At 69.7% G+C, this 51,274-nt stretch carries 37 protein-coding genes (1 of these 37 only partly in view); 14 read left to right on the top strand and 23 right to left on the bottom strand.

Features of this window, described 5'->3' with window-relative positions; all coding sequences use genetic code 11:
* Positions 1-7,726 (bottom strand): non-ribosomal peptide synthetase (locus tag HUA75_RS21995; RefSeq protein ID WP_174487470.1); only part of this gene is annotated, 7,726 nt, incomplete at its 3' end.
* Positions 7,727-7,772: 46 nt separating this feature from the next.
* Complete coding sequence (locus HUA75_RS21990) at positions 7,773-9,200, bottom strand: MFS transporter (protein ID WP_174461730.1); 1,428 nt, start codon at positions 9,198-9,200, stop codon at positions 7,773-7,775.
* Positions 9,201-9,467: 267 nt separating this feature from the next.
* Between HUA75_RS21990 and HUA75_RS21985 the strand changes: the two genes are divergently transcribed.
* Both HUA75_RS21985 and HUA75_RS21980 read left to right on the top strand, forming a co-directional pair.
* Positions 9,468-9,905, top strand: a complete 438-nt coding sequence (locus HUA75_RS21985; protein ID WP_141646270.1) for a DUF2383 domain-containing protein — start codon at positions 9,468-9,470, stop codon at positions 9,903-9,905.
* A 274-nt stretch (positions 9,906-10,179) separates the two neighbouring features.
* Positions 10,180-10,980 (top strand): hypothetical protein, encoded by an 801-nt coding sequence (locus HUA75_RS21980; RefSeq protein WP_141646269.1) that lies wholly within the window; start codon positions 10,180-10,182, stop codon positions 10,978-10,980.
* A gap of 9 nt (positions 10,981-10,989) precedes the next feature.
* Here HUA75_RS21980 and HUA75_RS21975 read toward each other — a convergent pair whose 3' ends face one another.
* The 8 genes from HUA75_RS21975 to HUA75_RS21940 form a co-directional block, all read right to left on the bottom strand.
* The gene (locus HUA75_RS21975) at positions 10,990-12,084 is read right to left on the bottom strand and encodes a hypothetical protein (protein ID WP_174457287.1); all 1,095 of its coding nucleotides are present in this window, start codon (positions 12,082-12,084) and stop codon (positions 10,990-10,992) included.
* Between the two features lie 33 nt (positions 12,085-12,117).
* Positions 12,118-12,678: a DUF2378 family protein gene (locus HUA75_RS21970; protein ID WP_141648788.1), complete on the bottom strand. Its 561-nt coding sequence runs from the start codon at positions 12,676-12,678 to the stop codon at positions 12,118-12,120.
* 92 nt (positions 12,679-12,770) lie between these two features.
* Positions 12,771-13,718, bottom strand: coding sequence for a VWA domain-containing protein (locus HUA75_RS21965; RefSeq protein WP_174468259.1), 948 nt, complete (start codon positions 13,716-13,718; stop codon positions 12,771-12,773).
* 23 nt (positions 13,719-13,741) lie between these two features.
* Positions 13,742-15,979: an RCC1 repeat-containing protein gene (locus HUA75_RS21960; RefSeq protein ID WP_174487469.1), complete on the bottom strand. Its 2,238-nt coding sequence runs from the start codon at positions 15,977-15,979 to the stop codon at positions 13,742-13,744.
* A gap of 23 nt (positions 15,980-16,002) precedes the next feature.
* On the bottom strand, positions 16,003-17,151 hold the full coding sequence (locus HUA75_RS21955; RefSeq protein WP_174487468.1) for a hypothetical protein: 1,149 nt from the start codon (positions 17,149-17,151) through the stop codon (positions 16,003-16,005).
* The gene (locus HUA75_RS21950; RefSeq protein ID WP_174487467.1) at positions 17,148-17,480 is read right to left on the bottom strand and encodes a hypothetical protein; all 333 of its coding nucleotides are present in this window, start codon (positions 17,478-17,480) and stop codon (positions 17,148-17,150) included. The genes HUA75_RS21955 and HUA75_RS21950 overlap by 4 nt, the downstream gene beginning before the upstream one ends.
* A gap of 96 nt (positions 17,481-17,576) precedes the next feature.
* Positions 17,577-18,404, bottom strand: a complete 828-nt coding sequence (locus HUA75_RS21945; RefSeq protein WP_141648793.1) for a hypothetical protein — start codon at positions 18,402-18,404, stop codon at positions 17,577-17,579.
* 87 nt (positions 18,405-18,491) lie between these two features.
* A complete protein-coding gene (locus HUA75_RS21940; RefSeq protein WP_141648794.1) occupies positions 18,492-19,751 on the bottom strand; it encodes a hypothetical protein in 1,260 nt (419 codons plus the stop codon).
* 855 nt (positions 19,752-20,606) lie between these two features.
* Here HUA75_RS21940 and HUA75_RS21935 point away from each other — a divergent pair.
* The 5 genes from HUA75_RS21935 (at position 20,607) to purL (ending at position 29,832) form a co-directional block, all read left to right on the top strand.
* Positions 20,607-22,118, top strand: a complete 1,512-nt coding sequence (locus tag HUA75_RS21935) for a hypothetical protein (protein ID WP_254627657.1) — start codon at positions 20,607-20,609, stop codon at positions 22,116-22,118.
* Positions 22,119-22,155: 37 nt separating this feature from the next.
* On the top strand, positions 22,156-22,998 hold the full coding sequence (locus HUA75_RS21930; RefSeq protein ID WP_141648290.1) for a metal-dependent hydrolase: 843 nt from the start codon (positions 22,156-22,158) through the stop codon (positions 22,996-22,998).
* A gap of 71 nt (positions 22,999-23,069) precedes the next feature.
* Positions 23,070-24,371: a hypothetical protein gene (locus HUA75_RS21925; protein WP_174487465.1), complete on the top strand. Its 1,302-nt coding sequence runs from the start codon at positions 23,070-23,072 to the stop codon at positions 24,369-24,371.
* An 89-nt stretch (positions 24,372-24,460) separates the two neighbouring features.
* Positions 24,461-25,639: an NAD-dependent epimerase/dehydratase family protein gene (locus HUA75_RS21920; protein WP_174487464.1), complete on the top strand. Its 1,179-nt coding sequence runs from the start codon at positions 24,461-24,463 to the stop codon at positions 25,637-25,639.
* 281 nt (positions 25,640-25,920) lie between these two features.
* Positions 25,921-29,832 carry a phosphoribosylformylglycinamidine synthase gene (purL, locus tag HUA75_RS21915; RefSeq protein WP_174487463.1) on the top strand — a complete coding sequence of 1,304 codons (3,912 nt, stop codon included), beginning with the start codon at positions 25,921-25,923 and terminating at the stop codon, positions 29,830-29,832.
* Positions 29,833-29,892: 60 nt separating this feature from the next.
* On the opposite strand, the gene msrB is transcribed toward purL, so the two are convergent.
* Positions 29,893-30,318, bottom strand: coding sequence for a peptide-methionine (R)-S-oxide reductase MsrB (msrB, locus tag HUA75_RS21910; RefSeq protein ID WP_141648294.1), 426 nt, complete (start codon positions 30,316-30,318; stop codon positions 29,893-29,895).
* 212 nt (positions 30,319-30,530) lie between these two features.
* Between msrB and HUA75_RS21905 the strand changes: the two genes are divergently transcribed.
* Positions 30,531-30,947 carry a CBS domain-containing protein gene (locus HUA75_RS21905; protein WP_141648295.1) on the top strand — a complete coding sequence of 139 codons (417 nt, stop codon included), beginning with the start codon at positions 30,531-30,533 and terminating at the stop codon, positions 30,945-30,947.
* Between the two features lie 53 nt (positions 30,948-31,000).
* Here the strand turns inward: HUA75_RS21905 and thrS are convergent, their stop codons facing one another.
* The 5 genes from thrS to HUA75_RS21880 form a co-directional block, all read right to left on the bottom strand.
* Positions 31,001-32,203 (bottom strand): threonine--tRNA ligase, encoded by a 1,203-nt coding sequence (gene thrS / locus HUA75_RS21900; protein ID WP_174487462.1) that lies wholly within the window; start codon positions 32,201-32,203, stop codon positions 31,001-31,003.
* A 268-nt stretch (positions 32,204-32,471) separates the two neighbouring features.
* The gene (locus HUA75_RS21895) at positions 32,472-32,846 is read right to left on the bottom strand and encodes a hypothetical protein (protein ID WP_141648297.1); all 375 of its coding nucleotides are present in this window, start codon (positions 32,844-32,846) and stop codon (positions 32,472-32,474) included.
* A 124-nt stretch (positions 32,847-32,970) separates the two neighbouring features.
* Positions 32,971-33,237: a hypothetical protein gene (locus HUA75_RS21890; protein ID WP_141648298.1), complete on the bottom strand. Its 267-nt coding sequence runs from the start codon at positions 33,235-33,237 to the stop codon at positions 32,971-32,973.
* A gap of 116 nt (positions 33,238-33,353) precedes the next feature.
* Entirely contained in the window at positions 33,354-35,216 is a 1,863-nt protein-coding gene (locus tag HUA75_RS21885; protein ID WP_174487461.1) for an OPT/YSL family transporter, read from the bottom strand.
* A 54-nt stretch (positions 35,217-35,270) separates the two neighbouring features.
* A complete protein-coding gene (locus HUA75_RS21880) occupies positions 35,271-36,296 on the bottom strand; it encodes a hypothetical protein (protein WP_174487460.1) in 1,026 nt (341 codons plus the stop codon).
* 83 nt (positions 36,297-36,379) lie between these two features.
* On the opposite strand from HUA75_RS21880, the gene HUA75_RS21875 reads away from it, so the two are divergent.
* Complete coding sequence (locus tag HUA75_RS21875; RefSeq protein WP_141647880.1) at positions 36,380-37,198, top strand: methylase; 819 nt, start codon at positions 36,380-36,382, stop codon at positions 37,196-37,198.
* A 184-nt stretch (positions 37,199-37,382) separates the two neighbouring features.
* Positions 37,383-38,885: a carbamoyl-phosphate synthase gene (locus HUA75_RS21870; RefSeq protein WP_254625298.1), complete on the top strand. Its 1,503-nt coding sequence runs from the start codon at positions 37,383-37,385 to the stop codon at positions 38,883-38,885.
* A 406-nt stretch (positions 38,886-39,291) separates the two neighbouring features.
* On the opposite strand, the gene HUA75_RS21860 is transcribed toward HUA75_RS21870, so the two are convergent.
* The 3 genes from HUA75_RS21860 to HUA75_RS21850 form a co-directional block, all read right to left on the bottom strand.
* A complete protein-coding gene (locus HUA75_RS21860; RefSeq protein ID WP_174487458.1) occupies positions 39,292-40,749 on the bottom strand; it encodes an alanine racemase in 1,458 nt (485 codons plus the stop codon).
* A complete protein-coding gene (locus HUA75_RS21855; RefSeq protein WP_141647875.1) occupies positions 40,746-41,597 on the bottom strand; it encodes a glycosyltransferase family 2 protein in 852 nt (283 codons plus the stop codon). The genes HUA75_RS21860 and HUA75_RS21855 overlap by 4 nt, the downstream gene beginning before the upstream one ends.
* A gap of 184 nt (positions 41,598-41,781) precedes the next feature.
* Entirely contained in the window at positions 41,782-42,030 is a 249-nt protein-coding gene (locus HUA75_RS21850; RefSeq protein ID WP_141647874.1) for a hypothetical protein, read from the bottom strand.
* Between the two features lie 188 nt (positions 42,031-42,218).
* Between HUA75_RS21850 and HUA75_RS21845 the strand changes: the two genes are divergently transcribed.
* A complete protein-coding gene (locus HUA75_RS21845) occupies positions 42,219-42,998 on the top strand; it encodes an arginyltransferase (RefSeq protein WP_174487457.1) in 780 nt (259 codons plus the stop codon).
* An 8-nt stretch (positions 42,999-43,006) separates the two neighbouring features.
* Here the strand turns inward: HUA75_RS21845 and HUA75_RS21840 are convergent, their stop codons facing one another.
* Positions 43,007-43,906, bottom strand: a complete 900-nt coding sequence (locus HUA75_RS21840; RefSeq protein WP_141647872.1) for an alpha/beta hydrolase — start codon at positions 43,904-43,906, stop codon at positions 43,007-43,009.
* A gap of 165 nt (positions 43,907-44,071) precedes the next feature.
* On the opposite strand from HUA75_RS21840, the gene HUA75_RS21835 reads away from it, so the two are divergent.
* Together HUA75_RS21835 and HUA75_RS21830 are read left to right on the top strand one after the other, a co-directional pair.
* Positions 44,072-45,226 carry a glycosyltransferase gene (locus HUA75_RS21835; RefSeq protein WP_141647871.1) on the top strand — a complete coding sequence of 385 codons (1,155 nt, stop codon included), beginning with the start codon at positions 44,072-44,074 and terminating at the stop codon, positions 45,224-45,226.
* Between the two features lie 156 nt (positions 45,227-45,382).
* A complete protein-coding gene (locus HUA75_RS21830; protein ID WP_174487456.1) occupies positions 45,383-47,071 on the top strand; it encodes a glutamine--tRNA ligase/YqeY domain fusion protein in 1,689 nt (562 codons plus the stop codon).
* Positions 47,072-47,260: 189 nt separating this feature from the next.
* Here the strand turns inward: HUA75_RS21830 and HUA75_RS21820 are convergent, their stop codons facing one another.
* Positions 47,261-47,479, bottom strand: a complete 219-nt coding sequence (locus tag HUA75_RS21820) for a hypothetical protein (RefSeq protein WP_141647878.1) — start codon at positions 47,477-47,479, stop codon at positions 47,261-47,263.
* Positions 47,480-47,636: 157 nt separating this feature from the next.
* On the opposite strand from HUA75_RS21820, the gene HUA75_RS21815 reads away from it, so the two are divergent.
* The gene (locus HUA75_RS21815; protein ID WP_174461746.1) at positions 47,637-48,806 is read left to right on the top strand and encodes a hypothetical protein; all 1,170 of its coding nucleotides are present in this window, start codon (positions 47,637-47,639) and stop codon (positions 48,804-48,806) included.
* Positions 48,807-48,844: 38 nt separating this feature from the next.
* Here the strand turns inward: HUA75_RS21815 and HUA75_RS21810 are convergent, their stop codons facing one another.
* Both HUA75_RS21810 and HUA75_RS21805 read right to left on the bottom strand, forming a co-directional pair.
* On the bottom strand, positions 48,845-50,719 hold the full coding sequence (locus HUA75_RS21810; RefSeq protein WP_174487455.1) for a M4 family metallopeptidase: 1,875 nt from the start codon (positions 50,717-50,719) through the stop codon (positions 48,845-48,847).
* 139 nt (positions 50,720-50,858) lie between these two features.
* Positions 50,859-51,274: the end of a M4 family metallopeptidase gene (locus HUA75_RS21805; protein WP_174487454.1), read on the bottom strand. The gene runs 1,801 nt beyond the window's last position; only the last 416 of its 2,217 coding nucleotides appear in the window; the start codon falls outside the window, past its right edge; it ends in the stop codon at positions 50,859-50,861.

Raw genomic sequence — 51,274 nt, 5'->3', positions numbered from 1 at the left:
GGATTCCCGTGGACCAGCCGTCGGAGGCGATGTGATGGACCGTCCCGACGAGGACATGGCGCTGTGCGTCCAGTCGCAGCAGCAGCACGCGGAAGATGGGGCCGTGCTCCAGGTCGAAGGGCCGTGAAGCCTCCTCGCTCACCAGTCGCCGGGCCTCGACGAGCTTAGAATCCTCCGAGAGGGACTCCAGCTCCCTCACCGTGACAAGCATGGGCTTGGGGGCGTGGATGTGCTGACGCGGCTCTCCGTCGTGCGTCACGAACGTGGTGCGCAGGGATTCGTGGCGCTCGACGAGCGACGTGAAGGCGCCCTGGAGTGCGTCCACCTCGAGCGGCCCTTGCAGGAGCAGGGCGAGGGGAATGTTGTAGGTGGAGCTTCCGGGCTCGAGCTGGTCGATGAGCCACAAGCGCTGCTGCGCGAAGGACAACGGCAGCTCGCCCGTGCGCGGCACCAGGACGAGCGGAGGCCGCACCGTGCCCTTGCCCGCGAGGGTCGCCGCATCGAGCCGCCGGGCCAGCGCTTCGATGGTGGGGGCCTCGAACAGCTCCCGCAGCGCCAGCTCCACCTTGAAGGTGTTGCGGATGCGCGAGACGAGCTGCGTGGCGAGCAGCGAATGTCCGCCGAGCGCGAAGAAGTCGTCCTCGATGCCGACCTGGGGGACGCGAAGGACCTGCGCCCAGATGGAGGCGAGCAGCTCCTCGGTGGGCGTGCGCGGCGCGACGTAGGTGGAGGAGGGAGCCGAGAGGACGGCCTCGGGAGGAGGCAGTGCCTTGCGGTCAATCTTCGCGTTGGCGGTGAGAGGGAGCGCGTCCAGGCGGAGCAGGGACGACGGCACCATGTACTCAGGGAGCCGAGACTTGAGGAAGGCTCGGAGGGAGACGGCGTCCAGGTCGTCGCCGACAAAGTAGCCGACGAGGCGCTTGTCGCCGGGGACGTCCTCGCGAGCGATGGCGATGGCATCGCGGATGGAGGGATGCGCGAGCATCGCGGCTTCGACTTCGGGCAACTCGATGCGGAAGCCGCGCACCTTCACCTGCGCGTCGGCGCGACCGATGAAGGCGAGCGTCCCGTCGTGGCTCCAGCGGACCAAGTCGCCGGAGCGATAGAGGCGCGCCCCAGGGACGGAGGAGAACGGGTCCGGGATGAAGCGCTCCGCGGTGAGTGAAGGCTGGCCGACGTAGCCGCGAGCCAGGCCGTCACCACCGATGAAGAGCTCACCGGTGATGCCGATGGGGACGGGCTGAAGCGAGGAGTCGAGGACGAGAAGGCGGGTGCCGTTGGTGGGCTTGCCGATGGGCACCGTTGCGCCAACGTCCTCGAGCCGAGCGACCAGGAAGGTCGTGGCGAAGACGGTGGTTTCCGTCGGGCCGTAGCAGTTGGTGACGGAGACGCCCCAGTCCTGCAACGCGCGTCGGACATGAAGGGGCGAGACGATGTCGCCGCCCGTGAGGACGCGCTGGAGTGAAGGAGGCGCAGGGAGACGACTCTCGACGAGCTGGGAGAACAGACCGCTGGTGGCCCAGAGCGTGGTGACGCCGTGTCGAGCGACAGTCTGGAAGAGCTCCTCGAGCGAGGGCGCCTGAGGCGGGAGGACGACGAGGCGCGCGCCGTGGAGCAGGGCGCCCCAGATTTCGAAGGTGGTGGCGTCGAAGGAGATGGGAGCGAGGAGGAGGTGGGTCTGCTCGGGCCCGAAGCGGGTGTAGTCGACGCCGACGAGGATGTGGATGACGCCGCTGTGGGTGCAGCCAACGCCCTTGGGCTTGCCGGTGGAGCCGGAGGTGAAGTCGATATAGGCGAGCGACGCGGGGAGGGCGGAAGGAGGCAGGGCCCGGGTGGGGCTGTGGGCCAGCGACACTTCATCCAACAGGACACACGCCAGCCCATCGGTGGGAAGCTTGTCCAGGAATGCGCGGGTGGAGACGAGGACCTCGGGCCGCGCGTCCTCCATCATCGAAGCGAGACGCTCGCGCGGATACTTCGTGTCGAGGGGGACGTAGGCGGCGCCAGCCTTGAGGATGGCGACGAGGGCGATGATGAGTTCGGCGGAGCGGTCGACGGCGATGGCGACGCGGGAGTCGGTGCGGACGCCGAGCGAGCGCAGGTGCCAGGCGAGCTGGTTGGAGCGCTCGTCGAGCTGACGGTAGGTGAGGGAGGTGTCACCGACGAGGAGCGCGACGGAGTCGGGTGCGCGCGCGACGACATCGGCGAAGACGGCGGGCAGGGTGGAGTCCGGCGAGACGAGCGCGGGAGCCGAGGCCCAGTTGGTGAGGACGTCTCGCCGCTCCTCGACGGTCAGCATGGAGTGGGTAGCGAGCGGAGCGTCGGGCCGGGCGACGACCGCTTCGACGAGCAGCTCGAAGTGCCGCGTCATGCGCTCGATGGAGGCTCGCTCGAACAGGTCCGTGTTGTAGGTCAGCGCGCCGAAGAGGCCGTCCGGCCCGTCCACGAAGTGCAGCTCGAGTTCGAACTTGATGACGGTGGCTTCAACCTCCACCGGGCTGAGCGACAGCTCCTGCTTCTGGAGGGCCGACGCGGGCGTGTTCTGGAGCGCGAAGAGAACCTGGAACAGCGGGCTGCGGCTCAGGTCTCGACGAATCTGAAACTCCTCGACCAGGCGCTCGAAGGGGACGTCCTGGTGCGCGTAGGCCCCCAGGGCGGTCTCCTTCACCTGCCGCAAGAGCTGGAGGAACGTCGCGTTCGTGTCGATGCGCGCGCGGAAGACGAGCGTGTTGACGAAGAAGCCGATGAGCCCTTCGAGCTCCGCGCGCTGGCGACCCGCGATGGGTGAGCCGACGGCGATGTCGTCCTGCCCGGTGTGACGGGACAGGAGCAACTGCCATGCGGCGAGCAGCGCCATGAACGGCGTGATGCCTTCACGCTGGCACAGCGTCTTGAGCCGCTTGGAGACCTCTGGCCGCAAGGTGACGAGCACCTGGGCACCGGTGAAGGTCTGCACGGGAGGGCGCGGCTTGTCGAGCGGCAGGTCCAGCGTGGCCACACCCATCAGGCGTCCGCGCCACCATGCGAGCTGCTGCTCCAGCACTTCGCCCTGGAGCCAGTCGCGCTGCCAGACGGCGTAGTCGGCGTACTGGAGGGACAGGGGTGGAAGCGGCGACGGTGCCCCCATCGCGAAGGCCCCGTAGAGGGTGGCGACCTCCTGGGTGAGCACGCCCATGGACCAACCGTCGGAGACGATGTGGTGCATGTTGAGCGCGAGGAAGTGCTCGGTGGGGGACGTCTCCAGCAGCAGGGCGCGGACGAGCGGGCCGGTGGAGAGGTTGAACGGACGCAGGTACTCCTCGCGCAGCAGTCGCTCCACCTCCTGGCGGACGGCGTCCGGCGTCTGTCCCTGGACCTTCACCACGGTCACCGGCAGCTCCGCGTGCGGGGCGACGATCTGGAAGGGCTCGTCGTTCTGCTGGAGGAACGTGGTGCGCAGGGCCTCGTGGCGCCTCACCAACTCGGCGAAGGCCCGCTGGAGCGCGGCCAGATGAAGCGCTCCGTCCAGTCGGACGAAGGAGGGCATGTTGTACGTCGCGCCGCCGGGCTGGAGCTGGTCGAGGAACCAGAGGCGTTGCTGCGCGAAGGACAGCGGCAGCGGTCCTGTGCGGGCCACTGGAACCAACGCGGGCGGCTGCCGGTTCCGCGACGTCATCAACGTGGTGTCGATGCTCGCCGCGAGGGCGACCACCGTGGGTGCGCCGAAGACGGTGCGCAGCGGCAGCTCCACGCCGAACGCGGACCGCACACGCGACACGACCTGGGTGGCGAGCAGCGAGTGCCCGCCGAGCGCGAAGAAGTTGTCGGTGACGCTCACTCGCGGCACGTGCAGGACGTCGGCGAAGAGCGCGGCGAGCTTCTCCTCCAATGGAGTGCGGGGCGCGGCGAAGGCGGCACCTCCGCGCAGACTCTCCGCATCGGGCGCGGGCAGGCGCTTGCGCGCGAGCTTGCCGCTGGGCGTGAGGGGCAGCGCGGGCAGCGCCACGAACGCGGACGGCAACATGTACTCGGGCAGGCGCTGGAGTACGAACGCGCGCAGGGCCTCGGTGTCGAGCGTGGCGTCGGGCGAGACGACGACGTAGCCGACCAGTCGCCTGTCGCCCGGCACATCCTCGCGAACGATGACCGCGGCATCACTCAGCCCCGGCGCGGAGCGGAGCACGGACTCGACTTCACCCAGCTCGACGCGGAAGCCGCGCAGCTTGACCTGGGAGTCGAGCCGCCCCAGGAAGTCGAGCGTGCCGTCCGCGCGCCACCGCGCCGCGTCTCCGGTGCGATGGAGCCGCGCGCCCGGCTCCGTCGAGAAGGGGTCGGGGACGAACGCCTTCGCGGTGACTTCTGGCTGTGACAGGTAGCCGTGCGCCAGGTGGGTGCCACCGATGTACAGCTCTCCCGAGACGCCGATGGGCACCGGATGGCCGAGCGCATCCAGGACATACAGCCGCGTGTGGCCGACCGGACCGCCGATGGACGGAAGCCGGGGCCAGGACGTGGGAGTGCCCTGGAGTCGGAAGGCGGAGACGACGTGCGCCTCGGAAGGACCGTACTGGTTCTCCAGGACGCTGCCCGGCAGCTTCGCGAAGAACGCTGCGAAGGTGTCGCTCACCTGGAGTTGCTCACCCGCCGTCACCACTTCCCGCAGCGCGGAGGGCAGGGTGGCGCCATGCGAGACAGCGTCGGCGATGGCCTGAAGTGCGGCGAAGGGCAGGAAGAGCCGCTCGACGCGCTGCTGCTGCATGAAGTCGAGCAGCGCGGGGATGTCCTGGCGCAGTCCTCCGGTGGGAAGCACGAGGGTGCCGCCCGCCCACCAGGTGCAGAACATCTCCTGGACGGAGACGTCGAAGTTGAGCGACGCGAACTGCAACGTGGTGGCGCGCGGCTGGGGAGCGCGCTTCAGCTGCCACGTGAAGAGCGCGCTCAGCGCGCGGTGGGGCATGACGATGCCCTTGGGCACCCCCGTGCTCCCGGACGTGTAGATGATGTAGGCGGGGCTCTCCGCCGAGACGTCGAGACCTGGCGCGCGTCGGGACTGGCCGGCGACAATGGCCGCGTCGACATCCAACAGGAGGACGCGAGCGCCGCCATCGGCGGGCAGCGACGGCGTGAGCCGGGAGTGGGTGAGGACCACGGGCGCACGCGTGTCCGCGAGCATGAAGGCGAGGCGCTCGGCGGGATAGCTGGGGTCCAACGCGACATAGCTGGCCCCCACCTTGAGCGTGGCCAGGACGGCCACGGCCATGTCGAGCGACTTGTCCAGGCAGATGCCGACGATGTTCCCCGGCGTCACGCCTCGCGCGAGCAGGTGGTGCGCGAGCTGATTGGCCCGCGCGTCCAGCGCCGCGTAGGTGAGCGAGTCGGTGCCGTCGGTGACGGCGATGGCGTCGGGCGTGCGAAGCGCCTGGGCCTCCACGGGTGCGTGGAGCGTGGTGGGCGCGAAGGGCTCCCGCGACGTGTCGTTCCAGGAGACGAGGACCTGGCGACGCTCGGGCTCCTCCATCATCGGCAGGCGCCAGACGGGCTGGAGCGGGTCCTCGACGGCGGCTCGCAGCAGGCGCACGAACTGGTCCGCCATGCGCTGGACCGTCGCCGTGTCGAAGAGGTCGGTGTTGTATTCGAACACCGCGTTGAACACGTTGCCGTCGTCGGACGCCAGCAGCGAGAGGTCGAACTTGGCGGTGCCGCTGATGGCATCCAGCGGACGGACCTTGAGCGGCGCGTCGGGGTCTTCCTGTCCCTGCGTCTTCGGCGTGTTGTGCAGGGCGAGCATCACCTGGAACAGGGGCGTGCGGCTCTGGTCCCTCTCGGGACGCAGCTCGTCCACCAGCTTCTCGAACGGGACGTCCTGGTGCGCATAGGCACCGAGCGTCGTCTCGCGCACCTGGGCCAGCAGCTCGCGGAACGTCATGCCCGGGGTGAAGCGGGCGCGCAGCGCGAGCGTGTTGGCGAAGAAGCCGATGAGGCCTTCCAGGTCCGCCCGCATCCGGTTGGCGATGGGCGAGCCGACGATGATGTCGTCCTGCCCGGAGTAGCGCGCGAGCAGCGTCTGATAGGTGGCCAGCAGCACCATGAAGGGTGTGACACCCTCCTGGTGGCACAGCGCGTGGACGGCGGGCGCGAGCGCGGCGGGAAGGTCGACGCGCAGCATGTCCCCGCGCAGCGACTGGATGGGAGGCCGCGGCCTGTCGGTGGGCAGCTCCAGCGCGTGCGGCGCGTCGGCCAACTGGGTGCGCCAGTAGGCGAGCTGTGACTCGAGCACGTCGCCCGTCAGCCAGCCGCGCTGCCAGACGGCGAAGTCCGCGTACTGCACGGGCAGCTCCGGCAGCGGCGAGGGCCGGCCGAGCGCGAACGCCAGATAGAGGGCGGGGACCTCTTGCGAGAGGACGCCAATGGACCAGCCGTCGGAGATGACGTGGTGATTGACGATGAGCAACACGTGCTCGTGCTCATCGAGCGTCAAGAGCCGCGCGCGCAAGAGCGGGCCGGTGGCCAGGTCGAAGGGCGTGCGCGCTTCCGCGTCCGCCAGTCGCTGCGCCTCCGCGTCGCGCGCCTCCGGGGGAAGGGCGCGCAGGTCGTCGACGGAGATGGTGAACGGCGCGGGCGGTGAGACGGCCTGGACGGGGCCGTCCTGCAGCGAGCGGAAGCGGGTGCGCAGCGTCTGGTGACGCCGCGCCAGCTCCGTGAAGGCGCGCTCCAGCAGCGAGTGCTCCAGCGGGCCCGTGAAGCGCAGGCCGTAGAACATGTTGTAGGCGGGACTGCCGGGCTGGAGCTGATCCAGGAACCAGAGCCGCTGTTGCGCGTACGACAGCGGCGCGCCGTCGCCGTGACCCGTGGGGATGGGCCCGGTGAGGGACTGGCCGGACTCGAAGAGCCGCGCCGCCAGCGCCTTCACGTGGGGCTCGCGCAAGAGCGAGTGTCCGTCTCCAGGCGTGTCGTCGACCTGGGCGCCCTCCTCCGCGAGCACCGCCCAGCCCTTGTCCTTCTCCACGTCCGCGGCGTCCACGACTTCGGCGGCGCGAACGATGCGCGCGGAAGCGGCAAAGGCCTCGGGGACGTAGCGACGCGCGGCGCGCACGTGGGCGGAGAAGAGCTTGAAGCGCGCGCGCAGGAACTCGAGCGTCGTGGCCGCGGGCAGCAGCCCCTGGCGCGTGCCCTCCGCGTGCAGATGCACCAGCAGGGGCTCGGGGTCCTTGCCCGTGGTGAGCGCGGCGGGAAGCTCGAGCGGGGGCAGGCCCGCCTGGAGCGCCAGCTCTCGCGCGAAGAGGGCGGCGTGCGCGGCGAGCGCCTGGGCGGAGATGCTCCTGTCGGGTGACGCGGGCGGCGGCTCGATGAGCGTGAGCCGCGCGACGTGGCCGTCACGCTGGAGGAGGCGCGCCATCTCCCACGCGATGACCGCGCCGAGCGCCCAGCCCGCGAGGTGATACGGCCCTTCGGACCGCTCCGCGCGCAGGGCCTCCACGTAGAAGACGGCCATCGCCTCCAGCGACTCCAGCGGCGCGCGCCCGTCGTCCAGGCCTCGCGCCTGGATGCCGACCACGGGCTGGGACGCCGGAGCGTGGCGGACCAGCTCCGCGTAGCAGTCCAGGCGGCCGTCCATCGGATGCACGAGGAAGAGCGGGCTCGCCGCGTCGTTCCCCGCGCGCAGGGGCACCAGGGGAGAGGCGGAGGGGCTCGCTTCGGATGGGATGACGGGCCCGACGGACGTCGGGGAGTCGTTGCGCGTGCTCACGGAGTACTCCAGTCAATTCATTGCGCGGGGCCGGGACGCTGCGTGCTCAGGACGGGGTGTTTCCCGTCGCCGAGAGCGGACTCTCGGGCACGGCGCCAGCCGGGGGCTGCTCGGAAGGAAGAGAAGTGGCGAGCGGGTGGGAAGGAATCATGTCCGGAAGCTCTTCCTGGACGCGCCGCGCGCGAGGAGACAACAGGAGGAGTCCGACGGCGCCCAGCACCGCGAACCCCAGGACGACGAACAAGAACGCGATGCCACGCCCGGTGCCGGTGCCCAGCACGCGCCCCACGCTGCCGGCGAACGCTCCGCCCGGCGCCATCCACGGCTCGAAGACGCGGTCCGCCAGGGGACCTGCGATCAACGTGGTGAGCAGCACCCCGGACTGTCCCACCGTCTTGCGCAGCGCGGACACCCGGCCCTGGATTTCCAACGGCACCTTGAGCTGCCAGATGACATGGGAGTTGGTCGTGGTGAGCGGCATGGAGAACAGGAACAGCGCCGCCGCCGTGGCGAGCAGCGGCACGCTGGGCGGCAGCGCGGCCAGCAGCAGCATGACCGAGGCGATGATGGGGAAGCCCGCGATGCCGAGGATGCGGCGCCTGGGGCCGCCCCACACGCTGGTGAGGATGCCGCCCGCCAGCAGGCCCATGCCGGAGATGGAGCCGATCAGTCCCAGGTGCTTCAGGTCCGTGAAGGCCAGCACCAGCGGCGTGAAGAGCAGGAGCACCAGCGCGAGGCTCGAGTTGGTGAACGTGCTGAAGGCCAGGATGTACGACAGGCCCGGCCTGTCCCGGACGAAGCGCCACCCCTCCGCCAGCTCCGCGCGCATGGATCGAGGCCCCGCGCGCCGCACCGAGGCCCCGGGCGCCGACGGGAAGCGCACCACCACCAACACGCCCGCGGCGAACAGGAAGCTGACCACGTCCATGAAGAGCACGCCGTGCAGGCCGATGCTCCCCACCAGCAGGCCCGCGAACAGGGGCGACGCAATCTGGCTGATCGCCCCGCCCAGCTCCGCCATGCCGCTGGCCCGCCCCAGGTGCTGCTTGGGGATGAGCAGCGGCGTCGTGGCCGTCCACGCCGGCCAGCGAAACGCATTGCAACAGCCCCCCAGCAGGACGATGGGGTACAGGTACCAGGCCTTGAACGCGAGCTGGCCCAGGTCATCCGCCACCAGCAGCAGCCAGATGAGCGCGGTGGTGAGGCCGGAGCCCACGTCGCTCCAAAGCATCGCCTTCCTGCGGTCCCACCGGTCCACCAGCACTCCGGCGAACGGCGACAACACCGCCAGGGGCAGCGTGGCGAAGAAGGAGATGAGCACGAAGCGCGTCGTGGAGCCGGTGAGCTGGTAGACGTGCGCGCCAAGCGCGAACGACGTCAACCCCGAGCCGAAGAGGGAGACGAACTGCCCCAGCCACACGAGGCCGAAGGTGAGAAGCGGGCGCGACGGTGAAGCAGGCGACGGGGCAGTCATTTCGCGTGGCGATGCGAGCTGGGTTGGCTGGCGAGCTTCCCACTGGCCAGGGGCACGGCACAGGAACTGGGCACTCCCAGATCAGCTTCACAGCCCTGACGCATTCTTGCAAACAGACTACCCGGACAGTCGCGCTGATACCTGCTGAAACACGGACGGTGCGTGTGGCCGAAGGGAGGTGGCGGGGGAGGGGGCCCTTGTTGCGAGCGGGCGGGCACGTCGCACCTTCTTGCTCAGCAACCCGTTCACCACTTCCAGGAGGCCTTCATGGCGCACACCGACAAGGATGTCGACACGCTCAATTCCTTCCTCCGGGGCGAGATTTCAGCGGTGGAGACCTACCGGCAGGCGATGGGGCACATCGAGGATGACGTACGGCGTCGCACGCTGGAGGAGTGTCGACAGGACCACGAGCACCGCGTGGAGACGCTGCGCTCGCGCATCCTGCAACTCGACGGCAAGCCGGCGGAGGGCTCCGGCATCTGGGGCGCCTTCGCGAAGGTGGTCCAGGGCGGAGCGGACGTCCTGGGTGAGAACGCCGCCATCTCCGCGCTGGAGGAAGGCGAGGACCATGGCCTGCGCGACTACGAGCGCGACGCGGACAAGGTCCACGGCGACCTGCGGCGCTTCGTGCGCATGGAGCTGCTGCCCGCGCAGAAGAGTACGCACAAGAAACTCAGTCACCTGAAGCACACCCTCCACTGATGACGTGACGGGTGGGAAACCCCAGGCCCGGGCCCCGCGACTCGTTCGCGGACCCGGGCCGTTTCCGTTGGGACTCTCAACTTCCAGGAATGCGCGCGGTGCCTTGAATGGCCGGGCGTCGACCTCGTCACAACCGGCGCGGGTTTCATCTGAGGGAGTAGATCGCCGGGGTGGGGCTGGACGTCGAGGGTTTCACGCCGAGCGGATGGGGCCTGGAGGTTGGGGTTGTGGCGTGCGATAAACGGGGGTCCGCCGACGAGGCTGGAGGAGATGCATGTGGCTGGACGACAGCTCTTCGGAACGCGACGAGGTCTCCGGTGAAGCGCGGCGCGGAGACGAGCGGACCGTGGAGCCCGAGCCAAGGGAAGCGGAGCGCGAGAAGATGCCCCTGGCCCCCGTGGCGTTGAAGGAGAGCAGCCATGCGGGAGCGCTGAGCGCGACCTGTGAGGCGCTGTTCCGCTCCACCGAGGCGGCCCTGCCCTGGGCGTGGAAGCTGCTCCAACTGGCCAAGGGCCCTGGCGCCTTGTCGTCCGAGGCGCGCGGCGCGGCGCTGGAGTTCCTGGACCGCATTCCGCCGCACGTGCGCCGGGGCGTGAGCGAGCTGCTCGCCTTCAGCAACCTGTGGCAGGCGGTCTGCACCCGGCTGGGGCGCCCGGTGGCGCGCTCCACGGAGGAGCTGCTGCGAGAGCTGAACGAGGACCTGCAGCTGCTTCTGCGCGGCGCGCAGGCCCGGCTGGGGACGACGGCCGCGCTGGAGCAGGGCCTGCTGTTGCACCTGGGGCGCCTGCGCGAGTCGCGGGGCATGGAGCCTTCAGCCGCGCTGGAGCTGCGCGCCGCGCTGGACGCCTTCACCCACTCGGTGACGCAGGTGATGGCCGCGGCGAGCGCGTACCGCCGCGCGTGGGAGGCCGCGCAGGCGGAGCTGTCCGAGTCCGCGGAGTGGCTGGGCGCGGGAGACCCCGGCTTCTGCGCGTGGCTGGCCGAGCACCTCTCCGCGTCCGTGCCCGCCTGGCGCGAGGCGCATGCGTCCAGTCGACTCCTCCAGGAACTGGGCGCGCTGTCCGGTCCTCCGTAGGCGGGCTGCTCAGGCCTCCACGAGGATGCGGTGCCGGTACAGCTCCAGCAGGATGTCCTCGGACAGGTCCGCCTGCTTGTGCTCGCGCAGGTGGTGTCGCACGGCCTCCACCGGCTGCCGGCCGGTGAACTCCACGAGCAACCCGTAGGCTTCTCCAGGGAGGGCAATCGCGTCGAAGTCGCTGTATGCGCCCAGGGCCACGCTGCCGTCGGGCAGCCACTGCACGGTGGCGTCCGGGTTGAAGCGGAGGGTGCGCGGCAGCTGGGGTGAGACGGAGGTCGCGAACAGCTTCTCCACGGCCTTCAGCTCGATGACGCCGTCCAGGCCCAGCAGCTTGTCGAGTCCTTCCGCCGTCAGCCCACGCACCAGTTGGTAGCAGGCGCGGAAGTACTCCACCTCGCGGCCCGCGTGCTCCTTCCACAGCTCCGCGTAGACGCGCGTGGGGGGCGGCGCGTCGTCCAGGTCCTCCACGCCGAGCGGGACGCTGTTCAGCTCGGGGCGGTCCTTGCCGGAGAGGATGTAGTCCGGCAGCAGCTGGAGCGCCGTCCAGCGCGACAGTTGAATCTCCGTCAGCGTCAGGTACGTCTTGAGGGACATCCAGAACTTGCGGCCGTCGGCGCCCGAGACGTACTTGCAGAAGAAGGTGGAGCAGACGGCCTCGCGGTACGGCCAGATGGTGCAGCCGCCGCTCTCTTCGCCGTAGTAGGGGCAGCGAAGCGACGCGGCCCGGCCGAAGAACTGGTGCCCGTTCTTGTAGAGGAAGTTGAACTTCGCCGGGGGCTTCACCCACTGCGGCGTCACGCCGATGCGGCCCGCGATGCGCGCCTCCATGCGACCGCGTCCCTCGGCCAGCTCCGGGCGCTCATCCGACAGCAGGGCGCCGACGAGGTAGTTGGGCAGGCGGGGGAAGTAGGTGCAGCACTTGGTGTCGGGACGGAAGAAGCGGCTGACTCCGTCCACGGACTCCACGGCGCCCTCCGCGTTGTCCTTGCACATGGCGCACTTGGAGCACGTGGCCTTGGTCTCCTCGGGGACGTCCTGCCGGAAGAAGCCCGGGAGGAGGTCGCGGTAGAGCTCGGGGAGACTGTCGAGGAGGCGGGTCATGGGGCGGGGGGCTCGGGGGCTCTCGGAGGTGGGTCAGCGCGCGGAGGGGTCGTACCACTCGATGCGATAGGTACAGGACTCCGCGTCGTGACGGGTGCGGGAAATGGTGAGGCCCCGCACACCGATGCGATGCAGCCCTTCTTCCAGGACGCCCTCGACGAAGCCCTCGGTGACGTCCGGCTCGTTGAACCACAGCTCCGCGGTGGTGGGGTTCACCACGTTGACGCGCGTCTGCGTGAAGTTGTTGCCGCTGCGGAAGTTGTGCGTCATGCGGCCCAGCGAGCGCATGGGACCCAGCACGCGCGCCAGCGTGAGCACCGCCGAGCCCATGACCGTCTGCGCATAGCCTTCAATCATCCGCCGGGCGAGCCGCCGCCGGGCCTCTTCCAGGGGCTTCTCCGGATAGAGGGAGCGGCCGACCTCGTCCAGGCACCTCACCCACACGGAGTGGGGATAGGCGGCCTGGAGGGGGGCGTCCAGGTCCATGCCCAGCTCGCGCAGCTGGGTGCGCAGCTCGTAGGACAAATCCTTGTCGAGCGTCTTCAGGTAGAGGCTGTCCACCGTGTTGCCGAAGATGACGCGCTCCTGGCTCATGCGCTCGTGCCCCCGAGTGTCGCCGGCCTACCCGGGCCGGCGGACGCGCATTCTCCCCGGAGGTGACCTCCGGAGGCCAGTCCTGTCGACGACTACTCGCGGACCTCGTGCACGGGCAGCACGGGCGGTAGCACGCTGTTGCAGCCACGGCCCAGGTTGCCGAGGACGATGGAGTAGTCCGTGAAGTCGACGACGCGGTCCCCGTTGAAGTCCGCCGCCGGGCTGGCCGGGGGCACCCTCAGCCCGTAGTTGGCGAGCATGAAGCGGTAGTCCACGGAGTCGACGCAGCCGTTCCCATCCGTGTCGCCGGGGATGGGGAGCGGGCGCACGTCGTCGATAGGCGTGTAGCGGCCTCCGGACGCCTTGGCGACCTCCTGGACGAAAGTGAGGAAGAAGGGCTCGGGCGCCAGCGTGATGTGGTTGAAGAAGACATCCGCGTCGAAGACGAGCTGGAAGGGATTGGGGCTGTCGCGCAGCGGGTCGCCCGTCTTGAGCATGTTGCGGACCTTCCACTCCCACGAGCCTTCCTCCAGGTCGGGATAGCGCGTGGCGCTCGGAGGGCCGTAACAGAGCGTGGCCTCCGGCGTGCTGTTCTCCTCGCCGTCGGAGATGAGGCGGACGACCTTGCGGGCGTCGATGCCGGGGCCGAACTGGAGCAGCTCGTCGGCGGCGTCGCAGACAGCGAGCGCCAGGGGCGTCGCGCCCGCGCCCACGCTCAGCCGGCTCAGGCTCGCCACCGTCGTCGGGCCGTCCTCGAAGCCCTGCTCCCGGCGGTAGCCGCCGCCCTCGAACGTCCAGATGGCGAACAGGCGCGGCAGGGCGTTGGGCGTCTGGACGAAGTCGCGCCCGCGCACGAGCGCATCCGCGAAGCGCGTCTGTCCCGAGGCCCGCGTCGTCCTCATGGTGCCGCTGCGGTCAATCAAGATGATGACGTGCTCCTCGGTGAAGGCGTGCGCCGCGGTGCCGGACAGCAAGGCGAGTGAGAGTGCCGCGCCCGCGAGTGCACGCGGGGCCCACCGATTCAGGATACGGGCGAACATGGGTGTCTCCTTGTCGAGTTGCATCAGAACAGCTCCACCTTCACGGGGATGATGCTGTCGTTGCGCGTGCCATCACCGAGCTGGCCTTCCGCGTTGGCCCCCCAGGCCCACGTCGTGCCGTCCGAGCGCAAGGCCATGGAGTGGTGGTCTCCGGCGATGACGGCCACGACGCCCGTCATCCCCGCCACCATCACCGGGACATGGCGGTTCTCCAGGAAGCCGTCCCCAATCTGGCCGTCGAAGTTGAAGCCCCACGCGCGCACCGTGCCGTCCGAGCGCAGCGCCAGCGAGTGATAGTCCCCCGCGGTGATGGAGACGATGCCGCTCAGGTTCGCCACGGACACCGGCGCGTTCTGGCTCAGCGTGGAGTTGTTGCCCAGCTGTCCCGAGCCGTTGTAGCCCCAGGACCACACCGAGCCGTCCGAGCGCAGCGCCATGGAGTGGTAGCCCCCGGCGGTGATGGCCGTCATCGCCGACAGCCCCACCACCTGCACCGGCACGATGTGCCAGGCGTTGTTCCCGCTGCCAATCTGGCCATCGAAGTTGTAGCCCCACGCCCACACCGTGCCGTCGGAGCGCAGCGCCAGCGAGTGGCTGTGGCCGGCCGCGATGGCCGTCACGCCCGCCAGGCCCGTCACCTGCACGGGGTGGTTGCGGTCCACCGTCGTCCCGTCTCCCAACTGTCCGTAGCGGTTGAAGCCCCAGCCCCACACCGTGCCGTCGTTGTGAAGCGCGAGTGAGTGGTACGCCCCCGCGGAGATGGCGGAGATGCCAGACAGGCCCGACACCGGCACGGGCTGGGAGCGGTTGGTGTTGGAGCCATCGCCCACCTCGCCCCGCGTGTTGACGCCCCAGGACCACACGGTGGTGTCGCCCTTGAGGACCACGGTGTGGCGGTGTCCGGCGGCCACGGCCACGCTGGCCGTCAAGCCCATGCGCGCGGGCAACAGCCGGTCCGCGCCCAGGCCGTTGCCCAACTGGCCCTCCTCGTTGTCGCCCCAGCTCCAGAGGTTGCCCGCCGCGTCCAGGTAGACGGAGTGCAGCTGTCCCGACGTCACCCCGGGGTTGCCCAGCGTGGTGTTGCCCACGCGCACCGGAGACATGCGGGGCAGGAAGGTGCCGTCACCCAGCTGGCCGAAGGCGTTGTCACCCCAGGACCACACGGTGCCATCCGCGCGCAGCGTCAGCGAGTGCTTGAAGCCCGCCACCAGAGTGACGCCGCCACTGAGGCCCGCTTGAATCGGCAGCGTGCTGCTCGTCAGCGTGCCGTTGCCCAACTGGCGATAGCGGTTGTCACCCCAGGCCCACACCGCGCCGTCCACGCGGACCGCCAGCGAGTGGTAGTTGCCGGCGACCGCCGCCAGCACGTCCGTCAGCACCACCTGCACGGGGTAGGCGCGGTTGATTTTCGTCCCGTCGCCGAGCTGGCCCGTCGAGTTGAGTCCCCACGTCCACGCCGTGCCATTCGAACGCAGCGCCACGCAGTGGGACGCTCCCGCGGAGATGGTCACCACGCCGGCGAGCGACTGCACCTGCGCGGGCGTGCCCCGCGTCGTCACCGTGCCATCGCCCAACTGGCCACTGCGGTTGTCGCCCCAGGCCCACACGGTGCCGTCCGAGCGCAGCGCCAGCGACGTGTTGCCACCGGCCGCCACCGCGATGACGCCGCTCAGGCCCGCCACCTGCACGGGCAGCGTGCTGCTGGTCGCCGCGAGCGCGCCGAGCTGCTTGTAGCGGTTGTCGCCCCAGGCCCACACGGTGCCGTCCGAGCGCAGCGCCACCGAGTGCGAGAAGCCCGAGCCCACCGAGAGCACGCCGAACAGGCCCTGGGCGCGCACGGGCTCGTTGCTGGCGAGGACGGTGCCGTTGCCCAACTGCCCCGAATAGTTGTCACCCCAGGACCACACGGTGCCATCCGAGCGCAGCGCCGCCGAGTGGTAGTCCCCCGAGGCCACCGCCACCGCGTCCTCCAGGTTCTTCACCTTCACCGGCGTGGGGCTGTCGGTGAACAGGCCATTGCCCAACTGTCCCTGCCGGTTGTAGCCCCAGGCCCACACCGAGCCGTCCGAGTGGACGCCCACCGAGTGGTACTGACCCAGCGACAGCCGGGTGGCGGAGGCGCGGCCCGCGAGCGCCTGGCGCAGGGCCCGCTCGTGGGTGGAGGGGTCCTCGCCGCCGCAGCCCGTCCAAAGCCAGAGGCCGACGAAGAGCGCCCACGTCCAGCCAATCCTCGACGACAGGTGCGACTCGTTCAGGCTCATGGCCATCCCTTCGGTGTGCGCCGTCAGCGACGGCACCAGGTCTTGCCTTCGGTATCCTTGCAGCCGTCCACCACCCACCGGGCGATGAGCCGTCGCAGCTCCACGGGCAGCTCCATGCCGGCCATGGGCATGCCGGGCTTCGCGGCGACCAGGCCGTGCTCGGCCTCCAGCGCGCGCGTCTCCAGCCTGCGCCAGTACTCCTCGCCCGACTTCTTCTTGAGGTACGTCTTCAGGCCCTCCGCGTCCGCCGTGAAGGCGCTGGCCGCGCGAGGGCTCGTCGCGTGGCAGTGCACGCAGGTGGCGTCCCGGAAGAAGGGGCCCCAGAGATAGGTGAGCATCGTGGGAGGCACCGCCCCGGGCATGGCGGCGTCCTTCATCGCCAGCCGCGTCACGCGCGCGTCCAGCTCGCGCTCCTTCTCCACCCGCATCTCGTCGAACAGGCGGTGCAGGAGCCGGGCCTCGTCCAGCGAGAGCGGCACCTCCGGCATCTGTCGTTCCGCGCGCGCGTAGGGCGGCTGCTCGCGGCAGTACTCATACGTCCACTCGGGCGTGTAGAGCCCCAGCGACACCCCGTCCCGTCCGGAGAGGGGCTTGTCTCCGGCGTGACAGCTGGCGCAGCGCGCCTTCCAGAGGGTGTCCGCGTCCTTGCGCTCGGAGGCCGTCAGCTTCGCGGTGGGGGCCTCCCTCGCCGGCAGCCGCACCGACAGGAGCGCGGCGACGTCCTTCACGTCGCCCGACTGGAGGCTGGGGTAGGCCATCATCCGGGGCGCGCGGCTGCCCTCCTTCTGGGAGAGGGTGCTGGGGCGCTTGAGGAAGGCGGCGAGCCCCCGCGAGGAGATGCGGGGCACCTTCTGTCCCGGATGCTCGAGGAGCTCCGGGGCATTCATGTAGGCCAGTGGCGTCTTGGCCAGATGCGCCAGCTTGTCCTCGCGCACGGGGATGGCGAAGTAGCGCGGGTCCGGCTCGCGCTTCTGGCGCTTCACGGCGACGTCGTTGATTTCGGCGTGGCAGCCAAAGCACTGGCTGTCCGTCCACCGGCCCAGGCCGTTGGCGAAGCGCGTCTGGGGCTCGGTGCGCTTGGACGTGTGGCAGCCGGTGCACTCCTGGGCCACGACGCCCTTGGCGGAGGCCAGGCTTCCCAGCACGAGGACGAGGAGGGCGAGCCGTCTCACGGCGCGCTCCCGGTGGGCTGGGTGAGCTTCACGCGCGAGGGGTCCTCCTCTGGCTCGGCGAGGCCCCGAAGCACGTCGCGGAAGTCCTCGGACGTCGCGTCCTCCTGCTTCGCCTGACAGCTCCGGTAGGCGCTCACCAGGGCATACCCGGACACCGACCACCGCGCTTCGGTGGAGCCGGCGGGTGGGGGCACCCGGGTGACGATGCACTGCTGGACCTGCTGCCTGCGCTGCTCCGGCGTCTGGCCGGGCTCGTCGGGGTCATCTCCCGAGCACGCGCACGCCGTCCATCCCATGAGTCCCGCCAGGACCCAGACCCATCGTGTCATCTCGAAAGCTCCCGAGCCGGGAGCGTCATGGCCGTCGCCATGGCCGCCCCCGGCTGCTGATGTGAGGGTTTGTCTTCGCGCGGGGCGCCTCGCCGACTAGCCGAAGTTGATGACCAGCGGCGTGGGCGTGCAGATGGCGGCGGAGTTGCTCGCCGCGGCCGGGGACATCGTCGCGGTCTGCGCCGTCAGGTTGAGCGTGAAGGACTTGATGTACGTCTCCCAGCCGACCTGCGGGTCGGACGTGACGAACAGGGAGGGGCTGAGCTGGGCGAGCTTGGCGGACTCGAAGAGCACGTTCCAGCTGTTGCCGCCCACGCCCAGGTTGGGCGTCGTCTGGAGCACGCCGTCCGTCACCAGTCGCTGGTTGATGGCGGGGACGTTCAGCAGGGGGCTGTTCGTCGCGCACAGCGGCACCGAGGCGCGCAGGGTGATGACCGGGTTGGCGGCGATATGGGCGCGCACCATCGCCTCGTCGGCGGGGAAGAAGTGGACGCTGAGTCCGCAGACGAGCGGATAGTTGCCGCCGACCACCGCCGGCCGGTAGTTGGTCGGCATGCCCTTGAGCAGGTCCGCGATTCCCGCCGAGGGCTGGCACGAGCCGGCCGAGGGCAGCGGGAGCAGCCGCGCGTCGGTGATGCCATGGCGGGTGATGAAGCCGTTGTACAGGTCCTGCGTGTGGGCGGTGGGGTGGAGGTTGACGAAGAGCCGCCTCATGCCAGCCACGGTGGCGACGGAGTCGGTCGGAATCTGCACGTACTGTGTATAGAAGACGGGGCCGCGATCCATCCCCATGTAGGGAACGAATACCATCTCAGACTCGCGGATGGTGCGCGCATAGTCGAGTGGCGGCGTGTCTGTCTGGGCCTGGGCGGACGTGACGGAAAGACACAACACGGCTGCGAGAGAAAGCTGAAGCAAGCGCATGGAGAAAGGGCCTGGGTGAAGGAAGGAAAGGAGGGGCGGAAGCCACCCCGAAGATGGCCTCCGCCCCGAAGTCATGGCGGTGCGGAATTACTGACCGATCAGCGCCCTGCAGCCCGCGTCTTCCATGTTCCAGCGGACGCGGCCCAGCTCGAAGCCGTCCAGGAGGCAGGTGACGTTCATGTTGGTCTTGACGGTGAAGTCCGTGGGACCCGGGTTGTACTGGATGTAGGTGACCTCGTTGCGCTCCAGGATGAGCTTCTCGTAGTTGGCGCGCATGGTGAAGATGGAGTTGGTCTGGTTGGAGACCTGGCCGTTGACCGGCGTCGTGTAGCGGCGGACCTCGTTGAACAGCTCGTCCTGGAGGCGGGCCTGGACGGCGTTCACGACGTTGATGAAGTTGGAGTCATTGGGCGCGGTGGGGCCCCAGACGCCGTTGTTGAGGTACTCGATGCGGATGCCGCACGCGTTCTCGGACGAACACGTGACCAGGCGCTCGAAGAAGGCGCGAACTTCGATGTCCACGCAGGAGCTCAGGTGGAACGCCGCGAAGGCGCTGGCCTGCTCGAACAGCGAGCGCCAGTTCACCGTGAAGCGCGCCTGACGGGTCACGTTGTGGGTCTTGATGTCCCAGTCAATCTGGGCCGTCATGATGTTGTCCCACTGGGCGCCCGTGGCCATCAGGGCGCGCAGCTGGTTGGTCCAACCCGGCAGGGTGGTGGCCTGGAAGGAGATGTCCTGCGCGACGACGCTGCCGCCGAGCGCGGGCAGGGTGTTGAACTTGTACATCACGTTGGTGTTGATGTCGTACGGCTGGGTCGGGTCCAGGTGGGTGAAGCAGTTGGGCACCGGGACGTCGCGGCCGTTGACGACGATGATCTCCATCTCGCAGTCGATCTCCACGCGGCCGTTGACCGGCGCGTACCCGGAGAGGACGAACTGGGTGGTGGAGCGGTTGGCCGGAGCCGGGGCGATCTGGAAGCCCTTCGCCGCGGCCTCCGTCGACAGGCGGTTGAGTGCGCCCAGGTCGCTGGTGGTCGAGAACGAGCCGCCCAGGTTCGCCAGCTCCATGCCCGCGAAGAAGCCGAACACGGGGATGAAGGAGGTGATCTGGAAGCGGGGGACGGGGTTGGTCGTCGTGGGCGACTGGACGGCGATGCCGCCGCGGCGCGGGACGTAATAGACGAGGTTGAGGTTGTCCGTGTCGCCCAGGAGCGTGAACGCGTCCTGCACAATCGGAGAGAAGTGCTGCGACATGGGCCTGGCGGCGGGGGACATCGGCGCGGCGAGGGCTTGCGTCGCAGAAAGCGACAGCGCGGCTACGGCGGTAGCGGAGAGGAACTTCTTCATGAGAGACATTCCTTTGCGTGGCGTGAGGACTGGAGGGCGCACCCTTCCCGTGCCTGCGAGCCGAGGGCTCGCAAACCGCGTGTTGGCGTCTTCGGTTCCCCGCCATGCGAGCGTGGGTACCGAGGCCGTTCCGAGTGCTGTGTTTGGACTCCCCCCCATTTGTCCAAGGGCGATGATTGGACTTGGACGGTGGCATCCTACCGATTGCGGGCCAGACTGCCAGTGCGGGTTAGGCTAAATCGACTTTGTCTTGAAAGGTTATTTTGTCGGTGAAATCTGGTTTGCTTTTGTTTGTGGTTTCCCGAGGGGTCCGACGGATTCACCGCCCCTTCCATGGCGGATGCGTGTCAATGACGGGGCCTCACGGCAGGAGCACGAAAGGGTGTGTGGCTTCACTGGGAGGCGATCTGCGTGAAAACCGCACGTCCGCCCGCGTCGTGGCTTGAGCACGTGAGGCCAAGGCCGGTGGGGGCCGGGCGCGGAGATCGGAACCGTGAGGGCAGGGTGCCCGTGCGCCAACGGCGGCCGAGGTGTCCCGGTGGTGCACCGTGCCTTGTCGCCGGCCAGGCGAGCGCGTCGCACCGGGTAGGGCCGCTGGGAGCGGAAGTCTTCTGTCCCGCTGCTCGCGCCGAGCTGGAGTGCGCGGGTGACACTCGCTCCGCGTGCGTCATGCCGCGACTCGCGTGAGGAAGGTGGGTGTGAGTGAGCGCGTGAGTCGTTCACCACCCGTACGAGTGCGTGAGACATGGATGATGAAGGGGCACGACATCGTCACCGCGCGGAGGAAGTGTCCGCTACACTGCACGGCCAATGCTGTGGGTCACCTCACCGGTGGGCTTGCGCGGGACACGTGCCATGGACGGCTCTGGTTCCATCCCTTCCTTCGCCGTGCGCCGTGGCGAGGACGCGCTGTCTCGCGTGCGGGACTCGATGGCGCACAAGTTTCCCCACTTCCTTCCCGTGGCGCGTCGGTCGCTGTCCGCGCTGGTGGGCTTCTGTGATGGCTGGCAGCGGACGTTTCCGGCGCGCCAGGCCTCGGGCGTGGTGCCGGAGCTGACGACCTGGGAGCGCTTCCTCTCCACGGAGCCCCGCACGCGGCGCATCATGGTGACGGTGCAGCCCCTGGGGGTGGACACCTCGACGGGCACCTGGGCGCCGGTGCTGCTCGCCCAGGTGGCGCGCTGGCATCGGGACACGCGAGGGCGCCGCTACAACCAGCCCACGGATGTGTGGCTCGCGGGGCTGGGGCGTGAGGGGTTGGACGCCCGGCAACGTGTCTCCGACGACAGCGTGCTCACGGTGGCCGTCACCAGCGAGGGCGGAGGCTTTCGGATGGCCCGGCTGCCGTTGGATGACGCGCAGCTGACTCCGGAGGCGGTGGCCGGGTGGCTTGCGGCCTGCGCGCCGTGTACGCTCGCCGAGGCGCGCCGGGCCGGGTGGCATCCCCAGGTGGTGGTGGACGTCGCGGGCCGGGGGCGCAGCGCGTGGACCTCGCATCTGCTGACGACGAGCACCTGGCTGGGCGCCCGGGTGGAGCCTGGAACCGGCTCGCTGGAGCTGGCGTTCGACCATCTGGTGATGGATGGCAGCGCGATGATGGAGGTGTCGCGGGCCATCGCCTCGGCGCTGCCCCGGAAGGGACGCGCGGCCGCTGATGAATGGCTCACGGGGGCCGAGGACCCCTCGCCGCTCTTGCGCGTGGAGCTCCCGGAGCGGCTGGACTTCCGCAACCTCGCCTGTGCCTCGCTGGTGGCGCTGGGGCGCTCCAGCGGGGGCCTGCTGCGCTCCGACAACCCCACCATGCTTGTGCCGGTGTTGCCGGATGCGCCGTCGTCCGTGGCGCGGCCCTGGCGGCGCATCCGCATCGCGGTGATTCCCACCAGGACGAGCCAGGGGCCGGTGACGCCCGAGCAGGTGTCATTGCTGCTGGAGCGCACGCGAGGGGAGGGCGGGGTGTTGGAGGATATCTTCTCCACCTTGTATTCGCCGGCGCTGCCCTGGTGGATGCCGTCGCTGACCACGCATGGCTTCGCCTTCACGCCGGGACTGCGACAGGTGGCCACCGCGCTGTGTGGCAACGCCCTCTTGTCGAAAATCACCATCGAGGTGGAGGACGAGGCCGCCCTGGAGCGGCACCTCCCCATCTACTTCAACACCATGCGGCCGCTGCCCGCCGTGGGGGGCGGTGTGTCCCTCTGCGTGACGGAAGTGTTGTGCGCGACGCGCAAGGGCGTGCGCAAGCGCTTCTTCGGCGCTATCGCAGGCAGCGGCCCCTTCACCGCCCGAGAGCGGCTCACGGCTTTTCGGACGGAGCTCGAGCGCGAGGTGCTGCTTCGTGCCCGTCCCCCGATATCCCCTTCCCCCTGACCCGCCGTCCCCTCCGGCGCAGAGAGTCCCCCCACTCATGGTCAATCCCCCCGACCCTGGCCGCATCGTCCCGCGACTGAATCTGAAGTTTCACTTCGACGCCACGTTCCCCCGCGTGTGGCATCACAACGGTCTGGGTTCCACGCAGCTGTGGAACGGGCTCAACATGCTCTTCCCCGAGGGAGAGCGGTTCATCGTGCGCAGCGTCAATCACTACCTTCATGCCCTGGATGACGCGCCGGAGCTGCGCGCGCAGGTGAAGGCGTTCTTCGCCCAGGAGGGCAAGCACGCGCGGGAGCACCAGGACTACATCGAGCTGCTGGAGTCCCAGGGCTACGTCATCTCCGGCTTCATGCGGGCCTATCACCGCATCGTCTGGGGCTTCATCTTCAAGTACTTCCCGCCGGTCCTGCGGCTGTCCATCGCCGCCGCGCTGGAGCACTACACGGCCATCATGGGCGAGAACACGCTGACGCTTGGCGTGTTCGCGGATGGCCACCCAGCCATGCGCGCGCTCATCGAGTGGCACGCCGCCGAGGAGATTGAGCACAAGTCCGTGGCCTTCGACGTGCTGCGCAAGGTGGCGCCCGGCTATGCGCTGCGGGTGACGGGGATGTGCGCGGCCGTCATCGCGCTGTTTGGCCTGTGGTTCGCGGCCACCGTGACGCTGCTGCGCCAGGAGCCCGGGCTGGGGTGGACAGGGGTGTGGCGCGAGCTGCGGCGCGCCCACGAGAAGGACCCGGTCCTGGTGCGGGTGGTGTGGCGCGGCCTCAAGGAATACCTGCGGCCCTCCTTCCATCCGTTGGACAACGACAACCTGCACATCGCCCGGGCCCACCTGGCGACGCTTGAAGAGCCCTCCCGCGCGGAGGCCGCCTGAGCCGTTCCGCCGAGCCCACCACGAGGACTCCCGGAAGCACGAGGCGTCCTCGCGGGCGGAGGCTGCTCACGATGTTGACCTCGCCGCGCCTGGCCGTCGCCGCCCTCCTGTCCGTGGCCATTCCGTCGGGCGCGGGGGCCTTCTGGGTGAAGGACCACCACGCGTTGACCGAGGCCGCCATTGAACGGGCCCTGGCGGCGGGGGGGCCCCGCTCCCTGGCCGCGCACCGGGACGCGGTGCTGCACGGCGCCACCGCCGAGGACCTCAACCTCCACGTGAAGTGGACGGGCTGGCACCACTTCTACCGGCCGGAGGGCGCGCTGGACTCCTCCTTGCGCGCGGGCTCCGACGCGCGCGTGCGAATGCTCTGGGAAGAGGCCCTGGATGCCGCGCGAGGGGGAGATTGGGCGCGGGCGTGGGACAGGGCCGGGCATCTGGCGCATCACATCCAGGACGTGGCCTCGCCGCCGCATGTGGTGCCGGTGAATCATGGCTTCGCGGATGGCTTCGAGGGCTGGGGGCTGCGCGACGTGCTGACGCGGCTGCCTTCCCGCGAAGTCGAGCCGCTGCCGGGGCCCGAGGCACAGCACGCGCTCGCGAGCGAGACGCTGGAGGCGGTGCGCTCCCAGTTCCTGCGCGCGGAGGACGGCGTCGAGCTTCCCTGGAGCACGTTCTGGGTGGAGCCTGATGCCCGGCGTCCGGGTTCCTTCGGTGTCTACGGGAGCGTGGGCAATGCCTTCGGTCAGGCCGAGCCTCGCTGGAAGGACGGCGCGCACCGCGTGGCGCCCGCGACGTACGACGCCTTCATGGCGGACCGGGCCGCCGCGGCGGTGGCGTATACCCAGGCATTCCTGACGTGGGCGGGCGCTCGCTTCGAGGAGGTCGCCGCACCGGACGCACCTGCCTTCACGGCGCGAGGGTTCATCCCGTCGCCGGAGCTGTCGCTGCAGGCGCTGGGCGGCATGGCTCGGGACTCGCGAGGCGGCACACCCGTCGCGGGACTGCGCGCGGGGCTGCCGTTGCCGCATGCGCTGCGGCTGTCGGTGGAGTGGACGCGGGGCCTGGGGTTGGGGAACCGTCCGCTACCGGCGGGTGGGTGGAGCCTGTCGGTGTTGTCTCCGCCGCTGTGGGCCTGGCGACCGGCCTATTCCGTGGGCGTGGACGTGCGGGCTTCGCTGGGCGTGGGGTTGTTCTCCCAGGAAGGGGGGACTCGCTTCGGCGTGCCGGTGGGACTGCGCGCGAGTGCGCTGCTCGGCGGCCCCTTCCTCGCGAGCACGGAGCTGCGCTACCAGGGCCTGCGCCCGCTCTCCAGCGAGTGGACCCCTGGGTTCGCGTGGACACTCGGCTTCGGTGTCGCACTGGGTGACCGCTGACGCGTGAGATGTCTCGGGAATGAAACGCGAATCGCCGCGTTGTCGCGCGCGTCCCCCCGAGTGCATCACGGCCCCTTGGAGCCGTTGTCATGAAGACTTCGCGAAGGAAGTTCCTGCAGTACTCCGCCGCGGGCGCGTCGCTGCTCGCGCTCGGACCCGAGGCGATGGCCGCGTCGAAGAAGGGCGCGAAGAAGCGCATCCTCATCCTGGGCGGCACGGGGTTTCTGGGCCCCGCCGTGGTGGAGGCCGCGAAAGCGCGGGGCCATTCGCTGACGCTCTTCAACCGCGGCAAGACGCGCCCCGAGCTCTTCCCCGACGTGGAGAAGCTGCGCGGCGACAGAGACCCGGACAAGGACGAGGGACTCAAGGCGCTGAAGGGGCGCAAGTGGGACGCGGTGGTGGACACGTCCGGTTACTACCCGCGCATGGTCCGTGCCTCGGCCGGGCTGCTGGCGCCGAACGTGAAACAGTATGTCTTCATCTCCAGCGTGTCCGCCTACGCCAGCGACAAGACGCCGCGCGAGGACGAGAGCGGCCCCACGGCGACGCTGGCGGACCCCACTGTCGAAAGCATGGGCAAGGACTACGAGTTCTACGGAGGACTCAAGCGCGCGTGCGAAGAGGCCGCCGAGGCCGCGTTCCCGGGACGCGTGGCCAACATCCGTCCCGGTTACATCGTCGGGCCGGATGACCGCTCGGACCGCTTCACGTACTGGCCGGTGCGCTTCGACAAGGGCGGGGAGATGCTCGCGCCCGGGACGCCGAAGGACCCGCTGCAAATCATCGACGTGCGAGACCTGGCCGAGTGGCTGGTGTTGCTCATCGAAGGCCAGGTCAATGGCGTCTTCAACGCGGTGGGCCCCGCGGAGCCGTGGTCCATGGGCGCGATGCTGGACACGTGCCGGCAGGTGACGGGGCGGGACACGAAGGTGACGTGGGTGCCCGCGGAGTTCCTGGAGAAGCAAGGCGAGACGGGCGATGTCCGCCTCCCCATCTACATGCCGCCCGCCGGCACCAGCCTGGGCACGCACCTTCGCGGCAACGCGAAGGCAGTGAAGGCGGGGCTGAAGTTCCGCCCGGTGGACGTCACCGTCCGCGACACGCTGGCGTACTTCAAGGGGCTGCCCGAGGAGCGCCGGAACAAGCCGCGCGCGGGGCTGCCCGCGGAGCGTGAGGCGGAGCTGCTGGCGCTGTGGCGCAAGGCCCAGGCTCAGGAAGAAAAGCCGGCCGCGACTCCGGCCCCCGCGGCTTCTGGCAAGGGCGGGTAGCGCCCTTGGTCGAGTGTCCGTACGGGCACTGACTCCCGCACGCTGGGCGCACCCCGGGCCGTCGCTCCCGGGGGCGTTCGCGCTTCGTGCGGCCCCGCTTCATGGTTGCCGAGTTTCCCTACCTGTCACGAGCGCCGCGCAAGCTCCGACGTGTGAGGGGCTCCCACCGTGGCCCCTGTCCGCCTGGACAGCGAGCGGGCCGGGGCGAACTCTGTCCTCGCCCGCGCGACGCACGGTGATAAGGACGGCCCGGCTGTTACCCAGGGCCACACCCAATCCCCATGTCCAGCATGCACTCCCTGCGCGGCGCTCCCGTCCTCTCTGAATTCCGGCTCGCCAAGCTGCTCGCGCAGTGCCGCGAGCAGGTGCCCTCCGTGTCGTCCGTCTACGCGGAGCACGTGCACTTCCTCGACGCCCCGAAGGCCCTCTCCCAGGACGAGCAGGCGATGCTCGGCCGCCTCCTGGAGTACGGCCCGAAGGTGCCCTCGGGCGAGCGTGCGGGCAGCCTGTTGTTGGTGGTGCCCCGCCCGGGGACCATCTCTCCCTGGTCCTCGAAGGCGACGGACATCGTCCAGAACTGCGGCCTGGGCTCCAAGGTTCGACGCCTGGAGCGCGGCCTCGCGTACTTCGTGGCCGGCCCCGAAGGCCGCGCGCTGGAGCCCGCGCAGGTGGAGCGCCTGAAGCCGGTGCTGCATGACCGGATGACGCAGGCGGTGCTGGAGCGCCTGGAGGACGCGGCGGTCCTCTTCTCCGAGCACGAGCCCCGGCCCCTCACCACGGTGGACATCCTGGGCGGAGGCCGCGCGGCGCTGGTGACGGCGAACCGCCAGTTGGGCCTGGCGCTGGCGGAGGACGAAATCGACTACCTGGTGGCGCGCTTCCAGGAGCTGAAGCGCAACCCCACCGACGTCGAGTTGATGATGTTCGCGCAGGCCAACAGCGAGCACTGCCGACACAAAATCTTCAACGCGAGCTGGACACTGGACGGCAAGCCGCAGGAGCGCTCGCTCTTCCAGGCCATCAAGAACACCTACGCCCAGCACAAGGAGGGCGTGCTCTCCGCCTACAAGGACAACGCGGCCGTCATCGCGGGGTTCGAGGTGGACCGCTTCTTCCCGGACGCGGACACGGGCGAGTGGGGGACGGTGCGCGAGCCCGCCCACATCATGGTGAAGGTGGAGACGCACAATCACCCGACGGCGATTTCGCCGTACCCGGGCGCGGCCACGGGCGCGGGCGGAGAGATTCGCGACGAGGGCGCCACCGGACGCGGCGCGAAGCCCAAGGCGGGCCTGACGGGCTTCACCGTCAGCCACCTGCGCATCCCCGGCTACGAGCAGCCCTGGGAGCAGCCCTACGGCAAGCCCGACCGCATCGTCTCCGCGCTGGACATCATGATTGACGGTCCGCTGGGCGGGGCCGCCTTCAACAACGAGTTCGGCCGCCCCAACCTGTGCGGCTACTTCCGCAGCTACGAGGCGCAGGTCGCCACGCCCGAAGGCGTGGAGGTGCGCGGCTACCACAAGCCCATCATGATCGCCGGCGGGTTCGGCAACATCCGCGCGCCGCACGTGCAGAAGGGCAAGCTGCAGCCGGGCGACAAGCTCATCGTCCTGGGCGGCCCCTCCATGCTCATTGGCCTGGGCGGGGGCGCGGCGTCCTCCATGGCGCAGGGCGCGAGCGCGGCGGACCTCGACTTCGCCTCCGTGCAGCGCGACAACGCGGAGATGGAGCGGCGCTGCCAGCAGGTCATCGACCAGTGCTGCGCGCTCGGCGAAAAGAACCCCATCCGCTCCATCCACGACGTGGGCGCGGGCGGCTTGTCCAACGCGCTGCCGGAGCTGGCGCACGACAACGAGCTGGGCGGCCGGCTGGAATTGCGCGCGGTGCCCAACGCGGAGCCGGGCATGTCCCCGGTGGAAATCTGGTGCAACGAGGCGCAGGAGCGCTACGTGCTGGGCGTGGCGCCCGAGGACCTGGCGCGCTTCACCGCCTTCTGCGAGCGCGAGCGCGCGCCCTTCTCCGTGCTGGGCGAGGCGACGGAGGCCCAGGTGCTCAAGCTGTCCGACTCGCGGCTGGGCACGCCGCCCATCGACCTGCCGATGGACGTGCTGTTCGGCAAGGCCCCGCGCATGCACCGCGACGCGACGTCGCGGCCCCTGGCGCACGCACCGCTGGCGCTGCCGGGTGACCTCAAGGCGCTGGCCGAGCGTGTGCTGAGCCACCCCACGGTGGCGGACAAGTCCTTCCTCATCACCATTGGTGACCGCTCGGTGTCGGGCCTGGTGGCCAGGGACCAGATGGTGGGGCCGTGGCAGGTGGCGGTGGCCGACTGCGCGGTGACGCTGTCCACGGTGACGAGCACCACGGGCGAGGCCATGTCCATGGGCGAGCGTACGCCGCTGGCGGTGGTGGACGCGGCGGCCTCCGCGCGGATGGCGGTGGGCGAGGCGCTCACCAACATCGCCGCGGCGCGCATCGACAAGCTCTCCGACGTGAAGCTGTCCGCCAACTGGATGGCGGCGGCGGGCAGCCCCGGCGAGGACGCGCAGCTGTACGCCGCCGTGCACGCGGTGGGCATGGAGCTGTGCCCGGCGCTGGGCCTCACCATCCCCGTGGGCAAGGACTCCATGTCCATGCGCACCGTCTGGGAGGAGGCTGGCGCGCGCAAGGTCGTGACGTCGCCGGTGTCGCTCATCATCTCCGCCTTCGCGCCGGTGCTGGACGTGCGTCAGTCGCTCACGCCGCAGTTGGTGGAGCCAGGCGAGGACACGCGGCTGCTCTTCATCGACCTGGCCAAGGGGCGGCAGCGGCTGGGTGGCTCCATCGCCGCGCAGACGCACGCGCAGGTGGGCCCCGAGGTGCCCGACGTGGAGGATGCCGCGCTCTTGAGCGGCTTCTTCGCGGCGGTGCAGTCGCTCAACGCGGAGGGCCGGTTCCTGGCCTACCACGACCGCTCCGACGGCGGCCTGTGGGCCACGCTGTGCGAGATGGCCTTCGCGGGCCACTGCGGCGTGGACGTGGACGTGGCGGCGCTGGGCGCCGACGCGACGGCGGCCCTCTTCAACGAGGAGCTGGGCGCGGTGGTGCAGGTGCGCTCGGCCGACGTGGCCCGGGTGCGCGAGGTGCTGGGGCAGCACAGCCTCGCGGCGTCCTGCCATGAGCTGGGCCGGCCGACGTCCGCGCTGGAGGTCCGCGTGCGCCACGGCGCCCGGGTGCTGCTGTCCGAGGGCACCATGGACCTGCGCCGCGTGTGGTCTCGCGTCAGCCACGAGCTGCAGAAGCGCCGCGACAACCCCGTGTGCGCGGAGCAGGAGTACGCGGCCAAGTGCGACGCGACGGACCCGGGCCTCACGCCGAAGCTGACGTTCGACGTGGGGTTGGATGTCGCCGCGCCGTTCGTGGCGAAGGGCGCCCGTCCCCGCGTGGCGGTGCTGCGTGAGCAGGGCGTCAACAGCCAGCAGGAGATGGCGGCGGCGTTCACCCGCGCGGGCTTCCTGGCGGTGGACGTGCACATGAGCGACATCCTCGCCGGGCGCGTGTCGCTGAAGGACTTCCACGGCGTGCTGGCCTGCGGTGGCTTCTCCTACGGAGACGTGCTGGGAGCGGGCGGAGGCTGGGCGAAGTCCATCCTCTTCAACCCGCGCGCGCGCGACGAGTTCGCGGGCTTCTTCGCGCGCTCCGACAGCTTCGGCCTGGGCATCTGCAACGGCTGCCAGATGATGTCTGGCTTGAAGGACATCATCCCGGGCGCCGAGCACTTCCCGCGCTTCGTGCGCAACGCCTCCGAGCAGTACGAGGCGCGCCTGGGGACGGTGGAAATCGCTCGCACGCCATCGCTCTTCTACCAGGGCATGGAGGGCAGCCGGATGCTCATCGCCGTGGCGCACGGCGAGGGGCGCGCGGAGTTCTCCGACGCCGCCGAGGCCGCGCGCATCAACGGGCTGGGCTACATCACCACGCGCTGGGTGGACAACCGGGGCCAGGTGGCGGCGATGTACCCCGCCAACCCCAACGGCTCGCCCCATGGCATCGCGGGCGTCACGACGCGGGATGGGCGCTTCACCGTGACGATGCCGCATCCCGAGCGCGTCCACCGCACGTTGCAGCACTCGTGGCGGCCCCGGGAGTGGACGGGCGACGACGGCCCGTGGATGCGGATGTTCCGCAACGCTCGCGCCTGGCTGGGCTGAGGCGCGCGGTCAGCGCCCCGACCTCGAAGATGCTGTCGAGGCCGGGGCGACACGCGCCGCCTACGCGCGGACCAGCTCCAGCGGCTGGCCTTCTTCCACGTGCTTCATCGCCACGGAGTTCATGCAGTAGCGCTGCCCGGTGGGCGGCGGTCCATCCGGGAAGACGTGTCCCAGGTGGCCGTCACAGCGGGCGCAGCGCACCTCGGTGCGAACCATGCCGTGCGAGCGGTCGCTGATCTCCGTCACCGAGTCCGCGCCACTCAACGGCTGGGTGAACGAGGGCCACCCCGTGCCGGACTCGAACTTGGTCCCCGCCTTGAAGAGGGGATTGCCACAGCCGGCGCACACGTAGGTGCCCGGTGTCTTGGTCCCCAGGAAACACCCCGAGCCCGGGCGCTCCGTGCCATGCCTGCGCAGGACGTCGTACTCCTCGGGAGTCAGGCGCTCGCGCCACTGCGCATCGCTGAGGGTGAGCTTGTCGACCATGCCGTCACGCTCCTTTTCCCGGGTCCACGCCCGGGGTTTCTCTTGGATGCCCATCCTGCCCAATCGTCGCGCCCGCTGGCCAACCTGGAATGAGGCCCCCTGTCCGCCCGTCCGCCCTTCCTCCGGGCCCAGGGGCAGGGCGAGCACGACGCCTCCGCTGACGCCACGTTAGGGCGTAGCCCATCGTTCACACCCCCATCAGCGGAGGCGCCATGCGGATTTTCGAGCTGATGACGAAGAATGTGGAGACCATCGAGGCCGACGAGTCGCTGCGCGTCGCGGCCCTGCGGATGCGCACGTGCAACATCGGCTCGCTCCCTGTCACCGACGGCGGGCAGTTGGTGGGCATGTTGACGGACCGGGACATCACCGTCCGTTCAACGGCCCTGGGACAGGACCCCAACGAGACGCGGGTGCGCGAGGTCATGACGACCGCGCTCATCACCTGCGAACCGGACGCGACGCTGAGCACCGCCGAGCAGCTCATGGAGGACAAGATGGTGCGGCGGCTCGTCGTCGTGGATGAGGCCCGCCGGCCCCTGGGCATCCTCAGCCTGGATGACCTGGCCACCGTGCCCGCGGAGTTGATGCGCGCGGGCGCGGTGCTGGAGCACCTGCGTCACGCGTAGAAACCCCGAGGGGCGGGCAGCCGGGAGCTCCGGCCCCGCCCCTCGGTTCTTCATCAGTCCTCCGCCGCCGGCCCACACTCGGCCGCGAGCTCCGCCAGCCCCGCGTCCCAGGACACGTCCCGCTGCGAGCCGTCCCGCTTTCGCAGCCTGACGCCGTTCGCCTGCACTTCGCGCCCGCCCACCACCACGAGCCACGGGACGCCCGCCTGGTGCGAGTCCAACACCTTGCGCGACAGCGACTCGGCGCGCGCGTCCACTCGGGCGCGGCAGCCCGCGCGTCGCAGGCTGGCGGCGAAGCGCTCTGCGTAGGCCACCGCCGCCTCACCCACGGGCGCCACCACCACCTGCTCCGGAGCGAGCCACGCGGGCAGCGCGCCCCCGTGGTGCTCCAGCAACACGCCGATGAAGCGCTCCAGGCTGCCCAGCAGCGCGCGGTGAAGCATCACCGGACGGACCTTCGCGCCCGAGGACTCCTGGTAGCGCAGGTCGAAGCGCTCGGGCAGCACGAGGTCGAGTTGAATCGTCCCGCACTGCCACTCGCGTCCCAGCCTGTCCTTCAGCACGAACTCCAGCTTGGGCCCGTAGAAGGCGCCCTGACCCGGCTGGAGCTTGCAGTCCAGGCCGGCCTGCTTCGCGGCGGCGGCCAGCCACTCCTCGGCCTGGTCCCATACCTCGTCGCTTCCCGCGCGGGACGCGGGCCGGCCGGAGAAGGCGACCTGCACCTCGTCGAAGCCGAAGCTCGCGTAGAACTCCTTCAGGGAGCGCGCGAAGGCCACGACTTCATCCACCACCTGCTCCGGGGCACAGAAGATGTGCCCGTCGTCCTGCGTGAACTGGCGCAGCCGGAACAGGCCATGCAACGCGCCTCCCGGCTCGCTGCGGTGCACCAGTCCGAATTCGCACAGCCGCAGGGGCAAATCCCTGTAGCTGGGCGCCATGCGCTGAACGAGCTCGATGTGGCCCGGGCAGCTCACCGGCTTCAAGGCGAGGTGGCGGTCCCCGTCCTGGAGCAGGAACATGTTCTCGCGGAAGTTCTCCCAGTGGCCGCTGCGCTCCCACAGGGGCTGCGCGTAGACTTGCGGCGTACGGACCTCGAGGTAGCCCTCGCGTTTCATTCGCTGGCGGACGCGCTCCTCCAGCAGTTGGTACAGCTTCCAGCCGCGCGGGTGCCAGAAGACCATTCCCGGTGCCTCTTCCTGCAAGTGGAAGAGGTCCAGGCGATGGCCCAGGGAGCGGTGGTCTTGTTCGTCGAGCATTGCTTCGTCTCCGGATACGGAAGGGTTGAATGCCTTGCCGGACGGAGCACTGAGCGAGTGCACGGCTGCCCCGGCCGAAAAGGCGGGGCGGAAAGCCGTGCGGTCGTCAGCTCACTTCGCGACGCGCACCGCTCCACACCCGCCGTAGCGAGTCGTGGTGCGGGTGGTCGTGGTGATGATGACGAAGCTCACGAAGAGTAAAATGCAGGCGGGCCCGGGAATTGTCAACCGGACCCGCCGGACAACCCCTTGCAGGGATGTACGCGGCTCAGCAGCTCAGCTTGCCGTTGTAGCAGGCGCAGTACGACTCGACGTCCCCCCGACAGCAGGGTTCGTGCTGCGAGCAGCGCCGGCCCGAGAGCGAGAAGCAGGGCCGGTACGTGCCAGGACAGATGGTGGGGGGGCAGTAGTGGACGACGCCATCACACGTCACGCTCTGGTTGTTCACGTAGCTGCACGTCGTTCCCGTGCAAGAGACCGACGTCCCGCCGTAGCAGGTGGCCGTGCAGGTGACGAGCTCCTGGGACACGTCCTGGACCTCTTCCGACACGACTTCACCGTTGGGTGTCGCGAGGTCCGCGCCGCCACAACCCATCAACGAGACACCAAGGACCGCTGCCATCATCACGATTGCGCGCTTCATGGGAATCCTTCCGGGGAGGACTTGCGTCAGACGCCCAGGGTGAGCGTCTTGTGCTTGTTTTCCCATGAATGCCGGGATGGGTGTCGAGCCTCCCCTCGCGCGGAAGTGTCCAGGCGTGGACGCCCTAGAGGCAGTGGAAGCGCTTCATGGTGGGGTCGCAGGCGCACCACAACAGGAAGTCGCCATCGCAGCAGTCCACCCGCCTGATGCAGCGTTTCCCCTCGTAGGTGGAGCACTGGGGAAGGTCACCCGGACAGGTGACGAGCTCCTGGGAGGACTCCTGCGTGGGCTCCTGGGAGAGCGGCTCGCCGCCCTCTTCCGCCAGAGGCCCACCGCATCCCAGCCACGAGACACTGAACAGCGCCACGCACAGCACGAAGACACGCTTCATGGGCTTCCCTCGGTTCGCTTCGGATGGAGCGCCGGGAATCGGTCGCTCCCCGAGAGGGACTGTGGCATGTACACTGTGAGTGCGTCAGGAATTGGCCCGCACCGGCAACTGTCAAGTCACGCCAGCAGCGAGGCCAGTCCAATCATGCCGGCGATGAGGAAGAAGAGGGACTCGCCAGCGATGAGACCGCCGCCCACCAGGGACATGGTGCTCATGTCCTCGGGGAGCGCTTCGCCCTGGCCAGGGCTGCCCGCTGCGACGGGGCCGCGCTTCTTCGTCACCGTGTTCCACACGGACGCGATGATGCCGCCCGCGCCGAACCACAGTGCCGCCGGAAAGGACACGAAGGCGCCGAAGGACGACGCGTAGGGGCTGGCCAGCACCAACGAGTCCATGGTCCAGCCCACCGCGAAGCCCGCGCGCGAGCTCTTGATGTAGCTCTGATAGCCCTGGTGACCCTGGAGCAGCTTGCGCAGCACCTGGATGCCGAAGCCGAGCCCCAGGCCGAAGAACATCGCCTGAATCTTGGCGTCCGACAGCGAGCCCAGGTCCCGGATGGCGCCCACCAGCTTGTAGGTCATGGCGGAGCCCCACTGGCCCACCGGGGCATTGGGGTTGTCGAGCTGGTTGATGGTCAGCGCGGGGTAGGCCGTCATGAAGACCTTCGCCAGACCCACGCACAAGAGCGCGCCCATGATGACGCCCATCACCTGGTAGCGGAACTGGATGACGCGGTTGGTGCCCAGGCGCCAGCCGGTGGAGCGGTCCTGCTGCATGTCGCAGCCCACGGACGTGGAGATGAGCAGGATGGTCGCCGCCATCAACCCCACCAGCGGGTTCTTCAGGCCCATCAACGACATCAACATGATGGAGATGACGAACGCGCTGGAGATGGGGTTCTGGTCGGTGATGCCGTAGGAGATGCCGTTGATGAGCACGAACAGGAGCGCCAGGGCCAGGCCGAAGGCGAGCCAGCCCAGGGGCTGCCCCAGCACGAGGGTGCCCACCAGCAGCGTCGCCGCGCCCCAGCCCACCACCCAGGCCAGCAGTCGGGGCATGTTGACCTTCTTCCACGCCGGCTCCTCGCCCTCCGCGACAGTGGCCCGGGCGCGCACGCGCGCGACGGCCTGGACCGCGAGCAGCGAGAGGTCCACCGCCGCCGCGCCGCAAATCATCGCCAGACCGATGAGGAAGCCCACCTTGCGGAACGGGTCCGTCGCGCCCAGCCAGCCCAGCTCGCGCAGATAGGGCAGTTGCCACGCGCCAATGACGGCCATCAGCACCGCGGGCACGGTGATGCGACTGCCGACAATCATGCCCGCGCCCAGCGTGGCGGCGCTCGTTCCGATGGCGGCGACGACGGCGATTTTCTCCGTCATCCACGCGGCGATGGCCCCCAGCAGCGTGCCACCGCCCAGCTTGGAGATGGACGCCTTGAGCAGCCGCTTGTCCGTCAGCGCGCGCAGGATGTTGGCCACCGCGAAGCCCGACGGGTAGTCGAGCTGGAGCCGGTCCACGAGCAGCGGCGTGTAGAGCATGCCCACGCCCACCGCGAACATGCCCACGCAGCCTACGAAGAGCATCAGGTGCCAGGCGGGGGGCATCTCCATGCCCAGCCACACCATGGCCTGGATGAGCACGGACATGGCGCACAGCGAGGCCACCGACGCGGCCATCGTCTGCATGTAGTTGGCGCCGTGCTTGCCGTCCGAGCCGTAGCCGTACGTGACGGCGCTGCCGAGGATGCCCGCCAGCACCTGCCCGCCGACGAAGAAGCCCACGCTGAAGTTCATGTACGACGCGGCGATGCCACCCAGGGGCCCGAGGATGAAGAGGGCCACGGCGCTCAACAGCAGGTGGTATTTCCAGGACCCCACCGGCGGCAGCCAGCCCAGGCGCGGCTGGACCTGCTCGGGGGCGTCGGACAGCGAGGACGGGGAGGGCTCCGGGGACGGGAGCGGGGGGGCGGAGTGTGCCATGTGCCGCGAAGGGTACCGGCGTTCCCCACCGCTGTCACAACCCGAGACGTCTCGTCACTCCTCCTGGTGGCGCAGCGCTCGCACGGCGGCGCGCAGGCGGCTCCGCCCGCGGTAGAGGTGCAGGATGTGGAACACCGCCAGGGCCACGAGGCAGAGCACGCCCAGCGTCACATAGCGGCGGATGAGGTCGCCCTCCTGCCAGCCGTGCTCATCCACCAGGCGGCTGGGGTCGCTCAGGCCCTGGCCCTCCATGCGGCCGAACGGAATCTCCTCCGCGTTCGTCCTCGCCCTCCACCAGGTGAGGAAGCCGTCCCAGAAGGACAGCGCGCCAATGGGCACCAGGCCCCAGCGCAGCGCGCGCACGTGCAGGTAGCTGCCGGGCCGCACGTAGAAGCACCCCATCAGCACCGTGCCCAGCACCAGCATCCCCCCGTCACCGCCGAAGATGACGAGCGGCAGCGTGCTCGACATGGGCAGGCCCACGGTGCAGACGAGCTGGCAGGTGAGCAGCACCACGCCCCACGTCACCCACGCCCAGCGGCGCAGCTTCCAGCCAATCCAGATAAGCGCCCCGAGGCCGCCCGCGAGCGCCAACGCCAGCGAGTACCAGCGCTCCGAGCCCATGGAGGTCACCCAGAGCGACGGCACGGCGGGGATGCCGCACAGCCACGCGGTGACGGCGTGCCCCAGCTCGTGCACCAGCATGGTGAACAGCCGGACGATGAAGCGCAGCGAGCCGGTGGCCCCCAGATAACCCACGAGCAACGCCACGGGCACGACGATGAGCCGCAGCCGCAGCTCGTGTACGGCCTGTTCGTCGGCGGCGTCGAACCCGGCGGTCTCCAGCGGATGCGCGTCCGAGCGCAGGTCTGGTGGCGGCGCGAGCCAGGCGGGGTCCACCTCGAAGGGCGCGGGTTCCGGGGCGGGTGGGGCCGCTGCCGCCGCGGCGCGCTCCTGCTCGGCCCTGCGCGCCGCACGGGCCTCCGCGCGGGCGTAGATGATGCCGCAGCGAGGGCACTCCGCCCCCTCCACGCGGGGCGCCTGACAGCCGGGGCAGGTGAGGGCGGAGGCGGGGCGCACGCGGAGGAGCCTACCGGCCCGCGCGGTCCGGAGGGAACGGGGGAGGCTTGACGCGCATGGCGCGCCTCGACGAAGTGGGAGGCATGTCCACGCTGGATGCGAAGACCCGGGGTCGCACCGCGCCGGGTCGCCTGCGCGCGCTCGATGCATACCTGTGCCGCTTCGAGCCCCGGTTGCTGTCGCGTGTCGATGGCGCCTGGGCCCGGGCCGTCTTCGTGGACGTGGGCTTTGGCGAGCACCCGTGGACGACGCTGGAGAGCGCGGAGGCGTTTCGCGTGCTCCAGCCGGAGCTCACCGTCATCGGCGTGGAGCTGGAGGAGGCGCGCGCCCTGGCCGCCCAGGTTCATGCGGGCCCGCGCACGCACTTCCGGCAGGGGGGCTTCGAGCTGCCGCTCTCGGCGGACGAGCCGGCGCGCCTCGTGCGGGCCATGAACCTGCTGCGTCAGGGACCGGCCGAGCGCGTCTCCGACGTGCACCATGCCCTGGGTCGATTCCTGCTCCCGTCGGGGCTGCTCGTGGAGGGGAGCTCGGACCCGGAGGGTTCGGTGCTCACCGCGCACCTGCTGCGACGGGCGTCGGCGGACGGGGATGCGCCCCCCATGCGCGAGGCGCTGCTGTTCCACACCGACTTTCGCAACGGCTTCGCGCCCCTGCTGTTCCGCGACTGGCTGCCCCGGGACTTGCGCCGTCGCGTGCGTCCTGGCGAGCCCATGCACACCTTCTTCCAGGCGTGGATGGAGGCCTGGAGACAGGCGCGCGAGGCGGGACACACCTCGCCCCCCGACGCCTTCCGCGAGTCCGTCACACGCCTGGGGACGCGACTGGGCGGGGTGGCCATGGACGCGTGGCTGCTCGACTCGGGCTATCTCGTGTGGCGGCCGGAGGGCGGCGTGAGCCCCTGACGCGCGGAGCCAGCCGCTCGCGCCATGGCCTCACGTGGCGCGACCTCACCCCATGGGTCGTCGCGCGTCGGTGGGTCGTCGCGGCGGACCCGGTCGGATGTTCCGGGGCCGAAGGGCCTGGGGGAATGGGCCCGCGGAACAATGGACGCGAAGTGGACAGGGGCAAATGGTGGGGGGGGCGGCTATGTTGCGTGCCCAAGGTATGAAACGGCACATCCTCTCACTCCTCACCGCCGGGCTCGCCGCGGCTACCGCGACGCCTGTGTCGACCCAGGCTTCAGGTGTCGGCGCGCATGCCCAGGCCACGGCCCGCAGGGCGCCCCCGCGCCCGCGCAGGCTGGAGGACGTGGAGAGACTGGAGACAGCTCAGGTGGAGGCAGAAGACGTGAAGGTGGAACAGGCGGCGCGCCCGCGCGTGGAGGGGCGGCCGTCCGCGTTGCTCTTCTCCGCGAGCTTCTACGGCACGCTCGCCGCCGCGCGCTGCTTCGGGCGCAATGGCATTGACGTCACGGTGGCCGACCCCGGCCGTCTGGGCCCCGCGAGCTGGTCCCGCTTCGTCGGGCGGCGCGTGCAGTGTCCTCCCGAATCCCAGCCCGAGGCGTTCATGGAGTGGCTGCTGGACTTCGGCCGGAGGGAGCCGCATCGGCACGTGCTGTACCCGACGAGCGATGAGCTGGCGTGGCTGGTGTCTGTCCATGCCCGGGAGCTGTCCCAGTACTTCCACCTCTATGACCCGGGCGTGGAGGCGGTGTACGGGCTGCTCAACAAGCGCAAGCTCTTCGAGGCGGGCCAGGCGGTGGGGCTGACATTGCCGCGCACCTGGTTCCCCGAGTCCGAGGCGGACCTGGAGGCCATCGCCCGCGAGGCGCGCTTCCCGGTCCTCATCAAGCCGACGACGCAGATTCTCTACTCCACGCACGTCAAGGGCCTGCCGGTGGCGGAGCCGTCGCAGCTGGTGGAGGAGTACCGGGCCTTCGCGCGCGACGGGTACGCGCCCATGCTGGTGAACTTCGACCCGGCGGTGGCGCGGCCGATGGTGCAGGAGTTCCATCCGGAGGCGGCGCAGGGCATCTACAGCCTGTCGGGCTTCGTGGACGAATCCGGCGAGCTGTTCGAGGTGCGGGGCGCCATGAAGGTGCTCCAGCGTCCGCGCCGGCTGGGCGTGGGCGTGTGCTTCGAGTCCGCGCCGGTGCGCCAGGACCTGTCGGACGGCCTCAAGCGGCTGTGCCAGAAGCTGGGCTACCACGGTGTCTTCGAGGTGGAGTTCATCCAGACGAAGGACGACTTCCTCCTCATCGACTTCAACCCGCGCTACTACGGGCAGATGGGCTTCGACATCGCGCGAGGCCTGCCGCTGCCGCTGATGGCCTACCACGCGGCGCTGGGTGACAAGCCCGCGCTCCAGGGCGTGGTGAAGGCGGCGCGCGAGTGGACGGGGAAGGGTGAGGTGTTCTGCAACCGGATTGCGTTGGAGATGTTGCTCAACCTCCAGCGGCTCTCCGGCGCGCTCCCCGTCGACGAGGCACGTCAGTGGCGGCGTTGGCTGGGCGAGCACCGGGACGTGGCGGTGGATCCGCTCATCGACTCGGATGACATGATGCCCACGGCGGTGGAGGTCGCGCAGATTCTCTACGGCTCCGCGCGCCACCCTCGCGCCTTCCTCCGGATGATGGTGCTCAACCGGTAGTGGGGGACAACGCTGGCTGCATGGGCAGCCAGCGGAGGGGCTTGCGATGTGGCTTCCGCTCGAAGAGCGCACCCTGGTCGAGACCTTTCGGCGTCAGCCATTCCCATCGGGGTGCCCTTCTCCCGTGCTGGTTTGTCTGCTGGAGCGGCTCCAGCGGCTGGGAGGCCTGCGCGGTGTGTTCGCAGTGACCGGGATGGGGCAGCTCTCGCTGACGACCGCGCCCCACCACGGGGTGCAAGAGGCGCACGACTCCGTGGCGGTCTTCGCGCAGGGCGTTGCCTACTTCGAGGCAGGCTCCCGGCGGAGCACCTCTGGGAGATGGTGCCGGGAGGAAGAGCTACTGGACCTCGTCGAATGCCACCTGCTGCGCCTCCTACGTCATGAATAGGGGGCTCAGGGGGACTGCTCAGGCGGCTTCCGTCTTGCTGGGAGTCGCCGCCGCGCCCGTCACGGTGTCGAGGGCAATCTGGTCCTCGAACGTCTCCGCCCGGCGCAGTAGCAGTTCCTTCCCGTCGTCCAACGCGATGATGGCGGGCTGGGGATAGGAGAAGGACGTGGCGAACGGCACGAAGTAGGCGCCCGCGTCCATGATGGCCAGCGTGTCGCCCTCGGTCAGCTCTGGCAGCCGCTTCGCGTGGTACAGCGTGTCGCCCGGCGTGCAGATGGGCCCCACCACCGTGTACACGCGCGACGCGGGCGCATCCGGCCGGTCCACATGGAAGAGCTGGTGGTACTCGTTGCGCACGCACTCGGCATGGTTCACGCCCGCATCGAGCACCGCCCAGGTCCGGTCGTCACCCTGCTTGAGCGTGTGCACGCGGCCCAGGAGCAACTGTGTGTCGCCCGTCATGGCGCGCCCCGGCTCCAGGAAGATGCGCGGACGCTTGCGGCCCCGCCGCGCGTAGTGTGACTCCACCAGCTCCACCGCGAGCGCCACATAGCGGGAGATGCCGAGCGCCCCGTCCGGGTCCGGCGCGGGCACGTCGCGGAAGAAGGTGAGGTTGAGCCGCCAGTCGCGCTCGGCGATGTGCTCCACCGACGGCGTGCAGAGGCTGCCGCCCAAATCCAGCACCTCCAGATCCAACCCCAGCTCCTGGTGCAGCGTGTCCGTGAAGGCGAGCACCGCCTCCACGAAGCCGGTGAACTCGCCCTCCGTCCGGATGGTGGCGCCCCGGTGCGCGTGGAGCCCCACGACGTCCAGGTGTGACGACGCACGCGCCTGCGCATACGCTCGCAGCGCCGCGCCCCCGGCGACGGGCGTGCCGAACTGCGCCGCCCAGCCACTGTCCGTGCTCACCCGCAGCGCCACGCGCGGGCGCTTGCCCAGCTCGGCCGCGATGCGCGCGAACGTGCCCAGCTCCTCCGCGTGATTGGCGGCCAGCAACTGGATGCCCCGGGAGATGGCCTCTCGCACCGAGGCCTCCGACTTCACCGGGCCGTTGTAGACGATGCGCTCGGGCGCCACGCCCAGCTTCAGCGCGAGCCACAGCTCGTAGGCGGAGATGATTTCAGCGCCCACGCCCATGCCGTGCAGCACCGACAGCACACCCGGAATCGGGTTCGTCTTGTACGAGTAGAACACCTCGCAGCCGCCCGCCCGTCCCTGAGGCACCGCCAGGAAGCGCTCCACGTTGCGCCGCAGCGCCGCCAGGTGCACCACGTGCAGCGGCGAGCCCCAGCGCTCCACCAGCGCCTTGAGCGGCACACCCTCCAGGCACAGGCCCTGGCCGGGGAGGTGCTCCAGCCCCCAGTACGACGCGGGAATCTCCGTGCGCTTGGGCGCCATGGCCCGCTGGAGCACCGGCCGCAGCGTCTGCTTCATCTGCCGCTTGGCCGTTCCGACGAGGCGATTCTTCAAGCTCATGAGACCCGGCCCTGCTTCGGCAACCGCAGCGGCAGCCGCTTGGCGACGTCGAAGGGCAGCGCACGCATCAACAACTGCAGCGCGCGGTACTCCAACACGCCGTTCGTCTTGCGGTACTTGCCGTGAATCATCTCGTTGGACTGCATCACCAGCGTGCCGTCCTTGCCCAGGTTGTGCATCAACGAGGGCCGGCCCGTGCGGTAGTGCAGGATGGGCCGGTTGACGTAGACGTGGCCGAAGGCGCGGATGCCGCGCAGGTAGAAGTCCACGTCCTCGTAGACGGGGATGGACGCGTCGAAGCCGCCCAGCGCGGAGAAGTGCTCGCGGCGCACCATGCAGGCCGAGTTCACGTACAGCGTTCCGCGAAAGAGGATGTGCGCCACCGTCCACGCGCTGTTGGGCGTCGTGGAGCCCACCTTGGCGGCCCACTCGAAGTACTCGCTCTTGTCCTTGAGCCAGTCCGCGTCGTCGCCGAAGGGCACCACCCAGCCCACCGCCACGCCCGCGTCGGGACGCGCGTCCAGCGCGCTCACCATGGCGTGCAGCGCGCCGTCCGCCAGCATGTCGTCGTCATCCAGGAAGTGCAGGTAGCGCCCGCGCGCCAGCGTCACGCCGTGGTTGCGCACCACCGCCGGACGGCCCTTGGAGGGCGGGTCGTTCACCACGTAGCGCACGCGCTCATCGCCCAGCCCCTCCACCGACGCCCGAGCGGTGCCCTCGGGCGTGTCATCCAACACGATGACCTCGACCTGGACTCCCTCCTGGCGAAGCACCGAACGGATGGCCTCCACCACTTCCTTCTCTCGTCGGTGGGTGGGCATCACCACCGAGACATCGATTGCGGACATGTCAGACTTATACGCGCTGGCGCCGGGGGCCGGGAAGACGCCTTGGTGTTCCAGCCCGCGCGCGGCTTGCGCGGCTGCCTGCCCGCCGCGCAAGGTGTGCGGGGCCTCGCGCGTTCTCAAACTGGATGAGGTTGAGAAGCGGCGTCCAGGATGGACGCCCACTCGTCAGGGGGTGACGCGGTCTTCAGTAGCTCGCCACCGCGAACTCGAAGTCGTCCGTCTCCCACCCGGGGTCTTCACCGACCTGCCGGGAAAGCCTCGCTGGCAGGACAGGCCTGTCCGGGTTGGCGGCGCGCGCGCTCAAGGTCCGAGTCCCCAGCCGCTGGTCGTCCCACGCTCCCCCCACGAAGGCGGAGTGAGGCACGAGGTCCTCGGTCTCCAGCTCGGCGTGGGCGAGCCGGTCCATCCAGGGCTGCAGGCAGTCTCGGGCCATGTGCTTCCGCCTTCACGTGGGAGTCACCCGAGAATGTTTGCAGTCGCCATGCCATGCCCTCCCGTCGGGGATGCGTCCGGGGCGCGACATGACAGACTGTCGGGGCGTGGCTCCCTGGCCGCGGGGCATCCTGACACCCGCGTCCGACTTGACGCCGGGCGGGCCGCCGGAGAGGAACTTGGACGGACATGGCCCTCCTGCTGGCACACGAAGTCGAAGCCCCTCGCGCGTGCAGCTACCTGCCCGAGCAGCAGGCGTCGTTGGAGAACCTGGTGATGCAGGACGTGTCACCGGAGGAGTACGAGCACCTGCTGGTGCGCGGCTGGCGTCGGTTCGGCCCGCTGTACTTCCGGCCCGCCTGCGCCACCTGTGGCGAATGTGTCTCGCTGCGCCTGCCGGTGGAGGGCTTTCGTCCCAATCGCAGCCAGCGACGCGCCCGTGCGGCGTGCGCGCACCTGCGAGTGGAGGTGGACGTGCCGCGTGTGGACGACGAGCGGCTGGCGCTCTACCGGGCGTGGCACGCGGAGCGCGAGTCCACGCGGGAGTGGGAGCCCTCGCCGCTCACCTTGCGCGAGTACTCGCTCCAGTTCTCGTTCCCCCATCCCTCCGCGCGCGAGGTCGCCTTCTACGACGATGGCGCGGAGGGCGGCCCGAAGCTGGTGGCGCTGGGCATCTGCGACGAGACGCCGCGCGCGTGGAGCGCGGTGTATTTCTTCTACGACCCGGCCTGCGCGGCCCTGTCGCTCGGCACCGCGAACGTGGTGTTCCAGGTGGAGCTGGCGCGCGCTCGCGGCATCCCCCACGTGTACCTGGGCTACCGCGTCCAGGCGTGCGCGTCGCTGCGCTACAAGGGCGGCTTCCGGCCGCATGAGTTGCTCGTGGGGCGGCCCGCGCTGGACTCGGCCCCCACGTGGGAGATTCCGGCGGTGGCGCCCGAGCCGACCTCCGAGCCGGACGGCACCCCGTAGCGCTCGCGTCAGCCCGCGTTCAAGAGGGCCCGGTCGAAGTGCTCGCGCAGCCGGCGGGCGTATTCCTCGGGTGCGACGCGCGAGTACTCGCCATGGCCCGCGCCCTCGACGACCCACAGGGACTTGGGCTCACAGGCCGCGCGGAAGAGGCTGGCCTGGAGCTTGGCGGGGGCGTCCGGGTCCACGTCGCCGTTGACGAGCAGGAGCGGCCGGCCCTGGAGCTGGCACATGCCGTCGATGGGGCGCACCGCGTCCACGTCCACGCCCGCGTGCCGCAGCGTCCACAGCACCGGCTCCGCGCTGAAGGCGCCCCACCGGCCATAGCCCGAGTACACGTCCGCCTCCAGGGCGGGATACGCGCCCGCCGCGACGACCGCCTTCACGCGGACGTCCGTCTCCGCCACCAGCAGCGCGGTGGTGCCACCCATGGAGAACCCGAAGAGGCCCAGCCGCGCCGGGTCCACGTCCTGGCGCTTGGAGACGAAGTCCAGCGCGGCCGTCACGTCGCGCCGCTCGCCGTCGCCCCACGTCACGCGGTCTCCGCCGCTCTCGCCATGCGCGCGCAGGTCGAACAGCAGCACGCCATAACCCGCTCGGGCGAGCGCGCGAGCCTCGAAGAGCAACTGCGCGCGGTTGTCCGCGAAGCCATGCACCAGCACCACCGCCGCCTGGTTTCGCGACGGCACGTACCAGCCGCGCAGCGTCAGCCCGTCAACGCTGGAGAAGCTCACGTCCTCAAGGCCAGAGAGCTCCAGTGAGGCGACGGGCCGCTCCACCGGCACATGGGGCGGATGCAGCAGGCCCTGCCCGATGCGGTGGCCGCGCACCGCGAGGAATCCGCCGGCGGCGAACACGCAGAGCAGGGACGCCACGAAGACGAGGACGCGCGAGCGGAGTGGGTTTTTCACGAGAGGAGTGGAAGGCGTGGACGCGCGCGAGCCTAGCCGAGTGGCCCGGCTGTGTGCGTCAGTCCGGTGGCTCGCGTCCCGTGAGGGCGAGCGGCCCGTTCGTCTTGTTGGCGGGTATGCCTCCTTGGGTTACGGTGCACCCGCCTTCTGGGGAGTGGGGGCTGGATGCTGCAACCGGTGCCACGAGACGCCTCGAAAGACCCCCGCCGGAAGCGCGTGCTCTTCACGCTCGTGTTCATGGGCGCTGGCGGTATCGAGCGCTCGGTCTGCAACATCCTGGCGGGCCTGGACTCCGAGCGCTTCGCCACCCGGCTGTTCTTCCACCACCGCCCTCCGCCGGACCGCGAGGACCGACTGCCCCGGAACACCGAGGTCGTCTGGGCCACCGACTCCTACGACTACCATCGGCAGAGCCTGCCGGTGTACCTCTGGCACCTGCTGCGCCATGCGCGCGAGGCCGACGTCATCGTCGCGGGCCAGGAGGGCCGTGCCGCGCTGCTGGCCTGCCTGGCGGGCAGGCTGCTCAACAAGCCCGTGGTCGGGATGATCCACTTCGACTGGGGCGCCTTCCATCGCGAGCAGCCGCGCCGACAGCTCTGGGGCCTGCGCCTGCTGTATCCGCGCATGAACCGCATCGTCGCCTGCGGCCATGACACCGCCCGGTCCTTCCAGTCGCTGGTGCCCGTGCCCGAGGAGCGACTCCAGGTCATCCCCAACTTCGTGGATGGCGACGTCGTGCGCGCCGCCGGGGAAGGGCCGCTGCCCGACTGGGCCCCGGCCGTCTTCGACAAGCCCGTGGTCATCGCCGTGGGCCGGCTGGAGCCCCAGAAGGGCTTCGACGTGCTCATCCGCGCCCATGCGCTCGCGCGAAAGCGGGGCGTGGACCAGCACCTGCTCATCCTCGGGGTGGGCTCGCTGGAGGCCGACCTGAAGGCCCTGGCCCGCTCGCTGGGCGTGGAGTCCACCGTCTTCATGCCGGGGTTCGCCGCCAATCCGCACGCGTTGATGCGAAAGGCCGCGGTGTTCGCCCTGTCCTCGCGCTTCGAGGGCCTGCCCATGGTGCTGCTGGAGGCGCTCGCCCTGGGGTGCCCCGTGGTCAGCACGGACTGTCCCTCCGGGCCGGCGGAGGTCCTGGAGCATGGCCGCCACGGGGTCCTGGTGCCCCTGGAGGACCCCCAGGCGCTGTCGGAGGCGCTGGGACGCGTCGTCACCGACGAGGTGCACCGCAAGGATTTGTCCCGCCGGGCCCGGGCCCGCGCGGAGGAGCTGTCGGCGACGCGGGCCCTGGGGGCCTGGGAAGCGCTGCTGGCGTCCCTCTGAGGCCCCCTGGGGGCTTTTCCGTCCGGAGGCCCCGCCGCCCTGCGTTGGAAGGGGGCGCCCGGCCCGGGTGTTCTCCTCCGAGGCCCGCTGGGAACGGCGAGGGTGCAAGGAATCGCTTGCCGGCCCCGGGCGGCTTCACGAGGATTCGCCCCCATCATGACGACGACGAACGAAACGCAGGGCCTGAACTTCCTCCAGGAAATCATCGAGGAAGACCGGCGCGCGGGAAAGCACGGTGGTCGCGTGCTCACCCGCTTCCCGCCCGAGCCCAATGGCTACCTCCACATCGGCCACGCCAAGGCCATCTGCCTGAACTTCGGGCTGGCGAAGCAATACGGTGGCCTGTGCAACCTGCGCTTCGACGACACCAACCCCGTCACCGAGGACACCGACTATGTCGAGTCCATCCAGCGGGACGTGAAGTGGCTGGGCTTCGACTGGGACGACCGGAAGTTCTTCGCCTCCGACTACTTCCCCAAGCTCTACGACTTCGCCGTGCAGCTCATCAAGCAGGGCAAGGCGTACGTGTGCAGCCTGTCGGCGGACGAGATTCGCGAGTACCGCGGCGACTTCACCACGCCGGGCCGGGACAGCCCGTACCGCACCCGCTCCGTGGAGGAGAACCTGGACCTCTTCGAGCGCATGCGCGGCGGAGAGTTCCCGGACGGCAAGCACACGCTGCGCGCCAAGATCGACATGACGTCCCCCAACCCCGTGTTGAGGGACCCGCCCATCTACCGCATCCGCCACGCGCACCATCACCGCACCGGCGAGGCGTGGCCCATCTACCCGCTCTACGACTTCGCGCACTGCCTGTCGGATGCGATTGAGGGCATCACCCACTCCGTCTGCACGCTGGAGTTCGAGAACCGGCGCGTGCTGTACGACTGGATTGTGGACAGCCTCATCCAGGGGGACCGGCCGCATCAGTACGAGTTCAACCGGCTGAACCTCAACTACACGGTGATGAGCAAGCGCAAGCTGCTCAAGCTCGTCATGGAGAAGTACGTCTCCGGCTGGGACGACCCCCGGATGATGACCATCAGCGGCCTGCGCCGCCGGGGCTTCACGCCGGCCTCCATCCGCGACTTCGCCACGCGCGCGGGCGTCAGCAAGACGCAGCAGCTCATCGACATGGGCGTGCTGGAGCTGTGCATCCGCGAGGACCTGAACGAGACGGCCCCTCGCGCCATGGCGGTGCTGCGCCCGCTGAAGGTGGTGGTGGAGAACTACCCGGAAGGCCAGGAGGAGCTCCTGGAGGTGCAGAACCACCCGCAGAAGCCGGAGATGGGCACGCGCAAGGTGCCGTTCATGCGCGAGCTGTTCATCGAGGCGGAGGACTTCATGGAGGTCCCCGCCAAGGGCTTCTTCCGCCTGGCGCCGGGCAAGGAGGTGCGCCTGCGCTCGGCGTACTTCATCACCTGCAAGGAGGTCATCAAGGACGCGGCCGGCAACATCACGGAGCTGCGCTGCACCTATGACCCGGCCACTCGCGGCGGTGACTCGCCGGATGGCCGCAAGGTGAAGGGCACGCTGCACTGGGTGCCGGGCAACGCGCCCACCGCCGAGGTGCGGCTGTACGACAGGCTCTTCTCCGTGGAGAGCCCGGACTCGGATGACGCGAAGGACTTCACCACCTTCCTCAATCCGGCGAGCCTGGAGGTCCTCAGGAACGCGCGCGTGGAGCCGGGCCTTGCCCAGGCGACGCCGGAGTCCCGCTTCCAGTTCGAGCGGCTGGGGTACTTCTTCGCGGACCCGAAGGACTCGCAGCCGGGCAAGCCCGTCTTCAACCGCACCGTCACCCTGAAGGACTCGTGGGTGAAGGAGCAGGGCAAGGGGAAGTAGTCCCCTCGCCGCTCAGGGTGTCGCCCCGTCCTTCGCGGGCGGCACCCTGCACGCGGCGTGGCCCAGGATGACGTCCCCGTCGACGGTGCTCGTGGGCGTGGGCGTCCAGCCCGCCGCGAGCCGGGCGTCGAGGAGTTCGTCTGCGCTGGGTCGACGGTCCCACACGGAGACCGCGTTGATTCCGCCGAGTCAGGTGGTGTCGAAGACGAGGTAGCCGCCGTCCTTCCAGGGCAGCACCACGTCGTGGGTGAACTCGTCCTGCACCACCACTTCCGTCACGTCGCGCGGCGGCGTGCTGGCGAAGCCCCAGCGCACCACGTCCTGGAGCAGGGTGAGGGGCGCGAGCTCTCGCTCCAGCGCTGCTCGTTGCTCCAGGGGCAGGGCGGCCCGGTCTGTCAGCGGCACCATGCCTGGCAGCCTGTCAGGGGTGACCAGGACTCGCAAGCCGGAGTCTCGCCCCCGCGGCCGGGCGAGGGCCCGGTGGCCCGTTGACTCCGGGCGTCCGCGTCCCGACTTCTTGGCTGGGGGCATTTCCGTCCCCGGCTTCTCGGGAGGCGCCTCCACCATGGTCTGCTGCACGCTGCCGCGCTGGTGGCCCGTTCCCACACAGGCGGAGGTGGAGGCCATCATCCAGATGGAGGACCCCGTCCTGCGCAACCTCCACATCACCCAGACGTACCACGTGCTCGAAGTGGCCCTCACCGACGTGTTCGGCGAGGAGGACCTGAGCTGGTGTGGCTTCTCGACGTGGGCCTCGAAGACGGCGGGGGCCTTCATCCGCAAGGACGTGCTGCCAGGGGTGATGGCGCAGTTGCTGGAGCGGGCGGACGCGGTGACGCGCGGCTTCTCGGAGCTGCAGGACCGGCTCCTGGGCGCGTGGGGCGCGTCCGTGGGCATCCAGTACGTGCTGGCGCGCACGGTGGAGGACGTGCTCGACGAGGTGGCCCGTCACACCGCGCGCGGCAACCTGGTGGTCTTCCAGGAGCTGGGGCCGCTGTACACGGACCTCCTGGCGAACTTCACTGGCATGGACTCGCCCGAGCCGTCGCGAGTGGAGGCGGTGGTGTCGCGGCTGGCTCCCGGGCCTGTGGGTGAAGGCGGGCAGGACCTGCTCATCCGCGCGGTGCGGCACTACCACGAGGCGTGTTTCACCGAGGACCCGAAGGCCCACGCGGAGCTGATGTTCCTGGCCAACGCGCTGGTGGGCTACCACGAGCAGGCGCGGCTGCAGGGGCCCGTGGTCGCCGCGCTCAACGCGCCGGTGAAGGAGCTGTTCCTGGAGCACCTGGTCGCCTTCGTCCGGGCGGACCCGAATCCCCGGGCGCGCAGCCTGTCCGAGTGGGGCCTGCGGGAAGGCTTCGCGCCGCTGGCCCAGCGCCTGGAGCGGCTGTGGCGCGAGCTGGCGACGCGGATGCTGATGAAGATGGAGCTGCCGGACGTGACGCTGCGGCTGGGGGAGGACCTGCCCGCGCTGACGGCGGAGCGGGACTTCCCACCGGCCCTGGAGCGGCTGTCGCATCCGGAGCTGGTGGCGTTGATGGCGGCACTGGACAGGTCACCGGACGACACGGCGGGCAGCGCGGCGCGGGACTGGGGGAGCCTGTCGGACCGGATGAACCTCATCGTGGACCTGTTCCGCACGCGGCAGCAGGACCGGCTCCTGTATGACCAGCCCTTCACGTTCCTCCAGGTGGATGCGTTCCAGCAGGGCCGGGTGCCGCACGGACGGCTGTGAAGCGCGCCCACCCCGTGGGAGTGGGCGCGCGCGGGGCCTTACAGGTGGGTCATCACCAGGCTGGCGCCGTCATAGGCGGAGGCGGCATGGACAAGGACATGCCAGGCGCCAGCGGCGGGCGAGGGGAAGATGCACTGCTCGTTGTTTCCCAGCCGGAAGGGGCGGCACTGATAGAGGGTCGTCGTGGGTTGGTCGCCGAAGCGGACATACAGGTCCGCGTCCCCGGTTCCCCCCGACAGGGTGAACTTCAAGTCCCGGGCTCCAGTGGGAACCATCCCCCTACCGAGCCAGGACTTCCCCACGGGCGCCCGGAGAGGAATGGGAACGTCCTTCGCCACGTCGATAATCACGGGCGCTCTGACGTTCACTGCCTCCCAGGCGGCGGTGACCGACGCCACGTTGCCCGCGTCATAGCCAAGCTGAATCGCGGCCTGCTCCGTCGTAATCCTCGCGGCCAGGAAACCGGAGGAGGGAGTCAGCATGTCCATGTTCGCCTTGTAGAAGATGCGCGCGGCCTTCTCGATGCCAATGCCTTCCACGAAGGGCCAGTCCGGATGGCTCGGGTGACGGCCCCCCTGGGAGAGCAGATAGAAGGCCATATTGGAGATGCCGGAGCTGTAGTGGACATCGACGACGGAGGTGTAGTTGCTGTAGTCGTCCAGCGAGACCCCATCCAGCCTGGGGTTGCTCATGTAGCGAAGCGCGTCTCCCGAGTGGGTGGGAGTCCAGAAGTCCTCGCCCAGGAGGAACGTGCCCGCGTTGATGGTGCGGTTCTCCGCGTGCCATTCACATACGGCGCCGAAGATGTCGGACATGGATTCATTCATGCCACCCGACTCGCCGGAGTAGATGAGGCCCGATTCGTGCTCCGTCACCCCGTGCGTCAGCTCGTGGGCCGTCACGTCCACGGCCAGGGCCAGGTTGTGGGCATTCACCCCATCGCCATCACCGAAGACCAACTGCGTCCCGGTCCAGAAGGCATTCACATAGTTCACCCGGTGGTGGACGGTGGCGATGAGCGGCGCTCCCGCGTTGTCGAAAGAGTCGCGACCGAAGAGTTCCCAGTAGCAGGCATAGACAGCGCCGAGGTTGTCATGGGTCACATTGACGATGGGGTCCAGGGAGGGCGGAGTCTCCGCGCGAGCCATCGTGCCGGGCAATGTGCTCGTGTTCCGACCGTCATACACCCTGCGAGACCGCAAGGAGTGCAGGTTCGAGTACCTCAGGAGCACCTCGCCCGAGCGTGCATTGACGAGCACGGTGTCGTTCACCGGGCCCCCGTCCTCCGCCGCTCCCGTGACGCGCAGCCGGTAGGCCAGCAGGAGCCGAGCCCCGTCGCGCCAGTAGACGAGCGCCGGTGCGCCCGCGATGACGGCGTCGCGAGGGGAGGCGCCATGGGTGCGAGCCACCTCTCCCGCCATGGCAGGCGAGCGCGTGGCGCCGAGGGGGGCGGGCAGGTCCGTGCGCGCCTCCCCGTTGGCGGCGAAGACCTGGCCATCTCGAGCGTGGAGTCGCAGCTCCGCGCCCATGACCTCCACGCCATTCACCCGCACGCCGAAGCGGAAGTGCGCATCCCCGTCGAAGCCGACGTAGGCCTTCTTCAGGAAGAGCTGCTCGGGCTTCACCCTGAACAGCGGCGCCACGCGCGCGATGACAGGGGCGAGCGCCTCCGCCTGGATGCCTCGCACCGCGTCGGGACTGGAGGGCACCTGCCCAAACGCCCCGTTGACGAACGTGGGGACGGAGTCCGCGTCGACGGCGATGACCTGGATTCCCTCCGCGAGTGGAAGAGTGGCCCGACTCTCGGCCACCCCGCCGGGGCGGTCCTCGGGCGTGTATGTGTCGGCGCACGCGCCCAACGACAATCCCAGCACGACGACTCCCAGGACCCTGCCTCCTCGATTCCAGCCCATGTGCATTCCCCCGGCGAATGATGAAGTCGCCATGGTGAAGCCAGGACTCGCACGATGACAAGTCGACCAGGACCTCGGCTGCCCACCCGCCCGTGGAGACACGCCCCACGGACGGGGAGCCGTCCTTCAACCTCTCGCGTCAGCGATAGGTGACGACGACCGATGTGTTGGCGTAGCCGCCCTTCGCGCCGTAGAGCCACACGTAGTATTTGCCGCCCTCGACATACTTGAGGTCGCAGCGCTCCGTGTTGCCTTCCTTCATGCCGCGGCAATCGTACTCGCTGTGGGTAGGCATGGCGCCGCGACGGACATAGAGGTCCGCGTTGCCCGTTCCGCCCTCGACGCGCACGGTGACGTTGCGATAGCCGCCCTCCGGGGCCTCCGGAATCTGGGCGAAGAAGCCTTGTGTGGAGTTCGTGGCGCCGGACAGGCCGCCCACCACCACGTTGGGCTCGAGCGCGAGGTAGCCGCCCTGGTATGTCATCACCAGCGACGCATTGGCGTAGGCGGTGAAGCCGTTGACCATCACGTACCACTTGCCGAACGCGGGAGTCG

Origin of the sequence: Myxococcus sp. CA040A, from assembly GCF_013336725.1 — a bacterium.
GTDB classification, from domain to species: Bacteria; Myxococcota; Myxococcia; order Myxococcales; family Myxococcaceae; genus Myxococcus; species Myxococcus llanfairpwllgwyngyllgogerychwyrndrobwllllantysiliogogogochensis.
Note: the sequence above shows the minus strand (reverse complement) of the source record. Positions and strands in the feature narration are given on the sequence as shown.

What these genes read in the sequence shown, in the direction of transcription:
- HUA75_RS21990 (WP_174461730.1), bottom strand. Translation starts at nt 9,200, where the DNA reads ATGACTGCCCCGTCGCCTGCTTCACCGTCGCGCCCGCTTCTCACCTTC.
- HUA75_RS21985 (WP_141646270.1), top strand. Translation starts at nt 9,468, where the DNA reads ATGGCGCACACCGACAAGGATGTCGACACGCTCAATTCCTTCCTCCGG.
- HUA75_RS21980 (WP_141646269.1), top strand. Translation starts at nt 10,180, where the DNA reads ATGTGGCTGGACGACAGCTCTTCGGAACGCGACGAGGTCTCCGGTGAA.
- HUA75_RS21975 (WP_174457287.1), bottom strand. Translation starts at nt 12,084, where the DNA reads ATGACCCGCCTCCTCGACAGTCTCCCCGAGCTCTACCGCGACCTCCTC.
- HUA75_RS21970 (WP_141648788.1), bottom strand. Translation starts at nt 12,678, where the DNA reads ATGAGCCAGGAGCGCGTCATCTTCGGCAACACGGTGGACAGCCTCTAC.
- HUA75_RS21965 (WP_174468259.1), bottom strand. Translation starts at nt 13,718, where the DNA reads ATGTTCGCCCGTATCCTGAATCGGTGGGCCCCGCGTGCACTCGCGGGC.
- HUA75_RS21960 (WP_174487469.1), bottom strand. Translation starts at nt 15,979, where the DNA reads ATGAGCCTGAACGAGTCGCACCTGTCGTCGAGGATTGGCTGGACGTGG.
- HUA75_RS21950 (WP_174487467.1), bottom strand. Translation starts at nt 17,480, where the DNA reads ATGACACGATGGGTCTGGGTCCTGGCGGGACTCATGGGATGGACGGCG.
- HUA75_RS21945 (WP_141648793.1), bottom strand. Translation starts at nt 18,404, where the DNA reads ATGCGCTTGCTTCAGCTTTCTCTCGCAGCCGTGTTGTGTCTTTCCGTC.
- HUA75_RS21940 (WP_141648794.1), bottom strand. Translation starts at nt 19,751, where the DNA reads ATGAAGAAGTTCCTCTCCGCTACCGCCGTAGCCGCGCTGTCGCTTTCT.
- HUA75_RS21935 (WP_254627657.1), top strand. Translation starts at nt 20,607, where the DNA reads ATGGACGGCTCTGGTTCCATCCCTTCCTTCGCCGTGCGCCGTGGCGAG.
- HUA75_RS21930 (WP_141648290.1), top strand. Translation starts at nt 22,156, where the DNA reads ATGGTCAATCCCCCCGACCCTGGCCGCATCGTCCCGCGACTGAATCTG.
- HUA75_RS21925 (WP_174487465.1), top strand. Translation starts at nt 23,070, where the DNA reads ATGTTGACCTCGCCGCGCCTGGCCGTCGCCGCCCTCCTGTCCGTGGCC.
- HUA75_RS21920 (WP_174487464.1), top strand. Translation starts at nt 24,461, where the DNA reads ATGAAGACTTCGCGAAGGAAGTTCCTGCAGTACTCCGCCGCGGGCGCG.
- purL (WP_174487463.1), top strand. Translation starts at nt 25,921, where the DNA reads ATGTCCAGCATGCACTCCCTGCGCGGCGCTCCCGTCCTCTCTGAATTC.
- msrB (WP_141648294.1), bottom strand. Translation starts at nt 30,318, where the DNA reads ATGGTCGACAAGCTCACCCTCAGCGATGCGCAGTGGCGCGAGCGCCTG.
- HUA75_RS21905 (WP_141648295.1), top strand. Translation starts at nt 30,531, where the DNA reads ATGCGGATTTTCGAGCTGATGACGAAGAATGTGGAGACCATCGAGGCC.
- thrS (WP_174487462.1), bottom strand. Translation starts at nt 32,203, where the DNA reads ATGCTCGACGAACAAGACCACCGCTCCCTGGGCCATCGCCTGGACCTC.
- HUA75_RS21895 (WP_141648297.1), bottom strand. Translation starts at nt 32,846, where the DNA reads ATGAAGCGCGCAATCGTGATGATGGCAGCGGTCCTTGGTGTCTCGTTG.
- HUA75_RS21890 (WP_141648298.1), bottom strand. Translation starts at nt 33,237, where the DNA reads ATGAAGCGTGTCTTCGTGCTGTGCGTGGCGCTGTTCAGTGTCTCGTGG.
- HUA75_RS21885 (WP_174487461.1), bottom strand. Translation starts at nt 35,216, where the DNA reads ATGGCACACTCCGCCCCCCCGCTCCCGTCCCCGGAGCCCTCCCCGTCC.
- HUA75_RS21875 (WP_141647880.1), top strand. Translation starts at nt 36,380, where the DNA reads ATGTCCACGCTGGATGCGAAGACCCGGGGTCGCACCGCGCCGGGTCGC.
- HUA75_RS21870 (WP_254625298.1), top strand. Translation starts at nt 37,383, where the DNA reads ATGTTGCGTGCCCAAGGTATGAAACGGCACATCCTCTCACTCCTCACC.
- HUA75_RS21860 (WP_174487458.1), bottom strand. Translation starts at nt 40,749, where the DNA reads ATGAGCTTGAAGAATCGCCTCGTCGGAACGGCCAAGCGGCAGATGAAG.
- HUA75_RS21855 (WP_141647875.1), bottom strand. Translation starts at nt 41,597, where the DNA reads ATGTCCGCAATCGATGTCTCGGTGGTGATGCCCACCCACCGACGAGAG.
- HUA75_RS21850 (WP_141647874.1), bottom strand. Translation starts at nt 42,030, where the DNA reads ATGGCCCGAGACTGCCTGCAGCCCTGGATGGACCGGCTCGCCCACGCC.
- HUA75_RS21845 (WP_174487457.1), top strand. Translation starts at nt 42,219, where the DNA reads ATGGCCCTCCTGCTGGCACACGAAGTCGAAGCCCCTCGCGCGTGCAGC.
- HUA75_RS21835 (WP_141647871.1), top strand. Translation starts at nt 44,072, where the DNA reads ATGCTGCAACCGGTGCCACGAGACGCCTCGAAAGACCCCCGCCGGAAG.
- HUA75_RS21830 (WP_174487456.1), top strand. Translation starts at nt 45,383, where the DNA reads ATGACGACGACGAACGAAACGCAGGGCCTGAACTTCCTCCAGGAAATC.
- HUA75_RS21820 (WP_141647878.1), bottom strand. Translation starts at nt 47,479, where the DNA reads ATGGTGCCGCTGACAGACCGGGCCGCCCTGCCCCTGGAGCAACGAGCA.
- HUA75_RS21815 (WP_174461746.1), top strand. Translation starts at nt 47,637, where the DNA reads ATGGTCTGCTGCACGCTGCCGCGCTGGTGGCCCGTTCCCACACAGGCG.
- HUA75_RS21810 (WP_174487455.1), bottom strand. Translation starts at nt 50,719, where the DNA reads ATGGGCTGGAATCGAGGAGGCAGGGTCCTGGGAGTCGTCGTGCTGGGA.